Annotated in this window: 53 protein-coding genes (2 of these 53 only partly in view); 15 read left to right on the top strand and 38 right to left on the bottom strand. The window is 62.1% G+C overall.

The features are described from left to right. Together acnA and BJD99_RS19870 are read left to right on the top strand one after the other, a co-directional pair. Positions 1-1,286, top strand: partial view of an aconitate hydratase AcnA gene (gene acnA, locus BJD99_RS19875; RefSeq protein WP_084348851.1) — the 3' portion only. Its footprint begins 1,525 nt before the window's first position; 1,286 of the gene's 2,811 nt are visible here — the last part of the coding sequence; its start codon lies off the left edge, out of view; it ends in the stop codon at positions 1,284-1,286. Between the two features lie 157 nt (positions 1,287-1,443). Continuing rightward, complete coding sequence (locus BJD99_RS19870) at positions 1,444-2,016, top strand: TetR/AcrR family transcriptional regulator (protein ID WP_084349004.1); 573 nt, start codon at positions 1,444-1,446, stop codon at positions 2,014-2,016. A 12-nt stretch (positions 2,017-2,028) separates the two neighbouring features. On the opposite strand, the gene BJD99_RS21365 is transcribed toward BJD99_RS19870, so the two are convergent. Together BJD99_RS21365 and BJD99_RS19860 are read right to left on the bottom strand one after the other, a co-directional pair. Then, positions 2,029-2,289, bottom strand: coding sequence for a helix-turn-helix domain-containing protein (locus BJD99_RS21365; RefSeq protein WP_084348850.1), 261 nt, complete (start codon positions 2,287-2,289; stop codon positions 2,029-2,031). A gap of 93 nt (positions 2,290-2,382) precedes the next feature. Next, entirely contained in the window at positions 2,383-4,014 is a 1,632-nt protein-coding gene (locus tag BJD99_RS19860; RefSeq protein ID WP_084348849.1) for an ABC-F family ATP-binding cassette domain-containing protein, read from the bottom strand. Positions 4,015-4,221: 207 nt separating this feature from the next. Between BJD99_RS19860 and BJD99_RS19855 the strand changes: the two genes are divergently transcribed. The 3 genes from BJD99_RS19855 to BJD99_RS19845 are packed head-to-tail and all read left to right on the top strand — an operon-like array spanning position 4,222 to position 7,196. Continuing rightward, positions 4,222-5,013 (top strand): SDR family oxidoreductase, encoded by a 792-nt coding sequence (locus BJD99_RS19855; RefSeq protein WP_084348848.1) that lies wholly within the window; start codon positions 4,222-4,224, stop codon positions 5,011-5,013. Next, entirely contained in the window at positions 5,010-6,176 is a 1,167-nt protein-coding gene (locus tag BJD99_RS19850; protein WP_256895932.1) for a lycopene cyclase family protein, read from the top strand. Before BJD99_RS19855 ends, BJD99_RS19850 begins: the two co-directional genes overlap by 4 nt. A gap of 45 nt (positions 6,177-6,221) precedes the next feature. After that, on the top strand, positions 6,222-7,196 hold the full coding sequence (locus tag BJD99_RS19845) for a Ku protein (protein WP_084349002.1): 975 nt from the start codon (positions 6,222-6,224) through the stop codon (positions 7,194-7,196). Between the two features lie 125 nt (positions 7,197-7,321). On the opposite strand, the gene BJD99_RS19840 is transcribed toward BJD99_RS19845, so the two are convergent. The 7 genes from BJD99_RS19840 to BJD99_RS19810 all read right to left on the bottom strand — a co-directional run bounded on the left by BJD99_RS19840 (position 7,322) and on the right by BJD99_RS19810 (position 13,793). Beyond that, positions 7,322-7,636 carry a metal-sulfur cluster assembly factor gene (locus BJD99_RS19840; protein WP_256895966.1) on the bottom strand — a complete coding sequence of 105 codons (315 nt, stop codon included), beginning with the start codon at positions 7,634-7,636 and terminating at the stop codon, positions 7,322-7,324. Between the two features lie 122 nt (positions 7,637-7,758). Then, the gene (sufU, locus tag BJD99_RS19835; RefSeq protein ID WP_084349001.1) at positions 7,759-8,235 is read right to left on the bottom strand and encodes a Fe-S cluster assembly sulfur transfer protein SufU; all 477 of its coding nucleotides are present in this window, start codon (positions 8,233-8,235) and stop codon (positions 7,759-7,761) included. 1 nt (position 8,236) lies between these two features. After that, on the bottom strand, positions 8,237-9,511 hold the full coding sequence (locus BJD99_RS19830) for a cysteine desulfurase (RefSeq protein WP_084348846.1): 1,275 nt from the start codon (positions 9,509-9,511) through the stop codon (positions 8,237-8,239). A gap of 2 nt (positions 9,512-9,513) precedes the next feature. Beyond that, positions 9,514-10,290 carry a Fe-S cluster assembly ATPase SufC gene (gene sufC, locus BJD99_RS19825; RefSeq protein ID WP_084348845.1) on the bottom strand — a complete coding sequence of 259 codons (777 nt, stop codon included), beginning with the start codon at positions 10,288-10,290 and terminating at the stop codon, positions 9,514-9,516. A gap of 42 nt (positions 10,291-10,332) precedes the next feature. Then, on the bottom strand, positions 10,333-11,556 hold the full coding sequence (gene sufD / locus BJD99_RS19820) for a Fe-S cluster assembly protein SufD (RefSeq protein WP_084348844.1): 1,224 nt from the start codon (positions 11,554-11,556) through the stop codon (positions 10,333-10,335). Beyond that, complete coding sequence (gene sufB / locus BJD99_RS19815; RefSeq protein ID WP_084348843.1) at positions 11,557-13,020, bottom strand: Fe-S cluster assembly protein SufB; 1,464 nt, start codon at positions 13,018-13,020, stop codon at positions 11,557-11,559. It abuts the gene before it with no gap. Continuing rightward, complete coding sequence (locus BJD99_RS19810; protein WP_256895963.1) at positions 13,017-13,793, bottom strand: metalloregulator ArsR/SmtB family transcription factor; 777 nt, start codon at positions 13,791-13,793, stop codon at positions 13,017-13,019. The genes sufB and BJD99_RS19810 overlap by 4 nt, the downstream gene beginning before the upstream one ends. 282 nt (positions 13,794-14,075) lie before the next feature. Between BJD99_RS19810 and mptB the strand changes: the two genes are divergently transcribed. From mptB to BJD99_RS19790, 4 genes are all read left to right on the top strand, one after another. Beyond that, a complete protein-coding gene (gene mptB, locus BJD99_RS19805; RefSeq protein ID WP_256895962.1) occupies positions 14,076-15,731 on the top strand; it encodes a polyprenol phosphomannose-dependent alpha 1,6 mannosyltransferase MptB in 1,656 nt (551 codons plus the stop codon). Then, a complete protein-coding gene (locus tag BJD99_RS19800; RefSeq protein ID WP_373270569.1) occupies positions 15,722-16,672 on the top strand; it encodes an ABC transporter ATP-binding protein in 951 nt (316 codons plus the stop codon). Before mptB ends, BJD99_RS19800 begins: the two co-directional genes overlap by 10 nt. Further along, positions 16,669-17,469 carry an ABC transporter permease gene (locus BJD99_RS19795; protein WP_084348840.1) on the top strand — a complete coding sequence of 267 codons (801 nt, stop codon included), beginning with the start codon at positions 16,669-16,671 and terminating at the stop codon, positions 17,467-17,469. The genes BJD99_RS19800 and BJD99_RS19795 overlap by 4 nt, the downstream gene beginning before the upstream one ends. Before the next feature lie 79 nt (positions 17,470-17,548). Continuing rightward, positions 17,549-18,547, top strand: a complete 999-nt coding sequence (locus BJD99_RS19790; RefSeq protein ID WP_143542249.1) for a heme A synthase — start codon at positions 17,549-17,551, stop codon at positions 18,545-18,547. A 96-nt stretch (positions 18,548-18,643) separates the two neighbouring features. Here the strand turns inward: BJD99_RS19790 and BJD99_RS19785 are convergent, their stop codons facing one another. Together BJD99_RS19785 and BJD99_RS19780 are read right to left on the bottom strand one after the other, a co-directional pair. After that, a complete protein-coding gene (locus BJD99_RS19785) occupies positions 18,644-19,039 on the bottom strand; it encodes a hypothetical protein (protein WP_084348838.1) in 396 nt (131 codons plus the stop codon). 114 nt (positions 19,040-19,153) lie between these two features. Continuing rightward, positions 19,154-20,176: a heme o synthase gene (locus BJD99_RS19780; RefSeq protein WP_084348837.1), complete on the bottom strand. Its 1,023-nt coding sequence runs from the start codon at positions 20,174-20,176 to the stop codon at positions 19,154-19,156. 319 nt (positions 20,177-20,495) lie between these two features. Between BJD99_RS19780 and tkt the strand changes: the two genes are divergently transcribed. Genes tkt through pgl form a run of 5 tightly spaced genes read left to right on the top strand, consistent with a single transcriptional unit; the run spans position 20,496 to position 26,926 of the window. Further along, positions 20,496-22,592: a transketolase gene (gene tkt / locus BJD99_RS19775; protein ID WP_084348836.1), complete on the top strand. Its 2,097-nt coding sequence runs from the start codon at positions 20,496-20,498 to the stop codon at positions 22,590-22,592. A 5-nt stretch (positions 22,593-22,597) separates the two neighbouring features. Further along, complete coding sequence (gene tal / locus BJD99_RS19770) at positions 22,598-23,722, top strand: transaldolase (protein WP_084348999.1); 1,125 nt, start codon at positions 22,598-22,600, stop codon at positions 23,720-23,722. Between the two features lie 3 nt (positions 23,723-23,725). Then, a complete protein-coding gene (zwf, locus tag BJD99_RS19765) occupies positions 23,726-25,282 on the top strand; it encodes a glucose-6-phosphate dehydrogenase (protein WP_084348835.1) in 1,557 nt (518 codons plus the stop codon). Then, on the top strand, positions 25,279-26,187 hold the full coding sequence (gene opcA, locus BJD99_RS19760; protein WP_373270566.1) for a glucose-6-phosphate dehydrogenase assembly protein OpcA: 909 nt from the start codon (positions 25,279-25,281) through the stop codon (positions 26,185-26,187). Before zwf ends, opcA begins: the two co-directional genes overlap by 4 nt. Continuing rightward, on the top strand, positions 26,180-26,926 hold the full coding sequence (pgl, locus tag BJD99_RS19755; protein ID WP_084348833.1) for a 6-phosphogluconolactonase: 747 nt from the start codon (positions 26,180-26,182) through the stop codon (positions 26,924-26,926). Before opcA ends, pgl begins: the two co-directional genes overlap by 8 nt. Positions 26,927-27,282: 356 nt before the next feature. On the opposite strand, the gene ppc is transcribed toward pgl, so the two are convergent. The 18 genes from ppc to fmt form a co-directional block, all read right to left on the bottom strand. Then, complete coding sequence (gene ppc, locus BJD99_RS19750) at positions 27,283-30,105, bottom strand: phosphoenolpyruvate carboxylase (RefSeq protein WP_084348832.1); 2,823 nt, start codon at positions 30,103-30,105, stop codon at positions 27,283-27,285. A 70-nt stretch (positions 30,106-30,175) separates the two neighbouring features. Further along, the gene (gene secG / locus BJD99_RS19745; protein WP_084348831.1) at positions 30,176-30,409 is read right to left on the bottom strand and encodes a preprotein translocase subunit SecG; all 234 of its coding nucleotides are present in this window, start codon (positions 30,407-30,409) and stop codon (positions 30,176-30,178) included. 180 nt (positions 30,410-30,589) lie between these two features. Beyond that, positions 30,590-31,375: a triose-phosphate isomerase gene (gene tpiA / locus BJD99_RS19740; RefSeq protein ID WP_084348830.1), complete on the bottom strand. Its 786-nt coding sequence runs from the start codon at positions 31,373-31,375 to the stop codon at positions 30,590-30,592. Positions 31,376-31,378: 3 nt separating this feature from the next. Then, the gene (gene pgk, locus BJD99_RS19735) at positions 31,379-32,590 is read right to left on the bottom strand and encodes a phosphoglycerate kinase (RefSeq protein WP_084348829.1); all 1,212 of its coding nucleotides are present in this window, start codon (positions 32,588-32,590) and stop codon (positions 31,379-31,381) included. A gap of 5 nt (positions 32,591-32,595) precedes the next feature. Then, positions 32,596-33,615, bottom strand: coding sequence for a type I glyceraldehyde-3-phosphate dehydrogenase (gene gap / locus BJD99_RS19730; RefSeq protein ID WP_084348828.1), 1,020 nt, complete (start codon positions 33,613-33,615; stop codon positions 32,596-32,598). Positions 33,616-33,804: 189 nt separating this feature from the next. Next, positions 33,805-34,788 (bottom strand): DNA-binding protein WhiA, encoded by a 984-nt coding sequence (gene whiA / locus BJD99_RS19725; protein ID WP_084348827.1) that lies wholly within the window; start codon positions 34,786-34,788, stop codon positions 33,805-33,807. Continuing rightward, positions 34,779-35,804, bottom strand: a complete 1,026-nt coding sequence (yvcK, locus tag BJD99_RS19720; protein ID WP_084348826.1) for a uridine diphosphate-N-acetylglucosamine-binding protein YvcK — start codon at positions 35,802-35,804, stop codon at positions 34,779-34,781. Before yvcK ends, whiA begins: the two co-directional genes overlap by 10 nt. Beyond that, positions 35,801-36,784: an RNase adapter RapZ gene (gene rapZ, locus BJD99_RS19715; RefSeq protein WP_084348825.1), complete on the bottom strand. Its 984-nt coding sequence runs from the start codon at positions 36,782-36,784 to the stop codon at positions 35,801-35,803. The genes yvcK and rapZ overlap by 4 nt, the downstream gene beginning before the upstream one ends. Next, positions 36,735-38,843: an excinuclease ABC subunit UvrC gene (uvrC, locus tag BJD99_RS19710; protein ID WP_084348824.1), complete on the bottom strand. Its 2,109-nt coding sequence runs from the start codon at positions 38,841-38,843 to the stop codon at positions 36,735-36,737. The genes rapZ and uvrC overlap by 50 nt, the downstream gene beginning before the upstream one ends. 51 nt (positions 38,844-38,894) lie before the next feature. Next, a complete protein-coding gene (locus BJD99_RS19705; RefSeq protein ID WP_084348998.1) occupies positions 38,895-39,362 on the bottom strand; it encodes a PH domain-containing protein in 468 nt (155 codons plus the stop codon). After that, a complete protein-coding gene (ribH, locus tag BJD99_RS19700; protein ID WP_084348823.1) occupies positions 39,359-39,856 on the bottom strand; it encodes a 6,7-dimethyl-8-ribityllumazine synthase in 498 nt (165 codons plus the stop codon). The genes BJD99_RS19705 and ribH overlap by 4 nt, the downstream gene beginning before the upstream one ends. Beyond that, complete coding sequence (locus tag BJD99_RS19695; RefSeq protein ID WP_084348997.1) at positions 39,853-41,106, bottom strand: bifunctional 3,4-dihydroxy-2-butanone-4-phosphate synthase/GTP cyclohydrolase II; 1,254 nt, start codon at positions 41,104-41,106, stop codon at positions 39,853-39,855. Before BJD99_RS19695 ends, ribH begins: the two co-directional genes overlap by 4 nt. Positions 41,107-41,176: 70 nt before the next feature. Continuing rightward, a complete protein-coding gene (locus tag BJD99_RS19690; protein ID WP_084348822.1) occupies positions 41,177-41,788 on the bottom strand; it encodes a riboflavin synthase in 612 nt (203 codons plus the stop codon). A 73-nt stretch (positions 41,789-41,861) separates the two neighbouring features. Continuing rightward, positions 41,862-42,905: a bifunctional diaminohydroxyphosphoribosylaminopyrimidine deaminase/5-amino-6-(5-phosphoribosylamino)uracil reductase RibD gene (gene ribD / locus BJD99_RS19685; RefSeq protein ID WP_373270565.1), complete on the bottom strand. Its 1,044-nt coding sequence runs from the start codon at positions 42,903-42,905 to the stop codon at positions 41,862-41,864. Continuing rightward, positions 42,902-43,582, bottom strand: coding sequence for a ribulose-phosphate 3-epimerase (rpe, locus tag BJD99_RS19680; protein ID WP_084348821.1), 681 nt, complete (start codon positions 43,580-43,582; stop codon positions 42,902-42,904). The genes ribD and rpe overlap by 4 nt, the downstream gene beginning before the upstream one ends. A 10-nt stretch (positions 43,583-43,592) precedes the next feature. Further along, positions 43,593-43,976, bottom strand: coding sequence for an MmcQ/YjbR family DNA-binding protein (locus BJD99_RS19675; RefSeq protein ID WP_084348820.1), 384 nt, complete (start codon positions 43,974-43,976; stop codon positions 43,593-43,595). 65 nt (positions 43,977-44,041) lie between these two features. Continuing rightward, positions 44,042-45,577, bottom strand: coding sequence for an RsmB/NOP family class I SAM-dependent RNA methyltransferase (locus tag BJD99_RS19670; protein ID WP_084348819.1), 1,536 nt, complete (start codon positions 45,575-45,577; stop codon positions 44,042-44,044). Continuing rightward, a complete protein-coding gene (gene fmt / locus BJD99_RS19665; RefSeq protein WP_179142425.1) occupies positions 45,574-46,497 on the bottom strand; it encodes a methionyl-tRNA formyltransferase in 924 nt (307 codons plus the stop codon). The genes BJD99_RS19670 and fmt overlap by 4 nt, the downstream gene beginning before the upstream one ends. Before the next feature lie 410 nt (positions 46,498-46,907). Here fmt and BJD99_RS19660 point away from each other — a divergent pair, with 410 nt between their 5' ends. Next, complete coding sequence (locus BJD99_RS19660; protein WP_256895929.1) at positions 46,908-48,743, top strand: GGDEF domain-containing protein; 1,836 nt, start codon at positions 46,908-46,910, stop codon at positions 48,741-48,743. On the opposite strand, the gene BJD99_RS19655 is transcribed toward BJD99_RS19660, so the two are convergent. The 9 genes from BJD99_RS19655 to carB all read right to left on the bottom strand — a co-directional run. Beyond that, entirely contained in the window at positions 48,659-49,510 is an 852-nt protein-coding gene (locus BJD99_RS19655; RefSeq protein ID WP_084348994.1) for a cyclase family protein, read from the bottom strand. The genes BJD99_RS19660 and BJD99_RS19655 overlap by 85 nt on opposite strands. A 101-nt stretch (positions 49,511-49,611) precedes the next feature. Continuing rightward, positions 49,612-51,636: a primosomal protein N' gene (locus BJD99_RS19650; RefSeq protein WP_179142424.1), complete on the bottom strand. Its 2,025-nt coding sequence runs from the start codon at positions 51,634-51,636 to the stop codon at positions 49,612-49,614. A gap of 48 nt (positions 51,637-51,684) precedes the next feature. Further along, positions 51,685-52,899, bottom strand: a complete 1,215-nt coding sequence (gene metK / locus BJD99_RS19645; protein ID WP_084348818.1) for a methionine adenosyltransferase — start codon at positions 52,897-52,899, stop codon at positions 51,685-51,687. Positions 52,900-53,126: 227 nt separating this feature from the next. After that, positions 53,127-54,368 (bottom strand): bifunctional phosphopantothenoylcysteine decarboxylase/phosphopantothenate--cysteine ligase CoaBC, encoded by a 1,242-nt coding sequence (gene coaBC, locus BJD99_RS19640; protein WP_084348817.1) that lies wholly within the window; start codon positions 54,366-54,368, stop codon positions 53,127-53,129. Between the two features lie 24 nt (positions 54,369-54,392). Beyond that, entirely contained in the window at positions 54,393-54,698 is a 306-nt protein-coding gene (rpoZ, locus tag BJD99_RS19635) for a DNA-directed RNA polymerase subunit omega (protein ID WP_084348816.1), read from the bottom strand. Between the two features lie 137 nt (positions 54,699-54,835). Further along, positions 54,836-55,432: a guanylate kinase gene (gmk, locus tag BJD99_RS19630; protein ID WP_084348991.1), complete on the bottom strand. Its 597-nt coding sequence runs from the start codon at positions 55,430-55,432 to the stop codon at positions 54,836-54,838. Positions 55,433-55,462: 30 nt separating this feature from the next. Then, complete coding sequence (gene mihF, locus BJD99_RS19625) at positions 55,463-55,783, bottom strand: integration host factor, actinobacterial type (protein WP_084348990.1); 321 nt, start codon at positions 55,781-55,783, stop codon at positions 55,463-55,465. Positions 55,784-55,932: 149 nt separating this feature from the next. After that, positions 55,933-56,757, bottom strand: a complete 825-nt coding sequence (pyrF, locus tag BJD99_RS19620; protein WP_084348815.1) for an orotidine-5'-phosphate decarboxylase — start codon at positions 56,755-56,757, stop codon at positions 55,933-55,935. After that, on the bottom strand, positions 56,754-57,671 hold the end of the coding sequence (carB, locus tag BJD99_RS19615) for a carbamoyl-phosphate synthase large subunit (RefSeq protein WP_084348814.1). It continues 2,448 nt past the right edge of the window; 918 of the gene's 3,366 nt are visible here — the last part of the coding sequence; its start codon lies off the right edge, out of view — the gene reads right to left on this strand; its stop codon occupies positions 56,754-56,756. The genes pyrF and carB overlap by 4 nt, the downstream gene beginning before the upstream one ends.

Below are 57,671 nucleotides of genomic sequence, written 5' to 3'. Positions count from 1 at the left end.
CCGGCTCGCAGGTAGTCACCGACTACTACGAGAAGGCCGGTCTGTGGCCGTACCTCGAGAAGCTCGGCTACTACCTCGGTGGCTACGGATGCACTACCTGCATCGGCAACACCGGTCCTCTCGCAGAGCCGATCTCGAAAGCGATCAACGACAACGACCTTTCGGTCACTGCAGTGCTCTCCGGTAACCGAAACTTCGAAGGCCGGATCTCCCCCGACGTAAAGATGAACTACTTGGCGTCTCCGCCGCTCGTCATCGCATACGGCCTCGCCGGCACGATGGACTTCGACTTCGAGACCGATTCGCTCGGAGACGATCACGACGGCAAGCCTGTCTACTTGAAGGACATCTGGCCGTCCGCACAGGAGATCGACGACACGATCAAGTCGTCCATCAGCCAGGACATGTTCCGCAAGTCGTACAAGACGATCTTCGACGGAGACAGTCGCTGGCAGAACCTCTCGACCCCCGAGGGCGACACGTTCGCGTGGGACGAGAAGTCCACTTACGTGCGCAAGCCCCCGTACTTCGACGGTATGACGATGGATCCGGAGCCGGTAAAGGACATCAAGGGCGCTCGCGTCCTTGCACTGCTGGGAGATTCGGTCACCACCGACCACATCAGCCCGGCCGGCCCGATCAAGGCAGGAACGCCTGCTGCCCAGTACTTGGACTCGCATGGCGTCGAGCGCAAGGACTACAACTCGCTGGGTTCGCGCCGCGGCAACCATGAGGTCATGATTCGTGGAACGTTCGCGAACATCCGCCTGAAGAACCAGCTCCTCGACGACGTCTCGGGCGGTTACACCCGTGACTTCACCCTGGAAGATGGACCGCAGGCATTCATCTACGATGCTTCGCAGAATTACCAGGCTGCGGGCATTCCGCTCGTGGTCCTCGGTGGCAAGGAGTACGGAAGCGGCTCCTCACGTGACTGGGCGGCCAAGGGAACCAGCCTGCTCGGCGTGAAGGCTGTCATCACGGAGTCCTTCGAGCGTATTCACCGCTCCAACCTCATCGGGATGGGCGTTGTTCCGCTTCAGTTCCCGGTTGGCGAGAGCGCAGCATCGCTGAAGCTCGACGGTACCGAGACATTCGATATCGTCGGCGTCGAGAAGTTGAACGAGGGTGTCACACCCAAGACGATGGCTGTCACTGCGACGAAGACCGACGGCACGAAGGTCGAATTCGACGCAGTGGTGCGCATCGACACCCCAGGTGAGGCGGACTACTACCGCAACGGCGGCATCCTGCAGTACGTCCTGCGCAACATGATCCGAGGCTAAGCACTTCTTTACAGCTCAGCGCTGGTGAGTGAACTCGACCAGTGAGCACGCAGAACGCGCACGACCACTTCGAGAACGGTTCAGACTCGAACAGACAGTGGGCGTGCGCGTTCTGCGCTCGAGGCGGGACGACGTATCAGCCGATGAAGGAGGCAGTGTGCCGAAGGTCAGCGAGGACCATTTGGCGGCACGACGTAGCGAGATTCTCGACGGCGCACGACGTTGCTTCGGTGAATTCGGCTACGAGGGTGCGACGGTCCGCCGCCTCGAGGAGACGACTGGCCTGTCCAGAGGCGCGATCTTTCACCACTTCAAGGACAAGGACGGGTTGTTTCTCGCGCTCGCGCAGGAAGATGCTCGGCGAATGGCAGAAGTGGCCGCTCGTCAAGGCTTGGTCCAGGTCATGCGGGATATTCTCGAGCAACCCGATCGCTTCGAGTGGCTCGGTACTCGGCTGGAAATAGCAAGGCGCTTACGCACCGACCCAGAATTCAGGAAGAGCTGGGCGGAGAAGTCCTCGGAACTCACCGATGCAACCCTTGCCCGTCTGGAACGTCAGAAAACGGCGGGCAAACTGCGTGAGGACGTTCCGAAGGATGTCATGCACGACTATCTCGATCTCGTGCTCGACGGTCTTGTCGCTCGCATCGCCTCCGGTCAGGGAGGGCCCAACCTCTCGGCGGTACTGGACCTTGTCGAGGCATCGGTTCGCAGGCCCGACAGCGCTTAGCTTGATGTACAGCTAATCGGTGCTGTGTGACTTCTGCCGATTAGGGCCACCCCTCGAACGTAACGCGACACCCGATTCGGCCAGAATCTTGTGCACGAATCCATAGGATCTGCCGAGATCGTGAGCGAGACTACGAATGCTGGCCCCTGCGGAGTACTGCTTCTGCAGTGAGGCACGCAGCCTCTCTCGCGATTCGCCGGTGATTCGTGCACCTTTACCGATGGGCGGACCCTCGGATTCGGCGAATGACCCACGGGCCGGTAGTGGTGGCATGGCGTTCCTCCAGTCAGCGACACTTCACTCACCGAACACCCCCGCACAACCAGGGTAGAGGACGCCACACTCCGGCCACGAGAAAACCGCGTATCAGGCCAGCTGAATTAGTTCCAGGTAGTCCTGTGACCAGTGGTCCTCGTTGCCGTCGGGCAGCAGGATGACCCGCTCGGGTGACAGGGCTTCGGCCGCACCCGGATCGTGAGTGACCAGCACCACGGCTCCCTTGTAACTGCGGAGAGCATCGAGCACCTGTTCACGTGAAATCGGGTCGAGGTTGTTCGTCGGCTCGTCGAGAAGCAGGACGTTGGCAGCAGAGGACACAAGCCCGGCAAGTGCAAGTCTGGTCTTCTCACCGCCCGACAGCGTGCCTGCCGGCTGTTCCAGCTGCGGTCCGGTGAACATGAACGCCCCCAGCAACGAGCGCAACTCCTGCTCCCCCGTGTCCGGAGCCGCATGACGAATGTTTTCCCACACCGAAGCGCGATCGTCGAGTGTGTCGTGCTCCTGTGCGAAGTATCCGACGCGTAGCCCGTGGCCGGCGAGGATCTCACCTGCGTCGGACTTTTCGGTACCCGCCAGAATCCGGAGCAAGGTTGTCTTGCCCGCACCGTTGAGTCCGAGCACTACGACGCGGCTGCCGCGGTCGATGGCCAGATCGACTCCGGCGAAGATTTCCAGTGACCCGTACATCTTGGTGAGGTTCTTCGCCATGAGGGGGGTCTTGCCGCAGGGTGCAGGCTCAGGGAAGCGGATGTGCGCAACCTTGTCCGAAACTCGCTCGGCGTCGAGGTTAGCCATGAGCTTGTCAGCACGCTTTGCCATGTTCTGCGCGGCAACAGCTTTCGTTGCTTTCGCGCCCATCTTCGCGGCCTGCACGCGCAACGCGCCTGCCTTCTTCTCCGCGTTGGCACGCTCACGCCGCCTGCGCTGCTCGTCGGTTGCCCGAGCATCGATGTACTTCTTCCAGTTCATGTTGTAGACATCGGCTTCGCCGCGTACCGCATCGAGGAACCACACGCGGTTGACCACGTCGCTCAGAAGGTCGACATCGTGGCTGATCACGATCAGTCCGCCATCGTGGTTCTGCAGGAACCCCCGGAGCCAGGTGATGGAGTCGGCGTCGAGGTGGTTGGTGGGTTCGTCGAGTAGCAGAGTCGTGTCGGAACGTCCGCCGCTCCCGTCGGAGGCCGCGAACAGAATGCGCGCCAACTCCACGCGCCGCCGTTGGCCACCGGACAGCGTGCGCAGTGCTTGCGCGAGGATGCGATCGGCAAGTCCCAGGCTGTTGCAGATTCGCGCTGCTTCGCTCTCTGCTTCGTAGCCGCCCAGCGATGCGAATCGCTCCTCGAGCTCGCCGTACTTGCGGACCGCCTTGTCGAGAAGCGCCTCGTCGGCGACCTCGGCCATCAACGCCTGCTGCTTCTCCATCTGATGCAACAAAGTGTCGAGTCCACGCGCGGAGAGAACTCGATCCCTGGCAAGCACATCGAGGTCACCCTCTTTCGGATCCTGTGGCAAGTATCCGAGATCGCCCGTACGAACGACGGTGCCCGCGTAGGGCTCGCCCTCACCCGCAAGAATCCTCAGCGTCGTGGTCTTGCCGGCTCCGTTACGCCCGACCAACCCGATACGGTCTCCGCCCTGTACGCGAAGTGCTGGTCCTTGAGTCGACAGCAACGTGCGGACACCGGCACGAACTTCCAAGTCGGTGGCGGTAATCACGCGGGTGCTCCTAGCTATAGCGGGCGAAGTTCGGCGTCTGGCCGTTTTCACGAGCGGTCGAGTCGCAGGCGGTAGCGAACGATGACTCGTCGAAGGTGCGCTGGGCCTGGCCCTGAAACCACTCATGGCCCATGAACCTCTCATTTTAACCCCTTGGGGGCCGTGCTACCGACCGTCCGAGCAGTGACACCGGTAACGTCTTGACTCATGACCGCCGCAAACACAGCCCGAGAACAGGATCTGACAGGCAAGGTGGCCCTCGTCACCGGTGCCAGCCGAGGAATCGGCAAGGCAATCGCCGCCGAACTGCTTGCTCGAGGCGCACGAGTAACGATCACCGCTCGCAAACCTGAACCGCTGGCCGAAGCCGCCCACCAACTCGGCGAAGCCACAGGTAGTGGAATCGACAGGGTCCTTGCCATTGCAGGCAACGCCAGTGATGCCGACTCTCGTCGCGACTCGGTGGACAAGACGATCGAGGTATTCGGTTCGCTCGACATCCTGATCAACAACACCGGTATCAATCCTGTCTACGGTTCGCTGATGGACGCCGATCTCGACGGCGTCAGAAAAATCTTCGACACCAATGTCGTCGCCACCTTGGGGTACATCCAGGAGGCCTACCGAGCCTGGATGGGAGCGCACGGTGGCGCCGTAGTGAACGTCGCGAGCGTCGCTGGCCTGCGCTCGACGGGCGTGATCGCTGCGTACGGCGCGTCCAAAGCGGCCCTGATCCGCTTGACCGAAGAACTCGCGTGGCAGCTGGGACCATCGATCCGAGTCAACGCGGTTGCACCGGGGGTGGTGAAGACGAAGTTCGCCGAGGCGCTGGTGGCTGGTGGCGAGGAGCAAGCTGCCGCGGCATATCCGATGAAGCGGCTCGGATCTCCGGAAGACGTCGCAAGCCTCGTGGGATTTCTCGTGTCCGACGCGTCGTGCTGGATCACCGGCGAAACTGTCCGAGTGGATGGCGGATTGCTGGCCACCGGCGGACTGTGAACGATTCAACGCTGTCCGAGGACGTCGCGGCGGACCTCGTCGTGGTCGGGCTCGGCCCGGCGGGTCGAGCCCTCTCACATCGAGCGTCCGCCGCTGGGGTCGACGTCGTAGCCATCGATCCTCATCCGAAGAGGCGCTGGACCCCGACATATTCGGCCTGGTCGGACGAGCTTCCCCACTGGCTCCCCGCCGCAGCCGTCGCGTCGACCATTGCTCGGCCGGCGGCGTGGACGGTCCGACGTCACACGATCGATCGGACGTATTGCGTTCTCGACACCGCTGCGCTGCAACAGGTGCTCAGCGAAGGATCAGCTCGCGTGCTCCGGGGGACAGCACTATCGGTGACCAAGGACGCCGTTCGTCTCGCCGATGGAAGAACGGTCACCGGACGTACGATTGTCGACGCGCGCGGATCCGCCGGCGTGGTTGGTCTTGCCGAACAGACGGCATACGGCATCATCGTCGATCGCTCTGCGGGCGTAGCGCTTCTCGAGGACACCAATGCTTGGTTCATGGACTGGCGATACGACAACGGCACCTCGCCTGCGGAGGTACCGAGTTTTCTGTATGCGGTCCCGCTCGACGATGATCGAATCCTGCTCGAGGAGACCTGTCTCGTGGGGAGTCCGCCACTAGGTCTCGATGTTCTACGAGATCGCCTCGCGAAACGATTACACAACCGGGGCGCCCGACCCACGGGAACCGAGCCTATCGAACGCGTCCGGTTCCCGGTACAACCGCCGGTGCACCTGCGAGGTGAACGCGGCGCTGTGCGGTTCGGCGCGCGATCCAGTCTCATGCACCCGGCCACCGGATACAGCGTCGCAGCGTCACTCGCCGCGGCCGACACCGTTGTATCGACACTCCGCACCGGCAATTCCGTTCGCCCCCTTTCGGTTTGGGCGGTCCAACGTCTACGCAACCTCGGGCTACGGACTGCACTGAACCTCGAACCCGAGCTGATCCCCCACTTCTTCGCCAGTTTCTTCGAGCTTCCGGTCGCCCAGCAGACCGCTTACCTGTCCAACCGAGCGGATCCACTCGCAACGATGAACGCAATGATGCGAATGTTCCCGACGCTGCCACCACGAGCTCGCATGGCGATAGCGCGAACGGTAGTGAATCCGCGACGGGGAAACGGTCACTACATGTCGACTCGATAACGCAACTCTCGACACGACACCCTTGCCTCGTGAATCATGAACCGCATGCGTTCCATATGGAAGGGATCTATCGCCTTCGGGCTCGTCAATGTGCCGGTGAAGGTGTACTCGGCGACGGAGACACACGACATTCGGTTCCACCAAGTGCACGCGAAAGACGGAGGTCGGATCAAATATGATCGCGTCTGCTCCGAATGCGGCAAATCGGTGCAGTTTGCCGACATCGACAAGGCGTACGACTCACCCGACGGTGAACGCGTCATCCTGACGGACGAGGACTTCGACAAGCTTCCTTCCGCCGAAAAACACGAGATCCCGGTCCTGGAATTCGTCCCCACCGAACAAATCGATCCCATCCTGTACGACAAGAGCTATTTTCTCGAGCCCGACTCTTCGTCGCCGAAGGCATATGTGCTGTTGCGACAGACACTCCTGGATACAGAACGCACCGCGCTGGTGCATTTCACATTGCGGCAAAAGACCCGACTGGCCGCATTGCGGGTTCGCGACAACACTCTCGTCATCCAGACATTGCTGTGGCCGGACGAGGTGCGGGCCGCGGAGTTCCCCTCGCTGGACGACGCACCCGATGCACGACCGCAGGAAGTCAAGATGGCTACCTCGCTGGTGGAGAGTATGTCGGCAGATTTCGATCCCACGGAATACACTGACGATTATCAAATCGAACTACGCAAGCTGATCGACGATACGATCGAAAACGGCGGCGAGAAAGTCGTCCGTGTCGACGACGAGACCTCCAGCGATGGCGAAGACGCCGAGGTTGTCGATTTGGTCGCTGCACTCCAACGCAGCGTGGAAGCCGCGGGCAAGAACGCCAAGACCGCACACTCGTCGTCCAATACCAAGTCGGCCACAAGCAAGGATGCCTCGGAGAAGGATGCGTCGGAGACGAAAACTTCGCAGAAGAAGACGACTGCAAAGAAAGCACCCGCTAAAAAGGCTGCGCCGGCAAAGCGCGCTGCTGCCGACAAATCGACGCCGGCTCGAAAAGGCGCATAAGCGACCCGCATCAACCAGAACCCTGCAGCTTCGTCGAGCTAAGACGCATTCGAGCACTGCACGGTTCACCAGAACGTCAAGGAAATACCGAACGAACTGGTGAACCTACGCGTCGCTAGGCGAGGTCACACGGTAAACCCGAGGGCCCTGAGCTGCTCACGTCCGTCGTCGGTGATTTTGTCCGGCCCCCAAGGCGGCATCCACACCCAATTGATCTTCAGGTCGGCGCACAGACCACTTCGCACAAGCGCGCCACGCGCCTGATCTTCGATGACGTCTGTCAGGGGGCACGCAGCCGAAGTCAACGTCATGTCGACCGTGACGATGTCGTCGGCGTCGATGTTGATGTCGTACACCAGACCGAGGTCGACGACGTTGATCCCCAGCTCGGGGTCGACCACATCACGCATTGCCTCTTCGAGGTCTTCGAGAACCTTCATCTCATCCGGGGTAAGCGATGCAGGCACTGCCGTTGGCGACGACTCGGCCACGGCCGATCCTGCCAAGTCGGTCTCCGGGGTGGCAGTGCCACCGTTCTGCGAATCGGTTGTCTGTGTCTGGGTCATACTTGTCCTCCGGATCGTGCGGGTACTGCGGGAGTCTCTTCTACTATTCGAACAACCGCATCCTTGAAAGCCATCCATCCGAGCAGCGCACACTTGACGCGGGCCGGATATTTGGACACTCCGACGAACGCGATTCCATCACCGATGACATCCTCGTCGCCATCCACGGTACCCCTGCTGCCGACCATTTCACTGAAGGCATCCACGACTCTCAACGCATGCTCGACAGGTAGTCCGATGACCTGATCCGTCAGGACCGAAGTCGCAGCCTGACTGATCGAACAGCCCTGACCGTCGTAGGACACATCAGTAACGATGCCGCCATCATCGATGTTCACCCGCAACGTCACCTCGTCGCCGCAAGTTGGGTTCACGTGATGGACCTCGGCCCCGAACGGCTCGCGGAGACCGCGCCCGTGCGGATGTTTGTAGTGGTCGAGAATGACCTCTTGATACATCTGTTCCATACGCATATCAGGCAGCACCCTTGGTCCCGAAAAACTTCTGGGCGTGCTCGATCGCGGAACCGAGCGCTTGGACTTCGTCGAGCGTGTTGTACAGAGCAAACGAAGCCCTCGCAGTGGCTGCGACACCGAAACGACGGTGCAACGGCCACGCACAATGGTGCCCCACCCGAATAGCAACACCGTCGTCGTCGAGAATTTGACCGAGATCGTGTGCATGGACGCCGTCGACGACGAACGACACCGCTGACCCTCGATCGATGTTCTCGGTTGGTCCGATCACTCGAACACCCTCGATTCTCGCGAGCATGTCGAGTGTCGCGCCGACGAGTACGTGCTCGTGCGCCGCAATTGCGTCCATGCCGATGGACTCGAGATATGCGACCGCTGCGCCGAGGCCGACCACTTGAGAAGCCATCGGTACGCCCGCTTCGAAACGCTGAGGTGGCGGCGCGTATGTAGTCTTCTCCATCGTCACTGTCTCGATCATCGAACCGCCCGTCACGAAGGGCGGCATCGAATCGAGGAGTTCGGCTTTGCCGAACAACACGCCGACGCCCGACGGCGCCAGCATCTTGTGACCAGAGAACGCCGCGTAGTCGACATCGAGGGCATGGAAGTCCACGCTCATGTGAGGCACGGACTGGCATGCGTCGAGCACGACGAGCGCCCCGACCTCACGAGCACGTCGAACGAGCTCGGCGACAGGTGACACCGCGCCAGTCACATTCGACTGATGAGTGAACGCGACAACCTTGACTGCGTCGGTGAGCTGCAGAGAATCGAGATCGATCCGTCCCTCGTCGGTCACGCCGAACCAGCGCAGTGTGGCACCGGTTCGTCTGGCCAATTCCTGCCAGGGCACGAGGTTGGCATGGTGCTCGAGTTCCGTGATCACGATTTCGTCGCCAGGTCCGACGTGGCGATCGAATCGATCGTCACCGAGAACGTAGGTGACGAGATTGAGCGCCTCGGTGGCGTTCTTGGTGAACACGAGTTCATCGGCGTCCGCACCGACGAACGACGCGATGGCGGCGCGGGCGCCCTCGTACGCATCGGTCGCTTCTTCGGCGAGCTGATGTGCGCCGCGATGGACCGCGGCGTTGCACGTGAGCAGAAATTCACGTTCTGCGTCGAGAACCTGGACCGGGCGCTGAGAGGTCGCACCCGAGTCCAGGTACACCAACGGCTTACCGTCGCGAACCGTACGCGAGAGGATCGGAAAATCGGCACGGATCGAGCTGACATCCAATGCGCTGTTCGACAGAGCTGCTGGTGCAGCCATACTTACGCTCCTGTGGTCGCAGGCTGAGTGAAATCGGTGTAGCCGTCGGCCTCCAGCTCGTCTGCCAACTCTGCTCCACCGGACTTCACGATCTCGCCATCGACGAACACGTGAACGAAGTCGGGCTTGATGTAGCGAAGAATCCGCGTGTAGTGCGTGATCAGCAGAACGCCACCGTTCTCGCGTTCCTTGTACTTGTTGACACCCTCCGAAACGACTCGAAGCGCATCGACATCCAGGCCGGAGTCTGTCTCGTCGAGGATGGCGATCTTGGGCTTGAGCATTCCGAGCTGCAAGATCTCGTGGCGCTTCTTCTCACCACCGGAAAAGCCTTCGTTGACGTTCCGCTCGAGAAAAGCCGGATCGATTTCGAGTTCGGAGAGTGCAGTCTTGGCTTCCTTGACCCAGTGCCGGAGCTTCGGAGCCTCACCTCGGACCGCCGTCGCAGCAGTGCGGAGGAAGTTCGACATCGACACTCCGGGAACCTCGACCGGGTACTGCATCGCGAGGAACAGACCTGCGCGAGCCCGCTCGTCGACGGTCATGGCGAGCACGTCTTCGCCGTCGAGCGTGATGGTGCCCGAGGTCACTGCGTACTTCGGATGACCGGCGATGGCGTAGGACAACGTCGATTTGCCGGATCCGTTGGGGCCCATGATCGCGTGTGTCTCACCGGACTTCACGGTCAGGTTCACACCCTTGAGGATGTTGATGGGCTCTGCGGTGGTATCGGAGTTAGCGACGCTGACGTGCAGGTCGCGGATTTCGAGCGTGGACATGAAATTTTCCTTACGAATGTCGAGAAGTACGGGAGCCGTAATTTACGAGCCGACGAGGGCCAGTTCGGCCTCGATCGCGGCATCGAGTCGTTCACGAACCGCGGGGACCGGAATCTTGTCGATGACTTCGTGGAAGAAGCCGCGGACGACGAGTCGACGAGCCACTTCCTCGGAGATTCCTCTGGACCGGAGGTAGAAAAGCTGTTCGTCGTCGAACCTGCCGGTCGCACTTGCGTGGCCTGCGCCGACGATCTCGCCGGTCTCGATTTCGAGATTCGGCACCGAATCGGCGCGTGCGCCGTCTGTCAGAACCAAGTTCCGGTTCAATTCGAAAGTTTCGGTTCCCTCTGCTTCGGCGCGAATCAGAACGTCGCCGATCCATACCGTGTGTGCGTCGTGCGTGCCGACACCGACCTCACCCTGAAGAGCGCCCTTGTACATGACGTTCGACTTGCAACGCGGCGCTGAATGATCGACGAGCAGACGCTGCTCCAGATGCTGACCCGCATCGGCGAAGTAGACGCCGAGCAGGTTTGCATCGCCGCCGGGAGCGTCGTAATGCACGGTCGGGCTGATGCGAACCAGGTCGCCACCGAGACTGACGTTGAAGTGCCTCAGTGTCGCGTCGCGGCCGAGCCGAGCGTGGTGGGCTCCGACGTGCACTGCATCGGACTCCCATTCCTGGATCAGTACGACCGAGAGGTTGGCGCCGTCACCGATGACGAACTCGATATTCTCCGCATATGTGCCCGACCCGACCTGGTCGATCACCACCGTCGCCTTGGCGAACTTGTCGAGTCGAATCTGTAGGTGTCCGTATGAGACAGCGTCGATGCCAGGCCCGGTCACTGTGATCTGCACAGGCTCGGAGACCTCGTTCTCGGAGGCCACCGAGACGATCGTAGCCTCGGTGAATGCCGAGAATGCTTGCGCAGCAACGCGATCGGCGGGTACGCCGGCGACACCGATACGTGCATCGTCGCGGCCTACCGTCTCCACTGTCACACCCTCGGGTGCCTGTACGAGAACATCGGCCCCGGCGGTAGCCACGGCGGAACCGTCGTGCAGTCCCTTGAGTCGACGAATCGGCGTGAATCTCCACAGCTCGTCACGGCTGGAGGGGACCTCGAAAGCGTTCACATCGTACGAGGTGAACTGGGCACCCTTGTTCGCGACGATGACCGACTTGTCCTCGGCCGCTGAATTCTCCGACGCTACGGCGCCCTGAACTCCGGTGAGCGACTCTTCTGTATTCGGATTAGTCACTTATCCGACCGACCCTTCCATCTGAAGCTCGATGAGCCGGTTCAGCTCGAGGGCATATTCCATGGGAAGCTCACGCGCGATCGGTTCTACGAACCCGCGTACCACCATCGCCATGGCTTCGTCCTCGGTGAGGCCTCGGCTCATCAGGTAGAACAGTTGGTCGTCACTGACCTTCGAGACTGTTGCCTCATGGCCCATGGACACGTCGTCTTCGCGGATGTCGACGTACGGATATGTATCCGAGCGCGAAATATTGTCGACGAGAAGTGCATCGCACTTGACGGTCGAGCGGGAACCGTAGGCTCCCTTGTTGATCTTGACCAATCCTCGGTACGAAGTCCGTCCACCACCGCGAGCGACGGACTTGCTCACGATATTCGACGACGTGTGCGGCGCGAGGTGCAGCATCTTCGAGCCGGTGTCCTGGTGCTGGTCGGGACCGGCGAACGCCACGGACAGGACCTCACCCTTGGCGTACTCCCCCGTCATCCAGACAGCGGGATACTTCATGGTGACCTTGGAGCCGATGTTGCCGTCGACCCACTCCATCGTGGCGCCTGCTTCTGCCTTGGCGCGCTTGGTCACCAGGTTGTAGACATTGTTGGACCAGTTCTGGATAGTCGTGTAACGGCAGCGACCACCCTTCTTCACGATGATCTCCACGACGGCCGAGTGCAACGAATCCGACTTGTAGATGGGCGCAGTGCAGCCCTCGACGTAGTGCACGTAGGCGCCTTCGTCGACGATGATCAGAGTGCGCTCGAACTGCCCCATGTTCTCGGTATTGATCCGGAAGTAGGCCTGCAGTGGGATGTCCACATGGACGCCCGGCGGGATGTAGATGAAGGATCCACCCGACCAGACCGCGGCGTTCAGCGCAGAGAACTTGTTGTCCCCTGCCGGGATGACCGTGCCGAAGTACTCGCGGAAGAGCTCAGGCTGTTCCTTGAGCGCGGTGTCGGTGTCGAGGAAGAGCACGCCTTGCGCTTCCAGGTCCTCGCGGATCGAGTGATAGACGACCTCGGACTCGTACTGCGCGGCAACGCCGGAGACGAGGCGCTGCTTCTCGGCCTCCGGGATACCCAGCTTGTCGTAGGTATTCTTGATGTCCTCGGGAAGATCTTCCCAGGTCGCAGCCTGCTTCTCGCTGGAACGAACGAAGTACTTGATGTTGTCGAAGTGGATACCTTCGAGGTCCGCACCCCAGTTGGGCATGGGCTTACGGTCGAATGTCTTCAGTGCCTTCAGCCGCGACTCCAGCATCCACTCGGGCTCGCTCTTCTTCGCCGAGATGTCACGCACCACCAACTCGGACAGTCCACGCTTGGCGCTGGCTCCGGCGACGTCGGAGTCCGACCAACCGAAACCGTAGGTGCCCAGCGACGCAATCGTCTCGTCCTGAGTAAGAGGAGCAACGGGGGTCAGCGGCGCAACGGGTGTCACCTGGTCTGGTGTGACGGTCATGCGAGCTCCTTCCGGGGGCTTGTGCGATCTCCGGTACTGGGCTGAGCACCGGAAGTTATGGATGAGGTGGGGTGGGGCATCGAATTCGACTTCTTCGAAATCTCGGGGCGGTTGCGACCGGTCAACGGAACATGCGTAGTGCAGGCGCAGTCGCCGTTCGCGATGGTCGCCAGACGTTGCACGTGAGTTCCGAGAAGATCGGAGAAGGCTTGACGCTCGGCGTCGCACAGCTCAGGAAACTCGGAGGCCACATGCGAGACGGGGCAGTGGTGTTGACAGATCTGCACGCCGTTGCCTACTTGACGGGTCGTCGCGGCAAATCCAGCAGCTGTGAACGCGTCGGCGATTCGGCCCGCTGCTTCTTCCACGTCTACAGGGCGACTCCCCACCGCCGGCTCGACGTCGGCCACGATGGCTTCGACTCGCTGGCGTGCGAAGGTCTCGATCGCGCGGTCCCCGCCGATCTTGCGCAACTGACGCATTGCTGCGCCTGCAAGATCGTCGTAGGTGTGTCCGAGTCTGCCGCGACCGACTGCCGTCAACTGAAAATACTTGGCCGGTCTTCCACGGCCTCGTTGGGCGACCACGGCAGAGGACGTTATTCGCGCCTCACCGTTGTCGATGAGTGCTTCGAGATGCCGTCTTACCCCAGCAGCGCTGAGGCCCAGACGGGTACCGATATCGGAGGCGGTGATCGGGCCCTCTTCGAGAAGTAGGGTGACAACAGCTCCCCGCGTCTGGCCTTCGTGACCGACAACAGCTGAACCCGTCACCGTGGAGGTGGTGCCGCGACGTGCGCGTTCTCCCCCATGCGTCGTACTCGCTGATGATTTCACAACACCAGTGTGACGGAATTAGCCAGGATGGTCCACCAAGGGTGCCCTACTTCACCAAAGGCCTTACCAGGGAATACTCGCGCGGTCTTCATCTGCTGCCGAATCTCCGCCGGATGCACTGCGATCAACGGGCTGTGCAGAGTCACAGTTACGCTGCCATTCGTGTCGACGACCCCAGCCGAGAAGCAAACCGCCGAAAAATCCGGCGTGCAACTTCGCATCGTCGACCCTCTTCGCAAACTGGTCGGCCTCGATACCGATCGGCCGGCATCGACCGTCGCTGCGTTACACGGCGACGAAGCCGAGGCGCCCGGTCTGAACAAGACCGAGACGGCACAGCTCCGCGGAGTCCGGCGATTCGGCGCAGTGGGTTCGATATTGATGGCGATCGGTGCACTCGGGGCAGGCGCCCAACCTGTTCTGCAGAACCCGGTCGTCGGTGTTCGCATTCTGAGTCTTCCCTCTCGCATGGCCACCTCCGCGCTGACCATCACCATGACGGGCACCGTCATGGTGGTCCTCGCCTGGCTCCTGCTCGGGCGATTCGCAGTCGGGCGTCTACGCGATGGAACTGTTCCGAGAAGACTGAGCAGATCACAGTTGGACCGCACGCTGCTGCTGTGGATCTTGCCACTGTGTGTGGCACCACCGATGTTCAGCAAAGACGTCTACTCCTACTTGGCACAAAGCGAGATCACCGCGCGGGGACTCGACCCCTACGAGATCGGGCCGGCAGGGGCCCTCGGCGTAGACAACGTCCTGACCCGGACCGTGCCGAACATCTGGCGTGAAACCCCGGCGCCATACGGTCCGCTGTTCTTGTGGATGGGTCGCGGCATCACGTGGTTGACCGGCGAGAACATCGTTGCCGGGATCTTCCTGCATCGACTTCTCGCGCTCGCTGGTGTTGCGATGATCGTGTGGGCACTCCCCCGGTTGGCGCGTCGATGCGGCGTCGCGGCGGTCAGTGCATTGTGGCTCGGAGCTGCCAACCCACTCCTGCTCTTCCACCTGGTCGCGGGCATTCACAACGAAGCGCTGATGATCGGTCTCATGCTCGCCGGGGTGGAGATCGCACTACGTGCAATCGAGCCCAGTTGTCCGATTCGCGGATCGTCCTTACTTCTACTGCTCTCCGGTTCTGCCTTGATTGCACTGTCGTCGACCGTGAAGATTCCGTCCTTGCTCGCGCTCGGTTTCGTCGGGATGGCATTGGCCCGAAGGTGGGGCGGGACAATCCGAGCGGTACTGAGTGCGGCCGCAGTCCTCGGGCTTGTCACCGTCGCGGTGCATGTCGGAGTCAGCCTGGGTAGCGGCCTGGGCTTCGGCTGGATCAACACACTCGACACCGCCAGCGTTGTGAGGAGTTGGATGTCGATTCCCACGATCCTGGGAATTGGGACCGGATTCGTCGGTGTATTGCTCGGACTCGGCGACCACACCACTGCGGTGCTCGGCCTCACTAGACCGATTGCAGCGGCCGTTGCCGCATTCGTTGCCCTTCGTATGCTCGTAGCCGTACTGAAGGGCCGGTTGCATCCGGTGGGCGCACTCGGTGTCGCACTCGGCGCTCTCGTTCTGCTGTTCCCCGTCGTCCAGCCGTGGTACCTGTTGTGGGCCGTGATACCCCTGGCCGCATGGGCGACCCGGCCGGCGTTCCGCGTTCCGGCAATTGTGTTTTCTTCCATTGTCAGCGTCATCTTGATGCCCAACGGCAGCGAGTATTTGCCGTTTCAAATCGTTCAGGCCGCCGTCATGACGATTCTGACCGTCGGTCTCATGTTCTTCGTCACCCGTAATCGACTTCCCTGGCGGTCGAACCTCGGACCGTCGGCAAACACCACTGCCGCCGGGGCATACGCTGGATCCTCGTGATCGTTAGCGCGTCGAATTCGACGCATCCTGCCGTGCAGCTCACGGGTGTACGAAAGTCGTACGACGGTGTCGCCGCCGTCGACGGACTCGACATCACCGTCGAGAGGGGCCAAGTTCTGGCGCTTCTCGGCCCGAACGGAGCGGGAAAGACCACCACGGTCGAGATGTGTGAAGGATTCGTCTCACCGGAATCCGGGTCCGTTCGGGTCCTCGGCCTCGATCCCATCGCACAATCAGCGCAGCTCAGACCACGTATCGGGGTCATGCTGCAGGGTGGCGGTGCGTATCCGGGCTCGAAAGCGGGCGAGATGCTCCGCCTGGTTGCGTCGTATTCCGCAAACCCGTTGGACCCTGACTGGCTTCTGGACTGTCTGGGACTCGACCACGCCGTGAAGACACCGTATCGACGCCTGTCCGGGGGGCAACAGCAACGGCTGGCCCTCGCTTGCGCCATCGTGGGCCGCCCCGAACTCGTATTTCTCGACGAACCGACGGCCGGACTCGACGCCCAGGCTCGACTACTCGTGTGGGAATTGATCGACGCACTACGTCGGGATGGAGTGAGCGTGCTGCTCACAACCCACCTGATGGACGAAGCAGAACAGCTCGCCGACGAACTGGTGATCATCGACCACGGCAAGATCGTCGCCTCGGGTACCGCTTCCGAGCTGACCAAACAGGGTGCAGAGGGGAGACTGCGATTCAGTGCGCCGGCCGGACTCGATCTGACCTCGCTCGCCGAGGTGCTACCGACCGAGTACAGCGCTCATGAGGAAGGACCAGGCTCTTATGTCGTGGTGGGCGTCATCGAACCCGGAATCCTCGTCATCGTCACCTCCTGGTGTGCTCGACAGGATGTGTTGGCCACCGAACTACAGGTGGACCAGCGCCGTTTGGAAGACGTCTTTCTGGAGCTGACCGGAAAAGAGTTGAGAAGATGACGATCCACGGTAACGACCGTCGTCCGGACAACCGATTCGACGTCGGACTGTTCAATCCGAATCCGACCCCCAATACTGCCGTTGCGATGCTCACTGCGCAGTCGGTTCTCGAGCTCAAACTGTTGCTACGCAATGGCGAGCAGTTGCTCCTGACGATGTTCATCCCGATCACCCTTTTGGTCGGGCTCACATTGCTGCCGCTGGGGGCGATGGGCGACCATCCGGTAGATCAGGTCGTCCCGGCCGTGATGATGGTGGCGATCATGTCCACCGCCTTCACCGGTCAGGCAATTGCCGTCGGCTTCGACCGCCGCTACGGCGCACTCAAACGTCTCGGTGCAACGGCACTCCCCCGGTGGGGAATCATCGGCGGTAAGAGCATCGCAGTGGTGATGGTGGTGATCCTGCAGACCGTCGTACTCGGCTCGATCGCGGTGGCGCTGGGTTGGCGTCCCGACATAGTCGGACTGGCGCTCGGAGCGGTGGTAATCGCACTAGGCACGGTTACATTCGCCACCATGGGGCTGCTGCTCGGAGGCACGCTACGAGCCGAAATCGTACTGGCTTTGGCAAATATCTTGTGGTTCATCATGCTGGGAATCGGCAGCCTCGTTGTTCTCTCCGACGACATGCCGACGGTATTGCACACCATCGCGCGATTGGTCCCGTCCGGCGCGCTGGCAGAGGCTTTGGGACAGGCAGTCGACGGATCATGGGATTGGTTCGGCGTTGCGGTACTCGCCGCGTGGGCCACAGTCTGCGCTTGGCTCTCGGTTCGCACCTTCAAGTTCACGTGAGGTGTAAACCCGGCGTGTGCCAGGCCTACAGCATGGGGTCAACGACGCTCTGTAGTTGACAGCCGTTTACGATCACATAGTGCTGTATCGAGCGTTTCTCCGCGTCGTGGACCTGCTACCTGTGCCTACCCTGCGGGTGCAGAAAATCGTGGCATTCATCGTCATTCTGACTCAGGGCGGAATTGCCGTCACCGGAGCCATCGTGCGGGTGACGGCCTCGGGACTCGGTTGCCCGACGTGGCCGCAGTGCTTCCCAGGCAGTTTCACGCCGGTCGGCGTCTCGGAAGTTCCAGTTCTGCACCAGGCAGTCGAGTTCGGCAACCGGTTGTTGACCTTCGCCGTGGTGTTTGTTGCAGCGTTGATAGTTCTCGCGGTCACACGTGCCCGTCGGCGTCGGGAAGTAATTCTTTTCGCCTGGCTCATGCCACTCGGAACCGTCGTACAAGCAGTGGTCGGCGGGTTCACGGTGCTGACAGGACTGCTGTGGTGGACGGTCGCCGTACACCTCGTCTTGTCCATGATCATGGTCTGGCTCGCAACGCTGCTGTACTTCAAAGTCGCCGACCCCGATCCTGCCGGACCTTCTGTCCCCACTGTCCCCGAACCGCTGCGATTGCTGACAGGCTTGTCTGCAATCGTGTTGGGAGGCGTTCTGGTGGCCGGGACGATGGTGACCGGTGCGGGCCCGCACGCGGGCGACAAAAGCATCGATGAACCTGTGCCGCGTCTCGGTGTCGAGATCGTGACCCTTGTGCATCTGCACGCTCAGCTGCTCGTGGGGTACTTGGCCCTTCTGGTTGGGCTGGGTTTCGCACTCTATGCGGTGAAAGCCCCGCTGAAGATCAAATTCCGGTTGAAGATACTGGTCGGCATAGTTGTGGCGCAGGCTTTGGTGGGAGTCGTCCAGTACTTCACAGACGTGCCTGCCGTCCTGGTTGCAATCCACGTGGCAGGTGCAGGCGCGTGCACTGCGGCTACTGCCGCGGTCTGGGCGGCCTGTCGTAGCCGCAGTTCCCTCGATGACGTGTCGGCCGACAAGCTACCCGCCGCCCAGGCAGCAGCCACTACCAACGGATAGAAGAGGAGAGGTAGTCGGACTCCCCCTCAGACGACCGACTACCTCTCCTGCTTTCTTTGACGCACCCGATCGGTGAACGGTTCCGTCTGCTTCGAACTATTTTTCCATCGACGCGTTTCTGGCCTTCGGAAAGCGTGTCTGACGTGCGACCCACCCGGCCATTTTCCGGTAATGACCAGGTGCAGGGTTGACCGAACTGACGAGTTCGCGGTCCCACTCCGACTCGGTCAGATTGCCGGCGGCCTCGACCAATGCACGCGCGACCGCCGGGCTCTCTACAACCTGGTCGCCCAATATCCCGTCCGCGCCGACCATCGTCACACGTGTGCCTGCCCGTCCGACCGGCTGAATGACGACTTTGCCCGAACCACCGTGTTCGCCGACGAAGGATCGGACGGCCGACAACGCACCAGCAGGGACATCGATTGTCGGACCGGACTTGTTCTCGGAGGTCGAATCCTCGACGGGCGAGTTCTTTTCATCGGTTGCCATGGTTCGACAATACCGCTGGGTAACAGACATAGAGCAGACAGGTCGGCACCGGGCGCCACCCACGCATGTCGACAATCGAACCCGGGCGTCAGTACGAACACACGGGATTCGAACTCAGGACAACAGTTGAGCGAGCGTGTCCCAGCCGACGACGGAGTCCACTGCCAGGCCACAGAAAACCAGTGCCAGATATTCGTTCGAGAGGATGAAGAGCTTCATCGGCTTGACCGGAGTTCCCGCGCGGACTCCTGCGTAGAGACGATGAGCCACGGTGAGGAACCAAGCGCCGGCCGCCACGGCGATCACGGCATAGATGACGCCGGATCCGGGAGTGAGTGCCAACGTCGCAGCAACAGTGGCCCACGCGTACAAGACGATGTGCTTGGTCACCTTCTGCTCGGATGCCACCGCCGGTAACATCGGAACGTTCGCAGCCTGGTAGTCCTCCTTGTAACGAAGCATCAGAGCCCAGGTGTGTGGAGGGGTCCACAGGAAGATGACGAGGAACATCACCACGGCCTGCCAGCCGATCGTGCCGGTGACAGCCGACCAGCCGATCATGACGGGCATGCAACCAGCGGCACCGCCCCACACCACGTTCTGTGATGTCCGGCGTTTGAGGACCAGGGTGTAGACGAAGATGTAGAAACAGATCGTGACGACGGCAAGGATGCCGCTGAGCAAATTTGTGGTCGCCCACAACCAGAAGAACGAAATGACGCCGAGACTCACGCCGAACACGAAGGCGTGCGATACGGGCATCGCCCCGCGAGCAAGAGGCCTCTTGGCAGTGCGGGCCATGATCTTGTCGATGTCGGCATCAGCGACCATGTTCAAACTGTTCGCACTGGCTGCCGCGAGCATTCCGCCGAACAGAGTGCTCAGGATCAGCATGGGCTGAACGTGACCACGGTCGGCAAGCAACATCGCCGGAATCGTCGTAACCAACAACAATTCGATCACTCGAGGCTTGGTCAGGGCGACATACGCCATGAACAATGCCAAAGCCCGACGGGGGGCCGAAGTGGGACGACTCGGATCGGCTTCGCTTCCAGCGTCGGTACCGAGGTCATTGCCCTCTGGATTGCTGGGACCGCTTGCGAATCCGTGGCCGCCGGACTGCTGCCCAATTCGCACTACGTCTCCTTGCACAGGCTCGAACACACATGAACATGCGTACGCGCGGTGATCACGGTCGGCGATTACCTACGTACTACTACAGGCGATGGTAGACGCCGAGCATCGCGGCTCCAATTCGCAGGCCCCCAAAGTGAGAAACATATCCCCTGCCGGGCAACTACGTCAGGCCCGGGCAGCGAGTGCAGCGGAGCCCGACGGGGGGAAGACACGACAATGAGGTGCCGCGGAACTAGGCTGGTGGTCGGCGGCAATTCGATCGAACCAAGATCGAACGCACGTCGGCCTCAATTATACGAATGTCAGGAGATCTCTGCTCGTGTCGACCACAGACGATATTGACGTCCTCACCACGGCGCACCACCCCAGCGACTGGACGGACCTGGACACCAGGGCGGTCGATACCGTCAGAGTCCTCGCTGCGGACGCGGTTCAAAAGGTCGGAAACGGTCACCCCGGGACGGCGATGAGTCTCGCGCCACTCGCGTACACGCTGTTTCAGCGGACCATGCGCCACGATCCGACCGACACACACTGGATCGGTCGCGACCGCTTCGTGTTGTCCTGCGGACATTCGAGCCTGACGCTGTACTTGCAGCTCTACCTCGGCGGATTCGGACTCGAACTGATCGACATCGAATCCCTACGCACATTCGGGTCGAAGACACCCGGCCACCCCGAGTTCCGGCACACCGACGGCGTCGAGATCACCACCGGTCCGCTCGGTCAGGGACTGGCGTCGGCTGTCGGCATGTCCATGGCGTCGCGACGTGAGCGCGGATTGTTCGATCCAGAGCCTGCGCTCGGCGCAAGTCCGTTCGACCACTTCATCTACGTCATCGCTTCCGATGGCGACATCGAAGAAGGAATCACCTCCGAGGCGTCCTCTCTTGCCGGTACCCAGCAACTCGGCAACCTCATTCTCTTCTACGACGACAACAAGATTTCAATCGAGCACTCGACCGATATCGCATTGTCGGAAGACACCGCAGCACGCTACGAGGCTTACGGCTGGCACGTCCAGGTCGTCGAGGGCGGCGAGAACGTCACGGCCATCGAGGCAGCCATCGAGGCAGCCAAGGCGGTGACCGACAAGCCGTCGATCATCGTTTTGCGCACCATCATCGGCTTCCCCGCGCCGACGATGATGAACACCGGCGCCGTTCACGGTGCGGCGCTCGGCGAAGAAGAGATCGTGAAGGTCAAGAAGGCTCTCGGTTTCGACTCGGAGAAGACGTTCGAGGTGACCGACGAGGTCATCGCGCACACGCGCAACCTGCAGGAACGCGGCCGCAAGGCGCACGAAGAGTGGAACCTCGAATTCGACGCCTGGGCAGCGCGTGAGCCCGAGCGCAAGAAATTGCTCGACCGACTCACCCAAGGGACTCTGCCCGAAGGATGGACCGATGTCCTCCCGACCTGGGAGCCCGGCAGCAAGGCCATCGCCACCCGAGCGGCCTCCGGCGAGGTTCTCAATGCGGTAGGACCCGTTCTCCCGGAACTGTGGGGCGGCTCGGCGGACCTCGCGGGCAGTAACAACACCACAATCAAGGGCGCCAAGTCGTTCGGCCCCACCTCGATCTCCACCGACGACTGGGATGCAGAGCCGTACGGTAGAACCCTGCACTTCGGCATCCGCGAGCATGCGATGGGCGCCATTCTGAGCGGGATCGTCATGCACGGACCGACACGCGCCTACGGCGGCACGTTCATGCAGTTCAGTGACTACATGCGTCCCGCTGTTCGGTTGGCATCGCTGATGGACATCGACCCCATCTATGTGTGGACACACGACTCCATCGGTCTCGGCGAGGACGGCCCGACCCACCAACCGGTCGAGCACCTCGCTGCTCTGCGTGCAATTCCGAATCTCTCGGTGGTCCGCCCAGGCGATGCCAACGAGACAGCCTTCGCATGGCAGGCCGTGCTCGCCAAGTCGAGTAGCAGTGGCCCGGTCGGGCTGGCGCTGACGCGTCAGGGCATCCCGGTCCTGGCGGGAACCAGCTACGAGGGTGTGTCCAAGGGCGGTTACATTCTGTCGGACTCCCCGACCGCACCCGACGTCATCCTCATCGGTACCGGCTCGGAACTCCAGTACGCAGTAGAGGCGCAGAAGCTGCTTGCAGAGCAGTCGATAGCCGCTCGCGTCGTGTCGATGCCGTGTGTGGAGTGGTTCGAAAGCCAAGACCAGAACTACCGCGACCAGGTGATTCCACCCACGGTCAAAGCTCGCGTCTCGGTCGAGGCCGGAATCGCAATGCCGTGGTACAAGATCGTCGGAGGCTTCGGCGAGATCGTTTCGCTCGAACACTACGGCGAGTCGGCGGACGCCAAAACACTGTTCCGCGAGTACGGATTCACAGCCGAGGCCGTCACCGCCGCCGCACAGCGCTCGATCACCAACGTGAAGGGATGACAGACATGACCCAGAACAAGAATCTCGCCGCTCTATCGGCCGCTGGAGTATCGGTGTGGCTCGACGACCTGTCGCGTGACCGTATCTCCTCGGGCAACCTGCAGGAACTGATCGACAGCAAGAGTGTCGTCGGCGTGACGACCAATCCGTCGATCTTCCAAGCAGCTCTCAGCAAGGGCAACGCCTACGACGCTCAGGTGACCGAACTGGCCGAACGCGGTGCCGATGTCGACGCCACCATCCGCACCGTCACCACAGACGACGTACGAAACGCGTGCGACATCTTCACTCCGGTCTTCGAAGCGACTGCCGGAGTCGACGGACGCGTTTCCATCGAGGTCGATCCACGACTGGCACACGACACCGAGAAGACGATCGCTCAGGCGGTCGAACTGTGGAAGATCGTCGACCGGCCGAACGTCCTGATCAAGATCCCGGCAACTGAGGCAGGCATCCCCGCCATCGCCAAGGTCATCGGTGAGGGCATCAGCGTCAACGTGACGCTGATCTTCTCCGTCGAACGCTACGAACTGGTCATCGGCGCATACCTCGAGGGCCTCGAAGCTGCTCGCGCCGCAGGGCACGACCTGTCGAAGATCCACTCGGTCGCGTCGTTCTTCGTCTCTCGCGTCGACACCGAGATCGATGCGCGCCTGGACAAGATCGGCACCCCTGCCGCGACGGACCTCCAGGGTAAGGCAGCACTGGCCAACGCGCGGCTCGCGTACGTGGCCTACCAGCAGGCGTTCGAGGTGGGCTCACGGTTCCACGATCTCGCTGGGTCCGGTGCTCGCCCGCAGCGTCCGCTGTGGGCATCGACCGGGGTCAAGAATCCGGCATACCCGGACACCTTGTACGTCACCGATCTGGTCTCCCCCAACACTGTGAACACGATGCCGGAAAAGACCATGGACGCGGTCGCCGATCATGGTGAGGTCACAGGCGACACTATTTCCGGCAAGGGCCCCGAATCCCAGGAAGTGTTCGACAAGCTTTCCGCAATCGGGATCGATATCTCGGACGTGTTCCTCACTCTCGAGAACGAGGGCGTCGAAAAGTTCGAGGCATCGTGGAACGAACTGCTCGAAGCCACCGGTGAGCAGCTTCGCCAAGCGGGCCAGAAGAGCTGATACGTGGCCACCGCAGACACCGACCCGAAGAGCAATGCGGAGTGGCAGAACCCACTTCGCGATCCTCGCGATAAACGCCTTCCTCGTATCGCCGGCCCGTGCAGCCTGGTGATATTCGGCGTCACGGGCGATCTCGCTCGAAAGAAGCTCATGCCTGCGGTGTACGACCTGGCGAACCGGGGGCTACTCCCCCCCGGTTTCGCTTTGGTCGGCTTCGCTCGTCGCGAGTGGGGCAACGAAGATTTCGCGAAAATCGTGCACGATGCAGTTCGCGATCACGCACGAACTCCCTTCATCGAAGAAGTATGGAACACGCTCGCCGAAGGATTCCGATTCGTACAGGGTTCCTTCGACGACGACGCCGCCTTCGACGAATTGGCCCGCACGCTGGGCGAATTGGATGCAACACGTGGAACCGCCGGCAACCATGCCTTCTACCTTTCTGTTCCTCCCAGCGCGTTTCCGGTTGTGCTCGAACAACTCTCGCGATCCGGGTTGGCGCAGAGCACGGACGACAATTGGCGTCGCGTCGTCATCGAGAAGCCTTTCGGACACGATCTGGCGAGCGCCAAGGAACTGAACGCCGTCGTGAACCGGGTGTTTCCCGAGGACACCGTTTTCCGCATCGACCACTATCTCGGCAAGGAAACAGTTCAGAACATTCTGGCGCTCCGGTTCGCGAATCAGCTCTTCGACCCGATCTGGAACGCGCACTACGTCGATCACGTCCAGATCACGATGGCCGAGGACATCGGCCTCGGTGGGCGGGCCGGTTACTACGACGGCATCGGCGCAGCACGTGACGTGATCCAGAATCACCTGCTGCAACTGTTGGCCATCACTGCCATGGAGGAGCCGGTCAGTTTCAGTCCCACCGAATTGCAGTCGGAGAAGATCAAAGTTCTCTCGGCAACGAAACTGGCGGAACCGCTGGCCCAGACTTCGGCGCGTGGGCAATACAGCGCGGGCTGGCAGGGCAGTCAGAAGGTGAAGGGCCTGAAGGAAGAAGAAGGTTTCGACACCGAGTCCAATACCGAGACCTACGCTGCCATCACGCTCGAGGTCGACACGCGTCGATGGGGTGGAGTTCCTTTCTATCTCAGGACAGGTAAGGCTCTCGGTCGCCGGGTTACCGAAATCGCGATGGTGTTCAAACGTGCGCCGCATCTTCCTTTCGACGAGACGATGACAGAAGAACTCGGTCAGAATGCACTCGTCATCAGGGTTCAACCCGATGAGGGTGTGACGATGCGTTTCGGGTCCAAGGTGCCTGGCTCGAGCATGCAGGTTCGAGATGTCAGCATGGACTTCAGCTACGGCCAGGCATTCACGGAGTCTTCACCGGAGGCCTACGAGCGGCTCATCCTCGATGTGCTGCTCGGTGAGCCTTCACTGTTCCCAGTCAACGCCGAGGTCGAGCTTTCGTGGCAGATTCTGGATCCGATTCTCGACTTCTGGGCTGCGGGTGGAACAGCCGAGCCGTACGAAGCGGGTACGTGGGGTCCGACATCGGGCGATGAAATGATGCACCGCACCGGACGCGAATGGAGAAGGCCGTGATCGTCGATATCCCCGCCACGACGACGAGGGCGGTGGGCAAGAAGCTGATCGAGCTTCGTGAATCCGGTGGCGCTGTCACCATCGGACGGGTGCTCACGCTCATCGTCGCCAGCCGTGACGGCGAGCAAGCCGAGACTGCCATCGAGGCAGCCAACGAAGCGAGCCGAGAGCATCCGTGTCGCGTCATCGTCCTCATTCGAGGAGACCGCTCTGCCGAATCCGGGCTGGATGCCCAGATTCGGGTGGGTGGCGACGCGGGAGCATCCGAGGTAGTGGTGCTCAGGCTGCACGGTGAACTTGCCGAGCACGAGCACAGTGTCGTCATTCCTTTTCTGCTGCCGGACACCCCGATCGTAGTCTGGTGGCCGAACGAAGCGCCCAAGATCCCCGCGCAGGATCCGTTGGGCAAGTTGGCAATTCGGAGGATTACCGATGCCACGAAGTCGCCGGATCCGACGTCGACGATCAAGTCACGGCTCGACAGTTACTCCCAGGGCGACTCGGATCTGTCGTGGAGCCGAGTCACCTACTGGCGTGGGTTGCTCGCCACCGCACTGGATCAGGCTCCACACGAGAAGGTCGTGGACGTCACTGTTTCCGGCCTCGCAGAGGAGCCTGCGCTCGACATCCTCGCCGGGTGGCTCGCAGCGAAACTCGAGGTTCCGGTGCACCGTAGGACCGGTGAACTGAAAGTCGAACTGAAGCGCGAGAACAGCGCGATCAGCATCGTTCGACCCCAGACCGGAAAGACGGCAACACTGTCGAGAACAGGTCAACCCGACGCCGAGGTCGCACTCGCGCGCCGTGAGACTCGTGAGTGCCTTGCCGAAGAATTGCGCCGACTCGATACCGATGAAATCTATGAACTCGCATTGAAAGGGCTGTCCAAGGTGAGCTATGAGTGAGACGTCGGTTCTGCAATTCCTGGACGCACAAGCACTGGTCGACGCTGCGCGGTCCCGGTTCGTCGAAGTGGTTGTCGCCGCCCAGGCCGATCGTGGTTCTGCCTCGGTGGTACTGACGGGGGGCGGCACCGGAATCGCCTTGCTCGAAGCCCTGCGAGAAGACTCCGGCGCAATCGACTGGTCGCAAGTGGATGTCTACTTCGGTGACGAACGCTTCCTTCCATCGGGCGATCCGGAGCGCAACGAAGTGCAAGCCAGGAACGCTCTGCTCGCCCACGTCCCGGTTCACCCGGACCGTGTGTTCCCGATGGCCGCGTCCGACGGGCCGCACGGGAGCGATGCACGACTCGCCGCCGTGAGCTATGCCCAGATTCTGGCGTCGCATTCGGAGGGGAACCACACTCCTGCGTTCGACATCCATCTGCTCGGTATGGGCGGTGAGGGCCACATCAATTCGCTCTTCCCGCACACCGATGCAGTGCGCGAGAAGACTCACTACGTCGTTGCTGTCGAGGACTCCCCCAAGCCACCGCCGGTTCGAATCACGTTGACACTACCGGCAATTCAACGTGCCAAGCATGTGTGGTTGCTGGTGTCCGGTGCCGCGAAGGCCCAAGCGGTATCCGATGCCGTAGGTGGCGCCGACCCAGTCGACATACCGTCTGCCGGCGCGCTCGGTTCCACCTCGACCGTATGGTTCCTCGACGCGGATGCAGCATCGGGACTTGCCACCGACTGAAGGCACTGTAGACGGCGCCGATCCTTGTCTTGTCATTTCAGACAGGCTCGGCGCCGTGCGTGCCGGATTCGAGTGCCTGTTCGGTGTCGACCGGGGTCTGGCTGATCGGGGTTTGCCTTGCCGGCAGCTGGACTCGACGTCCCCCGTGCCCGACCGAACGGTAAGCCCTTCCGTCGCGCCATGATTCGATGCTTTCTCTGCATTGTGACATTTCTGCCTCCTTGGTCCGCGGTCCCGTCCCCCTACCTCTTATGACGCGCCGACAACGGGACCGGTTCCACCGACGCCCCTATTCGTTCGATCGTGCCGAACCGCTCGCCGCCCGGGACCGATCGGGACCCCGGGCGAACGAAACCTCAGCCGCTGTTGCGAAGTGCGGTGGCGAGACCGTTCATCGTCAACAGGATTCCGCGTTTGACGCGTTCATCCGTGTCGCCTGCGCGGAACCTGCGCAGCATTTCCACCTGCATCTGGTTCAGCGGTTCGAGGTACGGGAACCTGTTGTGAACCGAGCGCTCCAATGCCGGGTTGTCCTCGAGCAGTCGGGTGTGGCCGGTGATCCGCAGATACATGCGCACCGTCTTCGCATGCTCGGTCTCGATCATGCCGAAGATCCGTCCGCGTAACTCACGGTCGGGGACGAGCTCTGCGTAGCGCGCGGCAATACCCAAGTCGGACTTGGCCATCACCTGGGCAAGGTTGGACAACACGGTCTGGAAGAACGGCCATGTCCGATACAGATCGGTGAGAGAGGCAAATTTGTCCTCGTCCCCGCCGACCCACTCTTCTATCGCAGTTCCTGTTCCGTACCAGCCCGGAAGCATGACTCGACACTGACTCCACGACATGACCCACGGGATCGCGCGAAGGTCGCTCACCGAATTGGTCGGCTTGCGCGAGGCGGGACGGCTTCCGATGTTCAATTCACCGACCTCTGCTACCGGCGTCGCCATCGAAAAGTACTCGACGAACCCAGGCTCGTCATGGACCAGTCGGCCGTATGCCGCACGAGCTCGCTGGGCTAGATCGTCGAGTACTGCGTATGCAGGCTCCGCATCCTCGCCCAGGCCTTCGACATCCAATAACGTCGACTCGAGCGTTCCTGCTACCAGCGACTCCAGATTCCGTCGAGCCCTGGAAGGCTCGGCATACTTGGCGGCGATGATCTCGCCCTGCTCGGTCAGTCGAAGTGAGCCCTGGACGACCCCTGGCGGCTGCGCCAGTATCGCGTCGTAGCTCGGGCCACCACCGCGACCGATAGTGCCTCCCCGGCCGTGGAAGAGCCGCAACCTGATCCCGGTCTTGCGCGAGGCCTCGAGTAGATCGAGTTCAGCTCGATACAGCGCCCAGTTGGCGGCCAGATATCCGCCGTCCTTGTTGGAGTCCGAGTAACCCAGCATCACTTCCTGGTTCATGCCGCGACCAGCGATCAACGCTCGGTACACGGGAACTTCGAGAGTGGCGATCAGCGTTGCCGCGCCCTGTTGCAGGTCCTCGATTGTCTCGAACAACGGCACTACGCCCACGGACGACGTCGGTGCCGACCCGTCGACTCCGGGGTCGAAGATGCCCGCCTCTTTGAGCAACAAGGCCGCCTCGAGCATGTCACTGACGGACTCGCACATGCTGATGATGTAGTTCTGGATCGTGTCGGGACCCAGATGATCGATCGCTTCCTTGGCAGCTCGAACGATGCCCAGTTCCTTCGTCGCGAGCTCGCTGAGCTCGGCGGTCGGACCGATCAATGGGCGCCGGGTCATCAGTTCACGAGAGAGGACTGCCACCCGGTCCGCCTCGGCGAGTGACAGGTAGTCCTGGTGGACGCCGGCCCACGCGAGCAGCTCGGCGACCACAACTTCGTGCGTCTCGGAATTCTGTCGCATGTCCAACGCTTGCAGATGAAAGCCGAAAGTCTCGACGGACTGGCGCAACTTCTGAAGACGATCATCGGCGATCAGTGCGTCTCCGTCTGCACGCAAAGCACGATCGACCGTGTCCAAATCGTCGAGAACATCCTGTGGCCGAGAGTACGGCGCGGCCCCACGGTCGAGCGCCGAGACCGGTACCGAGTCGAGGACCGCAGCCGCCGTGGCCGACAGTCGTGCACGAATACCGGCAATGGCCACTCGATACGGCTCATCGGACCGACGATCATCCGATTCACCGGAGGTGGAAGCGAGGGTAAGCAGGTCCTCGGTGACGGCCACCAGCCTGGCAGACATCGACAGTTCCTTCTCGAGGGAGACCAATTCGTCCAAGTAGTACGCAAACGCGACGTACCCGGCTTGGTGCGTGGCGGTATGTACCACCTCTGCGGTGACGTTCGGATTTCCGTCGCGATCTCCACCGATCCACGAACCGGGACGCAGGATGGGTCGTGCCAGCAGATTGCTGTCCGGCCACCGAAGCCGCAGTGCGCTTCGCACATCGGCGTTCAGTGCGGGGATGACATCGAACAACGAGGATTCGAAATAGCGAAGACCGACCTCGATCTCGTCTTGAATACGCAAGCGCGACAAACGAATCAGAGCTGTTTCCCACAGTGTCAGCACTTGACGTCGGATCTGGGTGTCGATGGAAGTCAATTCCTGCGCGGAACTCGAGACCTTGGCAGTCGAGACGACCTGGCGTCGACGCATGAGGTCGGTGATTTTCGCCTGGACGTCGAATACGGTACGTCGACGGGTCTCGGTGGGATGCGCGGTGATCACCGGCGAGACCAATGCGTCCGCCAACGCCGCAGTCACCCGCGACTGCGTGAGGCCCGCTGCGTCGAGTGCGAGCCACGTTGCATCGAGACTGCTGGCCTGCGGCGGATCGTTTCTGTCGACGTGGATGGCGCGACGTCGCTCGCGGTGTAGGTCTTCCGCAAGATTGGCAAGGAGCGAGAAGTGACTGAACGCTCGAATCAATGGAATCGCTTGGGCCACATCGGCATCGGCATAGAAGCCGGCAGAATCTTCGCGCTCCACCTCGGATCGGCGAACAGCGAAAGATTCGAGTCGCGCTCGTTCGACGAGATCGAACACGTCAGAACCTTCGTGTTCGCGAATGATGTCGCCGAGGATTCCACCGAGATAGCGGATGTCCTCGCGGAGGGGCTCGGTCAACTCACGGCCCTGAGTGGTCGGTGTGACGAAGGCGGGTGAACCGACCGACTCGAAGGAGGATTCGCTCATTCCCCCAGTATCGCCGAGTCGAGCCGCGTGTGCAGCCCAAGACCGGATCGATACCGCGGTCAGCCGAATGTCAGGAGTACTTGATCTCCAGACCGATTCCGAGAATCGCGATGAGCCACACCACTCCGGTGAAAATCGTCAAACGATCGAGGTTCTTCTCGACCACAGTCGAGCTGGACAAGCTCGACTGGACGCCGCCACCGAACAGACTGGACAGACCGCCGCCCTTACCGCGATGCAGCAGGATCAACAAAATCAGCGCCAGACTGGTGATAACCAGCAGGATATCCAGAAACAGATCCATGTCCACCTCAAAATCGATTGGATGCCTTTGGCAGCTTACCTGCCTTACGAACAGGTTCGGACACCGTGCCCGAAGAGCACGGTGTCCGAACTGTTCGAATCTGTCACGATCGCGTCAACTGCCCGACGACCCTTCGTACTCTCGTGCGTGTAAACCGAGGCGCGATGCAAAAACTCCGGATCAGGGAAGCGGCCCACCGGCGGCGATGGCCGACAGTGTGGCAAATTCGTCCGCCTTGAGTGAGGCCCCACCGACGAGTGCCCCATCGACGTCGGCCTGTCCGACGATCTCGCCGACGTTCTTGGCGTTGACCGACCCTCCGTAGAGAACTCGAACCACAGCGGCAACTTCGTCGGAAGCCAGGGTCTTCAGTTCCTCACGGATCGCTCCGCACACTTCCTGAGCATCGGACGCGCTGGCCACTCGACCTGTACCAATGGCCCAGACCGGCTCGTAGGCGATGACCACCTTCGAGATTTCCTCGGCCGACAGTCCATTCAGCGAGCCGCGCAGTTGCTTGACGTTGTACGACACGTGCTCACCGGCCTCCCTGATGTTCAAGCCCTCTCCGATGCAGACGATCGGGGTGAGCCCGTTCTTCAGAGCAGCCTTGGTCTTGGCCAACACTGTCGCGTCGTCCTCGCTGTGTAGCGTGCGACGCTCGGAGTGGCCGACGACCACGAAGGTGACACCCAGCTTCGCCAGCATCGAGCCGCTGATTTCGCCTGTGTATGCGCCCGAGTCGTGAGCCGACACGTCCTGCGCACCGAAGGTGAGAAGGAGTTTGTCACCCTCGATGAGGGTCTGCACGCTCCGGATGTCGGTGAACGGCGGGATGACCGTCACATCGACCTTGTCGAAGTACTTTGCCGGCAGCGAGAACGCGATCTTCTGCACCAGCGAAATCGCTTCGAGGTGGTTCAGATTCATTTTCCAGTTGCCTGCGATAAGCGGCTTGCGTGACACGAGTCAGACCTCCAACGCTGCGAGTCCGGGAAGGTGCTTACCCTCGAGGTACTCCAGGGACGCTCCACCCCCGGTCGAGATGTGCGAAAAACCATCGTCCGGCAACCCGAGGGCACGAACGGCTGCAGCGGAATCACCACCGCCGACGACGCTGAACGCACCGTTGGCAGTAGCCGATCCGATTGCCTCGGCCAAGCCCTTGGTCCCGGCTGCGAACTTCTCGAATTCGAACACGCCCATCGGACCGTTCCAGAACACTGTCTTGGCCGCGCGTAGGACCGCTCCGAAGCGTTCCACCGACTCAGGTCCGATATCGAGCCCCATCCAGCCGTCCGGAATCTCGTAGGACTGAACGATCTTCGATTCGGCAGAAGCAGAGAACGAATCGGCGACGACGACATCCTTGGGAAGATGGATGACATCTCCGAATCGCTCGAGCAGATCCTTGCAGGTCTCGATCATGTCCTCCTGCAGAAGCGAGGTGCCTACCGAAACACCCTGAGCAGCGAGGAATGTGAAACACATGCCGCCGCCGATCACCAGAGTGTCGACCTTCGGTGCAAGTGCCTCGATCACCGCGAGCTTGTCCGTCACCTTCGAACCACCCAGGACCACTGCGTACGGGCGTTTCGGGGTCTCGGTCAGTGTCTTCAAGACCTCGACCTCGGTGGCCACCAGATTGCCCGCATAAGACGGCAAGAGTGCGGCAACATCGAAAACCGAAGCCTGCTTGCGATGAACCACCCCGAACCCGTCGGATACGAAAGCGCCCTCGCCATCGGTCAAGGCAACCAGTTCGGCAGCCAAGCTCGCGCGCTCGGCGTCGTCCTTGCTGGTTTCACGCGGGTCGAAGCGAATGTTCTCCAGCAGGAGTACATCGCCGTCCGTCAAACCCTCGGCACGTGCCTGTGCATCCTGGCCGACGACGTCGCCCGCGAGTTGAACATGGCGCCCGAGCAGCTCACCCAGTTTCGCCGCGACCGGAGCCAGCGAGTACTTCGCGTCCGGTTTGCCTTCGGGTCGGCCGAGGTGCGCTGTGATGATCAGCTTCGCGTCGGCGTCGAGCAGCGCTTTCAGCGTGGGCAGCGACGCAACGATCCGACCGGGATCGGTGATGACACCGTTCTCGATCGGAACGTTGAAGTCGGCGCGCACGAGCACTGCGCGGCCGGACACGCCGGCCGCTAGCAGATCCTGCAGTGTCTTGACGGCCATGTTGATCAGAGAGACTTTCCGACGAGACCGATGAGGTCGACGAGACGGTTGGAGTAACCCCACTCGTTGTCGTACCAGGAAACGATCTTGACCTGGTCGTCGATGACCTTCGTCAGCGGGGCGTCGAAGACGCTCGAGTGCGGGTCGGTGACGATGTCCGAGGAGACGATCGGGTCGGTGTTGTACTTGAGGATGCCCTTGAGCGGTCCCTCTGCTGCAACACGCATAGCCTCGTTGATCTCCTCGACGCTCGCCTTCTTGGCGAGGTGAGCGGTGAGGTCGGTGACCGAGCCGGTTGGGATCGGAACGCGAAGTGCGTAGCCGTCGAGCTTGCCGAGCAGCTGCGGGAGAACCAGGCCGATGGCCTTCGCTGCGCCGGTACCGGTCGGAACGACGTTCAGCGCGGCTGCGCGTGCACGACGGAGGTCCGAATGCGGACCGTCCTGCAGGTTCTGATCCTGTGTGTACGCGTGGATGGTCGTCATGAGGCCCTTGACGATGCCGAAGTTGTCGTCGAGGACCTTCGCGATGGGGCCGAGGCAGTTGGTGGTGCACGACGCGTTGGAGATGATGTTCTGGCTGCCGTCGTACTTGTCGTCGTTGACGCCCATGACGATCGTGATGTCCTCACCCTTGGCGGGAGCGGAGATGATGACCTTCTTCGCGCCGGCGTCGAGGTGTCCCTTTGCCTTGGCAGCGTCGGTGAAGATACCGGTGGACTCCACGACCACGTCGACACCCAGATCGCCCCATGGGAGCGCCGAAGGTCCCTCGCGCAGCGACAGAACCTTGATCTTCTGGTTCCCGACAACGATCGTGTCGTCACCCTCGAGGCTCACCTCGTGGGGCAGGCGCCCAAGGATGGAGTCGTACTTCAGGAGGTGAGCGAGGCTCGCATTGTCCGTGAGGTCATTGACGGCGACGATCTCGATATCAGTTGTGCCCAAAGCTTTCTGCGCATCTACCGCCCTGAAGAAGTTACGTCCGATACGGCCGAAACCGTTAACGCCTACCCGGATCGTCACTGTTCGCTCCTAAGTTGTTGAATCGATGTCGTTGCACCGATGTTGTCGAACGATGTTGTCGAACGATGTCTTCGAACCGGTGCTGTTGCACCGGTTCTTCGTGGTCTGCGCATGCGAACTTCCGCACGCGCAGATTCCACCCTAGTGTGCGGGCACCGCTTGCGCGCGCGACACCCAGCACCGAACCGTTCAGGCCTCGTCGAGTAATTCCGCTGTGACGGCCGACTCGGTGTCCGGAATACCGGTGTCCTTGGCTTTACGGTCCGCCATCGACAACAGTCGACGGATTCGTCCGGCGACGGCGTCCTTCGTCATCGGCGGATCGGCGAGCTGACCGAGTTCTTCCAGCGACGCCTGGCGATGCTGTACGCGGAGAGCACCTGCGTCTGCCAGATGGTCCGGCACCTCGTCCCCGAGAATGTTCAAGGCTCGCTCCACCCGCGCCGCAGCTGCGACGGCAGCTCGAGCCGACCTCCGGAGGTTGGCGTCGTCGAAGTTCGCGAGGCGGTTTGCGGTGGCCCGCACTTCCCTGCGCATCCGACGCTCTTCCCACACCAACCGGGTGTCCTGAGCGCCCATTCGGGTCAAGAGTGCGCCGATCGCTTCACCGTCACGAACGACGACCCGGTCGGTACCGCGAACTTCGCGTGCTTTTGCTGCGACACCGAGTCGTCTGGCAGCGCCGACCAAGGCCAACGCCGCTTCGGGTCCTGGGCAACTGATCTCGAGCGCCGATGAGCGGCCCGGCTCGGTGAGTGATCCATGGGCGAGGAACGCACCCCGCCACGCAGCTTCGGCATCGCCGATCGTTCCGCCGACGACCTGTGCTGGGAGACCTCGGACGGGACGGCCCCGCATATCGAGCAGTCCAGTTTGTCTGGCCAACGCCTCTCCGTCCTTGGCAACCCGGACGACGTAGCGCGAGGTCTTACGCAACCCGCCGGCACTCAGGACGTGGACGTCGGACGAGTAGCCGTAGAGTTCGAAAATTTCGCGTCGCAGACGCCGAGCGATCGATCCGAGATCGACCTCCGCTTCCACGACGACTCTTCCTGCAACGATGTGAAGCCCACCGGCGAATCGCAGCAGGGCCGATACTTCGGCTCGCCTGCAGCTCACCTGGGTAATCGCGAGCCTGCTGAGCTCGTCCTTCACCTCCGCTGTCATGGCCACGAAGTGTTCCCCTCTCTGCGTGCGGAACCCACCGGTGCCTCGTCCCGCGACGAGACGATGTTACCGAGGGCAGCAGCCAACTTGCCGAAATGATGCGCGTGAGTTCCTGATTCGGCGACGTCTACGTACACGACGTCGGCCCCGAGCCTTGCGGCAGCTCGAGCTACGTGGTCGCGTTCCGCGCCGTCCGGGACGAAGGCCGAATCCACCACGACGTAGTCCACGGAGAAATCAGGTGCGTGTTGGGAGAGTACGTGCAGATGACGCTCGGCAGAGAATCCTGTGGTCTCCCCGAGCTCCGGTGCCAGGTTCAGAATCAGAACCTTTTGCGCTGCTGTCGTCTCGAGCGCCGTCAGCAGATCCGGAACCAAGACATGGGGAATGACACTCGAGAACCACGATCCCGGCCCGAGTACGACAAGGTCGGCCGCCTCGATTGCCGCTATCGCCTCGGGCGTCGCCGGCGGACCGGGTGGCGTCAGCCGCACCCTTCTCACTTTGCCTGGTGTGGTGGCGACAGCGACCTGACCACGAATGACTCTGCTCACACGCGGGTCGTCTTCGAGACCTGACACGTCGGCTTCGATGTCGAGCGGCACCAGTGCCATCGGCACTACTTGTCCCTCGATGCCGAGCAGCGATCCGATCTCTTCCAATGCCGACACCGGATCACCGATAACTTCGGTGAGCCCGGCGAGGATCAAGTTCCCGACCGAGTGTCCCGCCAGCGCGCCGGAACCACCGAACCTGTGCTGGAGAACCTCCGCCCATCGCTGAGTTCGCGGATCCTCGGCAGCCAGAGCAGTGAGCGCCATGCGTAGATCCCCTGGCGGCAGTACGCCGAGTTCGGCGCGAAGTCGACCGGAGGATCCGCCGTCATCGGCCACGGTGACCACCGCGGTCACATCCGACGCCAGTCTGCGTGCGGCACTGAGCGTCGCGTACAGGCCATGTCCCCCACCGAGAGCCACGATCTTCAGCGAAGACCCGACACCGCCGCCGTCTTTCGCACTCATTCGCGACCCGCATCGCGATGCTGAACCCGCACCGACAGATCATCGTGCCGACCCAGAAGTATCGCCAAAGCCTCCGACATCGCCACGCTTCGATGTTTGCCGCCCGTGCAACCGACCGCGACCGTCATGTACTGCTTACCCTCTCGCCGATAGCCGTTGACCGTCAGCAGCAACAGGTGATGGAACGTCTGCAGATAGTCCTGAGCGCCTTCCTGACTCAGGACGTACTCGCTCACTGCGGGGTTACGACCTGTGTGCTCGCGTAGCTCTGGAATCCAATGCGGATTGGGGAGGAACCGTACGTCGCAGACCACATCAGCGTCCATGGGTAGTCCGTATTTGAACCCGAACGACTGCACGGTCACACCGATCAGATCTGCGTCGACACCGCTGAAGGCCGTCTCGATCTTTCGCCGCAGTTGATGCACCGACAGTGAAGTGGTGTCGATGGTGACGTCGGCGGCAGCTTTCACCTGCGCCAACCGAATCCGCTCCGCCGCGATGCCCTCGGTGAGGGTGCCGTCCTGACCGTCGTTCTGCAGCGGATGACTCCGACGATTCGATTCGAATCGTTGGATCAGGGCGGCATCGGTAGCGTCGAGGAACAGCACACGATTGCGGACGCCCTTGGAATCGAGTTCTCGCACCACCCAGTCGAGGTCCCCCGTGAACAATCGACTTCGAACATCCATCACCAACGCAAGACGATCGATCCGCGGTTCCGACTCGAGACCGAGATCGACCATCTGCGATATCAGCTCGGGTGGAAGATTGTCGGCGACGTACCAACCGAGATCTTCGAGAACTTTTGCGGCAGTCCGAAGCCCTGCGCCGGACAACCCGGTGACCAGCGCCACTTCGATGCCGTCACCTCGACCGACCAGCCTGTCCGGCTGGTCGGTGGCATGCTGGATATTGGGTTCGCTCACGTCATGCCTGCCCTGTCGAAGTTGCTTCCTGACGACTGCGTTCGCCCCCATCGAACGTGTCGCCACCGGGGACATCATCCCCCACCTCGACGCCGGGCGCGCTGGAAGCCGTTTCGCCGCTGAGTGCCGTGAGCACAGCTTTGGCCGTCATCTCACCGATACCGGGCACCTCGATGATGTCGGCAACGGTCGCTTCTTTGAGTTTCGCGACCGAACCGAAGTGCCCCACGAGTGCGTTTCGCCGACTCTCCCCCAGTCCTTTGACCGAGTCGAGAGCCGATGCGGTCATGCGTCTGGATCGCTTACTGCGGTGGAACGTGATCGCAAAACGGTGCGCCTCGTCTCGCACACGTTGCAGCAGATACAGAGATTCGCTGGTACGCGGCAGGATCACCGGGTCCGCCTCACCCGGCACCCACACTTCTTCGAGTCGTTTCGCCAAGCCGACGACGGCCACATCGGTGATTCCGAGCTCATCGAGAACCTCGGCCGCTGCAGCGACCTGAGGTGCACCGCCGTCGACCACGAAAAGATTGGGAGGGTACGCGAATCGCCGGGGCCGTCCGGTCTGCGGGTCGAGCGCCGCCTCGGGCGCGAGATCTCCACCTGAACCAGCTCCGCTCGCATCGGAGCTGTGACGCAGGAACCTACGGCGCGTCACCTCCGCAATACTCGCCACGTCGTCGGAATGCCCATCTCCGGCCGCTTCCTTGATGGAATAGTGCCGATAGTCGCTCTTGCGGGGAAGCCCGTCCTCGAACACCACCAACGACGCGACGACATCGGTCCCTTGCACGTGGGAGATATCGATGCACTCGATACGAAGCGGCGCCGAATCCAGATCCAGGGCCTCCTGAATTCCTTGCAAGGCGGCGGATCGCGAGGTGAAATCGCCTGCACGCTTGAGTTTGTGTTGCTGCAGCGCTTCCTTTGCGTTGCGCTCCACCGTCTCGGCGAGGGCCTTCTTGTCCCCACGTTGCGGTACTCGGAGCGTCACATTGGATCCGCGAAGTGAACTGAGCCACAGCTGCACTTCGGCTGCGTTGGCGGGTAACACCGGCACGAGAACCTCACGCGGAACCGCGTTGGCACTGCCGTCGTCGTTCTGGCTGTCTCGGTTGCCCGGCACGTGTGACGACAGCGCTGCTTGCTCACCGTAGAACTGGGTGAGAAATTGCTCGACCAATGCTGGTAGGTCGGATTGATCGGCGGCCTGCTGCTCGATCACCTCGCCTGCCTTCTCGACGACCCAGCCGCGCTGGCCTCGCACACGTCCGCCGCGAACGTGAAATACCTGCACCGCGGCCTCGAGTGCATCGGTGGCGAAAGCGACGAGATCGGCATCGGTGCCGTCACCGAGCACCACCGCCTGCTTCTCGAGCGCGCGACGCAGTGCGCCGACGTCGTCGCGCAGTCGTGCAGCGGTTTCGAAGTCCAGATCATCGGACGCCGTCTGCATCTGCTTCTCGATCTGACGAACCAGTCTGTCGGTCTTACCGGAGAGAAAGTCGCAGAAGTCTTCGACGATCGTGCGATGCTCGTCCGCCGATACACGACCTACGCACGGCGCAGAACACTTGTCGATGTACCCGAGTAGGCAAGGTCGACCGATCTGCTTGTGCCTCTTGAACACTCCGGCCGAACAGGTACGTGCTGGAAATACCCGCAACAGCAGATCGAGGGTTTCCCGGATGGCCCAAGCATGGGCGTACGGACCGAAATACCGCACGCCCTTGCGCCGTGGACCCCGGTAGACGAACAGGCGTGGATACTCTTCGTTCATCGTGACCGCGAGCATCGGATAGCTCTTGTCGTCGCGATAGCGAACATTGAACCGAGGATCGAATTCTTTGATCCAGTTGTATTCGAGCTGGAGCGCCTCGACCTCGGTCGTCACGACGGTCCACTCGACCGAGGCCGCGGTGGTCACCATCTGTCGGGTGCGGGGATGAAGAGAGGCGACGTCGGCGAAATACGAGTTCAGGCGACTGCGGAGGCTTTTTGCTTTTCCGACATAGATGACGCGTCCATGCGGATCGCGAAATTTGTACACACCGGGCTCGACCGGAACAGTCCCGGTTGCAGGGCGGTACGTAGCTGGATCGGACACGTATCCCAGGCTAGTCGCAGCTACCGACGAACCAGGCCCAGCGCTGCTCGCTCACTCTTCCGTCACCCTGTCGGCGCCCGTGTACTTTGCTTCGAGCGAACGGAACGCCCGCACCGCGTCGACGGCGTGGCCTCGGTCGTTGGACTGAATTGCCATCACCGGGATGAACTCGTCGTCGGGGATGTCCACTCGAGCCCACATCGCACCGTCGGGAAACGACAGGCCGCGCACCAGATCCCATTCGATCAAGCGCTCGGACAAAATGTTGCGAACGGCGACGCCTTCTCTACCGACCCGCACGCGCGGTCGTGTCAGCAACAGTGCGATCCCGGCTAGCAGGACACCGATTCCGGCGAGTGCAAGCTGATCGGCAGTGCGAAAGTAGACCCCGGTTGGGGACACGCGCAGAAGAATCGCCACGGTGGTGTGCGACACCAGCAGCACGACCGCCGCTGCTATCGCGAACCGGGCGGACTTGATCGAACGCACCTCGAGTTCCCAACGAGCGTCGTCGGTCATCGGAACGCCTCGTCGGTCCACGGCTGACGTAGGTGCTTGAGTGTCAGCGCGGTGTCGACAGCAGCTGCTACCGCTTGCGCACCCTTGTCCTCTTTCGATTCCGGGAGACCGGCCCGATCGAGTGCCTGTGCTTCGTCGTTCGTGGTGAGCACTCCGTTGGTGACGGGTGTGCTCTCGTCGAGCGAAACCCTGGTCAGACCGGCGGTGACAGCGTCGCAGACGTACTCGAAATGCGGAGTACCGCCACGGATGACCACCCCGAGTGCGACCACTGCGTCATGCGACTTGGCCAGAGCCTGGGCAACTACCGGCAGTTCGATCGCACCGGCGACACGCACCACGGTGACGTCGGTGATACCGACCTCTTCGGCCTTCCGCTTGGCACCAGCCAGCAGCGCCTCGGAAATCGTCCTGTGCCACTGGCCCGCAACGATAGCCAGCTTCAGGTCCTCTGCACCGGACAGCTGCAGTTCGGGTTCGCCGCCGCCGCTCATCGGTTGGTCCCTGCTTCGTACTCGTCCAAACCGACCAGGTCGTGTCCCATGCGGTCTCGTTTGGTGCGAAGGTACGTCAGATTCTCGGCATTCGCGCGGAGCGGCATCGGAACCCGCTCTGTCACGTGGAGTCCGTACCCGTCCAACCCGACTCGCTTCGCCGGATTGTTGGTGAGCAACCGCATGGACGAGATTCCGAGGTCCACCAGAATTTGGGCACCGATCCCGTAGTCCCTGGAATCTGCTGGAAGCCCCAACTGCAGGTTTGCGTCGACGGTGTCCGAACCTGCGTCCTGGAGCTGGTAGGCCTGCAGCTTGTGCAGCAAACCGATGCCGCGACCCTCGTGACCGCGCATGTAGAGCACAACGCCCCGACCCTCTGCGGCAATCATGTCCATCGCAGCATCGAGCTGGGGTCCACAATCGCATCGGAGCGATCCGAATACATCGCCGGTGAGGCACTCCGAGTGGACGCGAACGAGAACGTCGCTTCCATCGCCGTCCGGGCCTGCGATATCGCCCATGACGAGCGCAACGTGCTCCACCTCGTCGTACACGCTTTGGTAGCCGACGGCACGGAATGTCCCGTGCCTGGTCGGAATGCGTGCATCGGCCACGCGGACCACATGCTTCTCGTGCTTACGACGCCACGCGATGAGGTCGGCAATAGAGATCAGAGCCAGGTTGTGTTCGTCTGCAAAAACCCGCAGTTCGTCGGTTTGGGCCATCGCGCCCTCGTCCTTCTGGCTGACTATTTCGCAGATGACGCCCGCCGGTCGCAGATCGGCCATGCGTGCGAGGTCGACGGCGGCTTCGGTGTGGCCGGGGCGACGCAGAACGCCGCCTTCTTTCGCACGGAGTGGTACCACGTGACCAGGGCGTGTGAAGTCGTTGGCACCTGTATCCGGGTCTGCCAACAACCGCATGGTCGCTGCACGATCGGATGCGGAAATGCCGGTGCCGATGCCCTCGCGCGCATCGACTGTCACCGTGTATGCAGTGCCGTGTTTGTCCTGGTTGGTGGCGAACATCGGCGGCAGCCCGAGTCGATCACAGTCCTCACCGGCGAGCGGCACACACAGATATCCGGAGGTGTACCGCACCATGAACGCGACGAGTTCGGGCGTCGCCTTCTCGGCGGCGAAGATGAGATCGCCTTCGTTCTCGCGATCCTCGTCATCGACTACCACAACTGCTTTGCCCGCGGCGATGTCAGCGACCGCACGCTCGATACTGTCGAACCTTGTCACGTCCTGCGCTCCATACTTGTCATACCCCACCATGCATCCGAGGGTGCGGGTGCACCTTCGAGCGTACTTTCTAGGCGCCTACGGTCTGCAGGCGCTCCACATACTTGGCGATGACGTCCACTTCGAGGTTGACGGGCGCACCGACCTCGGCACTTCCCAACGTCGTCATGTCGAGTGTGGTCGGGATCAACGAGATCTCGAACCAGTGCTCGCCACCTTCGTCCTTGCCGAGCGCCGACACGGTCAACGACACTCCGTCGACTGTGATCGAGCCCTTTTCCACGACGTATCGAGCGACCGATGTGGGCATCGATACGCGCACCACGGTCCAGTTCTCCGACGGTGAACGATGAACGACGGATCCGGTCCCGTCGACGTGGCCCTGCACCAGGTGCCCGCCGAGGCGCTTGCCCATCGCCATGGCACGTTCCAAGTTGACTCGGCTGCCTACCTCGAGCCGCTGCAACGAAGACCTGTCGAGCGTCTCCTGCATGACATCAGCGGTGAATGCGCCTTCTGCCAGCACGTCCACGACGGTCAGGCACACCCCGTTCACTGCGATGGAGTCGCCGTGACCTGCGTCCGAGGTCACGATCGGCCCCTTGACGGTGAAGCGGGCCGCGTCGACCAGGTCTTCCCTGCCGATGATCTCGCCGAGTTCCTCGACGATTCCGGTGAACACTTCGTACTCACTCCTGTCCGGTCGATCTTTTTGTCGTTCCGCTACTACGGCGGATGCTGCGTGTACGTGCGGTTCAGGCGTTTCGGTTCGGAACGGCGCTGAGAAAGATGTCGGCTCCGATCGGCTGCACACTCTCGATAGAAAACCTCAAGGCGTCGGTGATTGTTCCGACACCTGCATTCTCCACTGCCGCCGGGCCGGATCCCAGCACGAGAGGAGCGATATACGCCACGATTCTGTCGACCAGCCCCGCGGCCAGAAACGCGCCGGCCAGTGTCGGTCCACCTTCGATCAGTACATCGGTGTGCTCGGCCAGCGCGTGCATCACCTCGGCCGGCTCGCGGCTCCGCACGAACAACGTCGGAGCTTCGGAGCTTCGGACTTGCGCAGTCGGGGCTGTCTCCCGAAGTCCCACGACGACTCGTGTGGGCTGATGCGGCGAGTCGGTGCCGTCGGGCAACCGAGCGGTCAGTCTCGGATCATCGGCCGCTACCGTGCCGGTACCGACGACGATGGCGTCGAGTGTGGATCGTTGCGCGTGGACGTGGGCACGCGCCGCAGGACCCGTGATCCACTGACTGGAGCCGTCGGCCGCAGCACTTCGGCCGTCCAGACTTGCGGCGTACTTCAGGGTCACGTGTGGACGGCCGGTCCGCTGCTTGTGCAACCACGCACGCAGTGGCCCTTTGGCCACGGTCTCAGCGCCTGTTCCGGACTCTACGAGCACGCCTGCTTCGATCAAAGTCTGGGCGCCGCCCTGTGCCAACGGAGTGGGATCGGTAACGGCGAACACCACTTTGGCGACGCCGGCTTCGATGAGTGCCCGCGAGCACGGACCAGTTCTGCCAGTGTGATTGCACGGCTCCAGGGTGACCACCGCAGTGCCCCCGCGCGCCTTCTCGCCTGCTTCCCGCAACGCCACGACCTCGGCATGTGGACCACCCGAAGGTTGGGTCGACCCCACGCCGACGACTACGCCGTCGACGTCGAGAATGATCGCACCCACGGGTGGATTGGGGCTCGTTCGGCCTCTGGCTGCGTCGGCTTCGTCGACGGCCATCCGCATCGCCTCGTCGATGGAGGTGTAACCGCCACCAGCCATCCGGGCGACACTCATCCGTGCAACAGGTGCTTCGAGGCCCGGGCTGCTTGCGCGCGTAGACCTCGGACCGCGCCTGCTGGATCGGAAGTGCCGTAGACTGCCGAACCTGCCACGAAGCAGTCGATCCCGGCCGCCGCGGCCTGTTCGATCGTGTCGACGTTGATGCCTCCGTCAATTTCCACGATCAGCTTCAGCTCACCCGAATCGACGAGCGAGCGAACGATCGCAGCCTTGCTCAGCACCTCGGGCATGAACGACTGCCCGCCGAATCCAGGCTCCACGCTCATGACGAGAAGGGTGTCGAACGAACGAAGGATCTCGAGGTACGGCTCGATGGGGGTGCCGGGCTTGACGGCGAGGCCGGCTTTCCCACCCGCCGCACGAATGTCTTTGGCGACCGCGATCGGATCGTCGGTTGCCTCGGCGTGAAACGTGACGTTGAAGGCGCCCGCCTCCGCGTACGACGGCGCCCAGCGAGCCGGATCCTCGATCATCAGGTGGCAGTCCAACGGAATGTCGGTGGCCTTCGACAACGACTGAACCACCGGTAGCCCCAAGGTCAGATTGGGTACGAAATGGGCGTCCATGACATCGACGTGCAACCAGTCGGAGCCCTCGACTGCATCGGCTTCTTCACCCAAACGGGCGAAGTCGGCGGAAAGGATGGACGGTGCGATCATCGGAGCTGACACACCACTGATCCTAGTCGGTACCGTCGTACTGCTTTCTCGCAGTCGGGGTTGCCTTGTCGCGCCACGCGGCGACGATCATCTCCCGCAGTTCGTCACGGTCGAGAAGATCGAGATCGACGATGATGTAGCCGTACCCGTCATAGTGCGGGGTCGTGTAGAAGGCCGGACTCCCGCCAGAGAGAAGCGCTTGTTTCTCGTCCAGGCGGCACACCAGAAGCAGCCCACCTTCCGCCTCGGTGCGCAGCCTGGCGAACAGCTTTCCAGCAACCTTCAAAGCGGGAGTTCCGTACGACGTCGACAGCGCCACTTTCGGCAGCGTCTCCGCGAATTCGACGACGCTCGTCCACGTGGTAGCGCCGTCTTCGGCGCTACCACCACCAGTACCGATGCTCATGGTTCGTAAGTCTCCTCCGCTGATCGCAGCGGCGCTTGGACGAATGCGTACCGAAGTCCGTGGAGTCAGAGAGGTTTGCGCAACGCAGCCATGAACATCGCGTCGGTACCGTGCCGGTGTGGCCATAGCTGCACCGAGGGACCGTCGCCGATCAGAGGAACATCCGGAAGCAACTCCCGCGTGTCCAGTTGCTCGACGCCATGGCGTCGCACGGCATCGGCGACGACAGCGGTCGTTTCCGACAGATGCGGCGAACACGTGGAGTAGACGACGACGCCGCCCGGCCGCACGAGTGAGATCGCCGATGCGAGAAGCTCCCTCTGCAGAGTGACCAGGGCCGCAACGTCCTTGGGTGAGCGACGCCACCGTGCTTCCGGACGGCGACGCAGCGCGCCGAGTCCGGTGCAGGGGGCGTCGACGAGAACACGATCGAATCCGGGGTCGAGGCCGGAGTCTCGGCCGTCGACGACGTGGACGGTGACCGGGAGTGATGCGGTGGTCTTTCGGACCAGTTCGGCGCGATGAGGAGTCGGTTCCACTGCGTCGACCCGTGCACCGTCGATTTCGGCGAGCGCACCGAGCAGCGCGGCCTTGCCTCCCGGCCCAGCGCACAGGTCGAGCCATCGACCGCCGTCCGGACCTTCGAGCGGCGCTAGCGTCAGCGCCCTGGCAACAAGCTGACTACCTTCGTCCTGGACTCCTGCCAGACCCTCGCGAACTGCGTCGAGCTTGCCTGGATCCCCTCCGTCGAGGTGCACCGCGTACGGCGAATACGGACCTTCTTCGCCACCGGTGACGAGAGCGAGCTCCTCCGCCGAGATTTCACCCGGACGCGCGACGAGATGCACGGCAGGACGCGCGTCGTCGGCGGCCAGAACGTCCGCGAGTTCACCGGCGTCGGCTCCGAGCGCATCAGCGAACGCCTGGGCGATCCACTTGGGATGTGCATATTCGAATGCCAAGTGTCCGACAGGATCCTGTTCTGCGGATGGACCGAGCTCCTCCACCCATTGCGCCTCGGTCTTCTCCGAGACTCGTCGCAGCACAGCGTTGACGAAGCCGGCTTGGCCGCTGCCGAACTCCGCTCGGGCGAAATCGACGGACGTTGCTACTGCAGCGTGCGGCGCAACTCTGGTGCGAAGTAGTTGATACGCCCCGAGCCGCAGAATGTCGAGCAATCCACCGTCGATATCGGCGATGGACCGGCCCGAGCCACTCTCGATGACGGCGTCGAGCAGCCCGCGAGCACGGGATGCTCCGTAGGCGAGTTCGGTTGCCAGGGCTGCGTCTCGAGTATCGAGTTTGCGCTCGCGTAACAGTCCGGGCAGCACCAAGTTGGCATAAGCATCGCGCACCCGAACAGCTTTGAGAACGTCGCGAGCTGCCAGACGGGCAGCGTCGACCGCACCGGCAGCGGCCGGGCCATTACCTCGCGGCGGCCGGTTGGTGCCCGTTCCGCGCGATGTCCCCTGCGGGCGTCGGGACGCACCTTTGGTGCCGGACGACTCCGTAGATGTCGGCCGACGCTTTCCTGGGCGGCCACCGTGTTCGTTTCGGCCGCCTCCCGCGTTGCCGCGACTGGACTTGTCTTCCGAACTCATTGCGCCACTGCCGTTTCCGTAAGCCGGGCTCCACGAGCCCAGTCGAGTGCCTTCATCGGCTTCTTACCCTGCGGCACTATGTCACCGAGGACGACGGCTGTGCTTGCCGTACCTACGTACACACCGTCCTTTCGTACCACGATGTGCCCGGGTTCTATTCTCTCGGTCGATACGCTCACCGGGAGGACCTTCATACGAATATCGCCAACCGTCGTCCACGCACCGGGGTTGGGCGTGACTGCACGAATCTGGCGGTCGACTGCTGCTGCCGAACGCGTCCAGTCGATGCGCGCAGCATCGACGGTCACCTTCTTGGCGTACGAGACGCCCTCCACGCTTTGTGGCAGCGCGGAAGCCTCCCCCTCGTCGATGGCATCCAAGGTGGCTTCCAACAACTCGGCGCCGCTGATCGCCAGCCTGGAGAGCAGGTCGCCAGCAGTATCCGAGGGCCTAACGACTTCGGTTACGACACCGAGTATCGGCCCCGTGTCCATGCCTTCCTCGAGCAGGAAGGTCGATGCACCTGTCACGTCGTCACCGGCAGCGATAGCCGCCTGCACGGGTGCGGCGCCACGCCAGGCAGGTAACAGTGAGAAGTGAAGGTTGATCCAACCGAACCGGGGAATGTTCAACACCGGCCGAGGTAGTAAGGCGCCGTAGGCCACGACGGGGCAGACGTCGGGCTCCAATGCCGCCAATGCGTCGAGAAATTCAGGATCGGAGGGGCTCGCAGGCGTCAGCACTGGGATGCCGTGTGAGTCGGCCAGCACACCGATCGGCGAGCGAACCTGTTTGCGTCCGCGGCCCGCCGCTGCATCGGGTCGGGTGACTACCGCTATCACCTCGTGCTTGTCCGAAGCTATCAGACGTTCCAGCGAAGGAACCGCCGGTTCAGGCGTCCCTGCAAACACAACACGCACCAGTGGGCTCCCACGAATAGGCAATACGACTCTTACGACGAACTCCCTATTCTAGGGACCATCTGCTCGCTTCCCGACAAACCGCCGCTCCTACGCCGGTAGGTCGTGCATCGTAGCCGCGCGGTACTGCCCCTACTCGGCACTATTCGGTCCGAGCAGACCTCTCGACCGCGATCACCCGCTAGCCTGGTCGGGCAAGCGAGCGTCGACTCGACCATCTCGATGTCGCGCAGGTCTCGCGCGCAGTGGCAGCGCGCCGGACCGAGGAACCCGACGAACCGAAACGCGGGCAACAAGCCCAGTCGGCCCTGGCATATTCGAACCAGCCGACAAGATCAACACACGAAAAGCACCCAGCCGATGCGCATCACCGCCTCGGCCGATAAATTGTCGCGTACGAGAGAGGGAGCTTGGCCATCACCAGCCCCTCGGCCTCGGCCGAGTCCGAATACTCGGTACTCCGACGAACAGCGGCCTACCTCGGTGTCGTTGCCGTCGTAGTCGCCATCGTCTCGTCCGGAATTCTGCCGAAAGAGCTCTCCGTCGTCCTGGACGACCTCGCGCAGCTGATCTGCGGAGCCGCAGCAGCTTCGATCTGTTGGTACACGGCCAGACATCGCACCGGAGCCGAGCGAAGGTGGCGGGTTCTGATGGCTGCGGGTATGGCCTGCTGGTCGGCGGGGATGCTGACGTGGGCCCTGTACCGTTCCGTTTTTCACACCGCATTGCCGTCGCCGTCCTATGCAGACATCGGATTCTTTCTGCTTCCGATTTTCTCCGTCTCTGCACTGCTTGCGGTCGTCGGAAAGTCACCGCGCCGCATCGGGGTCGGCTCAACTCATGCTTGGATCACCTCGGTTCTCGACGGCATGGTGATCGTCGGCTCACTGTTCGTACTGTCATGGTCCACCGCGCTGGGGCACGTCGCACGATCCGAGGAAACGAATTCCCTGCGATTCCTCGTCGCATTGATGTACCCGATCACCGACCTCGTACTCGTCGTCATGGTCAGTCTGCTCGCCGTGCTATCCGACATTCCCCGCCGCTACCGCGCACAACTGTCTCTGCTCGGCGCCGGACTCGTGTGTGTGGCCATCTCGGACAGTCTGTACGCCTATCTCGTCGCCGTCGGCGCCGAAGAAATGCCATTGGTCGCCGACGCGGGCTTCATCGCGGGACCCGTTCTGGTTGCTCTCGCCGCATCCGTACCGAACGGCAGACCCCCCGACGGTGTCGTTCGGATCGAACATTCGAACGGTGAACAGAGCACTCGGTCCGCATCGCCCCGGCTGTCGCCGGTTTACCCCCCGTCGTCGCTCGTTTCGTTGGCCAGTGATCGAACGCAACTGTTGCTGCCCTACGCATTGGTAGTGCTGATCGGCACGTTCCTCGGGGTGCAATGGGCGGCCCACGGTTCCGTCGACACCGTGGTGCTCGCACTGTTCTTTGCCGTGGTGGTGCTCTCACTGGCCCGTCAGGTAATGACATTGCTGCAAAACGACGCACTCCTCCGACGCCTGTCCGAAGCGCAAGCCGAGCTCAGCTATCGAGCACATCACGACGGGTTGACCGGCCTGCTCAACCGATCCGCATTCGACGAGCACCTGAGCGCAGCGATCGACCTTCACAACGCGAGCGGACGGCTCGGTGTATTGCTCTTGATCGACCTGGACAACTTCAAGGCCGTCAACGATCGCCTTGGCCACGGCGCCGGCGACCGTTTGCTCGAGCTTCTCTCGAAACGGTTGGCGGACACTGTCGAAGGCGGTGAACACGGTGGCGTCGTCGCCCGATTCGGCGGCGACGAATTCACCGTACTCATCCCCGCGGGTATCGACGCCGGTTGCCGGGCCGCGAAAAAGATTGTCGACGCACTTCGTGAGCCGCAAGAAGTCGAGGGCTACAAGGTGTCGATCGGCGCAAGCGTGGGAGTGGTCGAATTGACAGTTTTCGACGGCGACGTGACGGCCGATGCCGTAGTTCGCAGTGCGGATCGGGCCATGTACGAGGCGAAAAAGAGTGGCAAGGCAGGGGTCTTCACCTACGATTGCGACGGCGCACTGCGGATGGTCTACAACCTGAACGACATTGCTGCGGCGTTCGACTGGTGGCCGAATCACCGCAGCCCTGACATCCAGCGGACTCCGATCGGTTCAGGTGATCAGGAAACCCTGGGGATCAGTCCGAATATCGTTGCGGGTGAACCCGACCCGGCTCGGTTGATCGGACCCCCGACCAAAACATAGGCCCCGGTGGTCGGCAACGAACCCAGGTTGGTGAGATTTTCCAAACTGATTCTGCGCCGGTCGTACAGTTTGACCGACACCGGATAGGTCTCGTCGTTGCCGAGATCGGGACCGAACGTGTCGGTTCCCAACGCTCCTCGATCAGCCAGTCGGCCCGTATCGATGAGCCATTGTGCCGCGTCCGCAGAGAAACCGGGTTGATGGCTCACACCCTGCGCATCGGCGTTGGCGTACGTAGCCGAGCCCCACCGATCATCCCATCCCGTCCACAACAGGACTGCTGCGCCCGACGGGATGCGGCCATTGACCGTCTCCCATTCCTGCAGGTCCGTGACCGTGACCGCGTAATCTGCGTTCGCAGCCGATTTCTCACGAATATCGATCTTCACTGCAGGCAGGAACAGATCTTCCGGGGCGAGTTGGTCGGCAGTGAGCCCGCCCTCTTGGAAGTGCGCCGGTGCGCCCCAATGTGAACCCGTGTGCTCGCCCTCTCTGACATTCTGGATGTAGAAACCGTCTTCGGCTACGGTCGCGGCAGTCTCCAGAACGAACTCTGGATCGCCCGGGAAGATCGGTGTCGTGGCCGGGTCGTTGACGTGGGAAAGCGACACGATCTTCAGCAGGCGGTCCAGCGGGATCCCGATCCCAGGAAAATCCGCCGACCCCGTTCCCGGCGCCGCTTGCGCAAGCGTGGGCCCCGCCAAACGTGCTCCCGCAACTACTGCCAAACCTGTTGCCACGCGTCGAATCAGCTGTCGTCTTTTCATCGAGTGAACCTTCGCTTCTCCCAGGGCCCGAACTGCACCCTTGCCCAGTGTCGTAAGAAACAAACTCTATGCGCTCGAAGTCTCACTCCCGCACCGACTACTCAACCGATTCTGATGGGATCGATCTGCACTCGAACCGAAGACGTACTCTTCCTTGCACTCCTGGCCGCCTGCGCTTCTGCGAGTGAACGGGCAAGGGCCCCACCGGCGTTACGAGGCACTCGAAGCAAAAGTCGTTGGACGTCGCCCGGCAGGACCTCTTCTCCCCCGCCGGCGGGAGCACGCTGACCATCAGGGAGATCTACCGGCCCGAGTACCTCCACCTCCTCCGACAACCCAGCCGCTTCGACGAGCGCAATGATCGATGCCGTCGTCCCGTCGATTGCCGCAACGTGGACCGCCGGCGGGAAACGCACCTCTATTCGCTCCTCCAGCTGACTTCGCGCGTGCCCGACCGGATCCCAACGCACGAGTGCCTGCACGGTCGGAATTTCCGATTCCGCCACCACGACCACACGGCCGTTCTCGGTACCGGGCCGCACCAAGGCTGCGGCCGTCATCCATCGGCGAAGTGTCTCCTCTGCTGCCCGCAAATCAGCGCGGCCGAGCAATGCCCACCCGTCGAGCAGCAGGGCGGCACCGAACCCACCGGGCGTGGTCGGTTCGGCTCCCACCGTGGATATGACCAGTCTTGGGCCGGAAGCAACGGAGTCGAGCACCGATGCTCCCCCGGAGGTCTGGACCGGCACTCCAGGAAATGCGCGTCCCAGCTCTTCTGCTGTTCGATGCGCACCGATGACAACTGCCCGCAAGGTTCGAGACCCGCAGACGGTGCAGCGATGGTTGGTATCGGCGACGCCGCACCAACTGCAGGTGGGACTGCCTGCGCCGTCCACTCCCGGAGCTGACGGCAAGGACAACGGTCCGTTGCAGCGACGGCATCTCGCAGGATTTCGACACTTGCCGCACGCCAGCGATGGAACGTATCCACCGCGTGGAACCTGAACCAGCACAACAAGATTCGCGGCCAATGCTGTTCTTGCCGCATCGAATGCGATGGCAGGCAATCGCGCTGCACGTGCTCCCGGGTCTCGGGCCAACGCATGATCACTGTCCGCCAGCGCGACGACGTGTGGTTGCCGAGCCCGGACCACCTCTCGGGGCGCGAGAAGGTCGTGTGCCCAACCGGAATCCACGAGTGCCTCGGCTTCTGCCGTTCTGGCATGCCCAGCCAAGACGACCGCACATCCGCACTCGTGCGCCCGCAACAACGCCACCTCACGGGCATGCGGATAGGGCGATCGAGGTTCGGCATAACCGTCGTCACCGTCATCCCACATGAGCAGCAGACCCAGATTTCGTACGGGAGCGAACACCGCGCTCCTGGTGCCGACGACGATCGACACATCGCGTCGCAGCGCCGCCAACCAGCGTCGGTAGCGTTTCGCAGGTCCGAGACCTGCGGACAATGCGATCACCGCGTCCGAGCCGGCCACGGACTCGCAGGCGGTCGCGACACGATCCAAGTCGCGTTGATCCGGCACCACCACTACGACACTTCGCCCACTCGCCGCCGTGACTGCGGCGAGTTCGGCGATGCGATGAGCCCAATCCTCGCCCGGAAGTGCTTGCCAGATCGCCCGCGGGCTCCTCGATGCCCGCAGTGCATCGAGAAAGGCCTCGCCGTGGGTGTACGACGACCACGCACTCGAATCGATCGCGGGACCGACAATGACCGGCATGTCGCCGGACGGCTCCCCTTCGACCTTGGCATGTCGCGGCGGAACAGCAAGACGCAGGACATCGGCTCTCGTACCGGCATATCTAGCGGCCACGGCAGTGACCAACGCACTGATCTCGGGTGTCAGGACCCTCTCGGGAGAGACGACACGGTCGAGCCAGCCGAGCTTTCCCGTGTGATCGCTGGACTCGACCCGCTCGACGACGTATCCGTCGACCAACCTGCCTGCGAACCGAATTCGAACCCGCACCCCGGGCTGAGCGCTGTCGGCGAACTCGGCCGGTACGAGATAATCGAATTCCCGGTCGAGGTGAGCGAGCGGCAGCAGCGGCAGCACCCGCGCTATGGGACGCTCCTCGGCTGCCGTTCTCGCTGCGCCGCTCACCTCACTCCGTTCGTGAACTGCTTCCCCTCGAGGTACCCGAAACCGATATCAAAGACCGGCGGCAGCGCGCAGCTTGTCAGCACGATCGGTCGACTCCCACGGCAGCGAAATGTCCGTTCGGCCGAAGTGACCGTATGCGGCGGTCGGTGCATAGATCGGACGAAGCAGATCGAGGTCACGAATGATTGCACCGGGGCGTAGATCGAACACCTCGGAGATCGCAGCCTGAATCCGCACTGGATCGGTCTTCTCGGTTCCGAAGGTCTCCACGAACAGACCGACCGGCGCCGATTTACCGATCGCGTACGCAACCTGAACCTCGATGCGATCGGCTAGACCCGCCGCCACCGCATTCTTCGCAACCCACCGCATCGCGTAGGCGGCGCTACGGTCGACCTTGGACGGGTCCTTACCGGAGAAGGCGCCGCCACCATGACGGGCCATGCCGCCGTAGGTATCGACGATGATCTTGCGGCCGGTCAGTCCGGCATCGCCCATCGGTCCGCCGAGAACGAACTTTCCGGTCGGATTGACGAGCAGTCTGATGTTGGAAGTGTCGAGCGTGGGGATGTTCAGATCTGCGAGCACGGCGCCGAGGACCTTGTCGCGGATGTCCGGCGTCAGCAGATTGTCCAGGTCGATATCGGCCGCGTGCTGGGTGGAGACGACAACCGTGTCCAGTCGCACTGCCTGATCACCGTCGTACTCGATGGTGACCTGGGTCTTGCCATCCGGACGCAGATACGGCAGGGTGCCGTTCTTGCGAACCTCGGTCAATCGACGAGCGAGGCGGTGGGCCAATGCGATAGGAAGCGGCATCAGCTCTGGGGTATCGGTATTCGCGTACCCGAACATCAGCCCTTGGTCGCCTGCACCCTGGCGGTCGATCTCGTCCTCGGAGAGTCCTTCGACGCGCGACTCGTGTGAATTATCCACTCCCTGAGCAATTTCCGGAGACTGAGCACCGATCGCAACGTTCACGCCACACGAGTTGCCGTCGAAGCCTTTGGCAGAGGAGTCGTAACCGATCTCGAGGACCTTCTCGCGGACGATCCTCGGAATGTCCGCATAGGCGGTGGTATTCACTTCACCGGCGACATGGACCTGGCCGGTAGTGACCAATGTCTCCACTGCCACGCGTGCACGAGGATCCTCGGTGAGAAGTGCATCGAGGATCGAGTCGCTGATCGCGTCACAAATTTTGTCTGGGTGACCCTCTGTCACGGACTCACTGGTGAAGAGCCGACTGCCGGACTTGCTCACGGATTTCCTCTCGACGCGTACTTTCGGCCGGCCAGGAGCATTGCTCCCTGTCGGCCATCACATTCATTCGATTCGAGCACATACCTGGTGAAGCACTCTGAACTACAGCTCACTGTGAACTACAACTCACTCTGAACTACAACTATGGGTTCGACACTCCGAGACGGATTCCGACACGAAGCGCACGTCACTTTAGTCGGGCGGACGCGTGCTGTGCACCCTTCGAATCACCGGTGATCCGAAGGCTGGATCGCGAGCATGCCGACAACTGCATCGACGACGCGGCTCGCAAGCAAAGCTTTCGAACCCTCTCCGAGCGCCGATTCCGAACCATCGGATCCCAACAGCCACCCGTCGTTGTCGTCGACCTCGAACGCTTTTCCCTCGCCTACCGCGTTGACGACGAGCAGATCGCATCCCTTACGTTCGAGCTTCGCTCGCGCATAGGTGAGTACATCTCCGTGCTCGTCACCGGTCTCGGCAGCAAAACCTACGATCACAGTGGCTTGTGCAATGTCCCCGTTACGACGCGATTCGACCAGTCCTGCCAAGATGTCGTCGTTTCGAACCAGCGGGATCGAATCCGGTTCGTCGGCGCCCTTCTTGATCTTGCTCGCGGCGATGGTTGCCGGACGGAAGTCGGCGACAGCTGCCGCCATCACGATCACGTCGGAATCCGGGGCGAACTTGCGCACCGCCTCCTGCATCTGCCGCGCCGTCTTCACATGCACGACGTCCACAGCTGCGGGATCGGGAAGTTCGGTGGTGAAACCAGCGATGAGGGTGACACCGGCGCCACGTTGAGCTGCCACCCGAGCCAACGCATATCCCTGCTTACCGGAACTACGGTTGCCCAGGAATCGGACGGGGTCCAACGGTTCGCGGGTTCCGCCGGCGGTCACGACGACTCGGCGACCGGAAAGATCTTGCGGGAGTGCATCCGATCGCTCGGCCAGCAGCATCGCAAGTGCAAATATCTCGGAGGGTTCCGGAAGGCGACCCGCACCGGTGTCGCGGCCCGTCAGACGACCGGACGCAGGTTCGACGACGGTGACACCGCGACCACGCACGGTGGCGACGTTGGCAACCGTCGCCGGGTGCTCCCACATCTCGGTGTGCATCGCCGGAGCGAGAACGACCGGGCATCGCGCGGTCAGAAGTGTGGCGGTCAGGAGATCGTCCGCACGCCCGCCTGCGATCCGGGCCAGCAGGTCGGCCGTGGCAGGTGCGACGACCACGAGGTCGGCTTCCTGCCCCAGCCGAACGTGTGGGACCTCGGGCACGTCGGAAAAGACTCCGGTGTGGACGGGGTTACCGGACAGCGCTTCGAACGTTGCCCGCCCCACGAACTCGAGCGCCGACTCCGTGGGGATCACCCGAACGTGGTGTCCCCCCTCGGTGAAGCTGCGAATGAGGGAACAGCTCTTGTAGGCGGCGATCCCGCCACCTACTCCGATGACTACGCGCAACGGCTGCTTCCTTACCGGCGGTTCTTATTCGCCTTCGGAATGCTCGAGGAGATCGGCATGGATCTCCCGGAGTGCGATCGAGAGCGGCTTCTCCTGCAGACCCGGCTCGACCAAGGGTCCGACGTACTCGAGGATGCCGTCGCCGAGCTGGTTGTAGTAATCGTTGATCTGACGGGCCCGCTTGGCCGCATAGATCACGAGAGCGTACTTCGACGACGTGCGCGCCAGAAGTTCGTCGATGGGGGGATTCGTGATGCCGAGCGGCGTGTCGTAGGCCGGCAGAACGCTGGATCCGTCGAAATCGGACACGGCCGCTGAAGTGCTGCTCACTATTGATCTCCTGAAAGTGCATCGGTACTGCTGCGAAAAATGCTGGTGCTGTCTGCTGGTCGAAGCCACACTGCTGGTACTGCAAGACTGCTGAAGCTGGCGAAAATCGGCTCTACATCGCCCGGAGTACGCCGGAATCAACCGACCGAAGACCTACCGACCAACAAGGATACCAACTCATCGCACGAATGGTCGACATCGGCATTGACAATGATCGTGTCGAACTCGCTCTGTGCCGCCAATTCGACCCGCGCCGTCTGAAGTCGCCGCTCGGTAGCATCCGATTCTTCAGTGGCCCTGGACGTCAGGCGCTGCACGAGATCTTCCCAGGTAGGTGGTGCCATGAACACCAACAGAGCTTCGGGCTTGGACACTCGCACGGCACGTGCACCGGCGAGATCGAGTTCGAGTAGCACCGGATGTCCTCGCTCCAAGGCTTCCTCTACCGGGGCGGCCGGCGTACCGGAGCGGTGCAGACCACCGTGCACACTCGCCCACTCGAGCAATTCGTCTGCCTCGACCATGCGATCGAACTCATCGGCAGTAACGAAGTGATAATCCTCGCCGTCGACCTCGCCGGGTCGCGGCGCCCGGGTGGTCACGGACACGCTGAACCACAGCTCGGGCAGGGTCCGTCGTACAACTCGAACGACGCTGGACTTACCGACGCCGGAGGGACCGGACAACACGATGAGCCGACCCCTCCCGCTCGGTGACGCGTCACTGTCGGACACGGTCGATACCTCCGCCACTAGTCGAACCTCTCAGGCTTCGAAATCGAATTTCGTCAACAGCGCCTTACGCTGTCGGTCACCGAGACCACGTAGACGACGAGTCGGTGCAATCTCCAACTCGGTCATCAATTCCTGGGCCTTGACCTTGCCGACCTTGGGAAGTGCTTCCAAAAGTGCCGACACCTTCATCTTGCCGAGAATCTCGTCGGTTTCGGCATCCTTCAGCACTTGCTGCAGATCGGTGCCGCCACGCTTGAGACGCTCTTTGAGCTCAGCTCTTGTTTTACGGGCGAAAGCCGCCTTCTCCAAAGCGGCTGCTCGCTGCTCTGCGGTCAACTGGGGAAGGGCCACGTTTCCTCCGTCACATCGAAAGGTGAACAGTGCACGGGTCTGCACTTGGCTGCGGTATACCAGCGGTAACCTGCAACGACAGCGACGGTACCCACGCTCGACGGAGTTCGCGAACCCACCCCCACCGCCGAGCGCTTTCGGCCGGTGAGCTAAGCCAAGGCAGTCTCGATCTCATCGCGCAGCGTTCGAGCGGCGTCCTGGAGGGCGCCGACCGTCGGCCCAGCAGCAAGCACTCCGCGGGACGAACTGGGCAGCAGCAGATCCTTGCAATCCCCGAAGATGTGCCTCAAGTCGCCGACCTCGGCGCCCTGGGCACCGAGACCCGGCGCGAGAATCGGTCCGCCGAAGCCCTCGAGGTCCAGACCGTGATCTCGGGTGGCACCGACCACGAGGCCTACCGTGCCGAGACCGTCACGACCGACGGTTCGTGCTCCGTCGACGACCGCCTGCGCAACCGATCGCTCGTTGCTTTCGGCCAACTGCACCGAAGAACCTTCCGGATTCGACGTCCGAGCGAGAACGAAGACGCCTCGCCCGTGAGCCGAGGCCACGTCGAACGTCTCGGTCAAGGAGTCGAATCCCAGATACGGCGACACCGTCACCGCATCCGAGGACAACGGGCTCTCCTCCCCCAGCCATGTCTGCGCATACGCGCGCATGGTGGTACCGATATCCCCACGCTTCGCGTCGGCGATCACCATCGTGCCGGCGTCCCGCAACACCGTGATCGTGCGTTCCAACACTGCGAAGCCTGCGCTGCCGTAGGCCTCGAAGAAAGCGACTTGAGGCTTCACGACGGCGATCTCACCAACGAAGGCCTCGACGCATATCTCCGCGAATGCCTCCAGCCCGTCGGCGTTCCTGGGCAGACCCCACGCGTCGAGCAGTGCCGGATGCGGATCGATGCCGACACAGAGTCGACCCCGTGAGGCGGTCGCGGTGCGGAGTCGATCCAACCACCCGCCCACGGTCATGCCTGACCGCGTCCGGCCATTGCGGCATGCAGATCCTGAAGCGAACGAACTCCGATGCCGCCTGCGATGGAGGCTTCGATACCTTGCACGGCTGCCGATGCACCCTGGACCGTCGTAATGCACGGGATGTTCTGTGCCACGGCCGCACTTCGAATTTCGTACCCGTCGACGCGCGGACCCGAGTTGCCGTAAGGCGTGTTGATCACCATCGCGATGTCGCCGGCGAGTATGCGAGCGACGATCGTCGTTTTGCCTTCTGGGACTTCCTCGCCGGACTGCTTGAACACCTGCTCGCAGGTGATCCCGTTGCGCCGCAAAACCTCTGCGGTTCCCTCGGTCGCGAGAATTGTGAACCCCAGGTCGGCAAGGCGTTTGACGGGAAAGATCAGGGACCGCTTGTCCTTGTTGGCGACGGATACGAACACTGCACCGGAGAGTGGAAGCGATCCGTATGCCGCGGTCTGACTTTTGGCGAACGCAGTGCCGAAATCAGCGTCGATTCCCATCACCTCGCCGGTGGACTTCATCTCCGGACTCAGCAGAGTGTCGACGCCCGTGCCGTCGGCGCGACGGAATCGGTTGAACGGCAACACCGCTTCCTTGACGGCGATCGGTGCATCGAGAGGTGTGGTCCCGCCGTCACCGACCGCAGGAAGCATGCCGCTCGCGCGTAGATCGGCAATCGACTCGCCCATCATGACCCGAGCACATGCTTTCGCGAGTTGCACTGCCGTCGCCTTCGAGACGAACGGCACGGTGCGACTGGCACGCGGATTCGCTTCCAGAACATACAGAATGTCGTCCTTGAGTGCGTACTGAACGTTGAGAAGTCCCTTGACACCGATCCCCTTCGCGAGAAGTTCGGTCGAGCGACGAACGTTCTCGATATCGGCTCTGCCGAGCGTGATCGGTGG

The sequence above is a fragment of the Rhodococcus sp. 1163 genome, assembly GCF_002091985.1.
Lineage (GTDB): Bacteria > Actinomycetota > Actinomycetes > Mycobacteriales > Mycobacteriaceae > Rhodococcoides.
The sequence above is the reverse complement of the archived record's forward strand: the minus strand, read 5'-3'. Positions and strand labels throughout refer to the sequence as shown.

Excerpts from the sequence above, each read along its gene's own strand:
- BJD99_RS21365 (WP_084348850.1), bottom strand. The coding sequence starts at position 2,289 with ATGCCACCACTACCGGCCCGTGGGTCATTCGCCGAATCCGAGGGTCCG.
- BJD99_RS19855 (WP_084348848.1), top strand. The coding sequence starts at position 4,222 with ATGACCGCCGCAAACACAGCCCGAGAACAGGATCTGACAGGCAAGGTG.
- BJD99_RS19845 (WP_084349002.1), top strand. The coding sequence starts at position 6,222 with ATGCGTTCCATATGGAAGGGATCTATCGCCTTCGGGCTCGTCAATGTG.
- BJD99_RS19840 (WP_256895966.1), bottom strand. The coding sequence starts at position 7,636 with ATGAAGGTTCTCGAAGACCTCGAAGAGGCAATGCGTGATGTGGTCGAC.
- sufU (WP_084349001.1), bottom strand. The coding sequence starts at position 8,235 with ATGCGTATGGAACAGATGTATCAAGAGGTCATTCTCGACCACTACAAA.
- BJD99_RS19830 (WP_084348846.1), bottom strand. The coding sequence starts at position 9,511 with ATGGCTGCACCAGCAGCTCTGTCGAACAGCGCATTGGATGTCAGCTCG.
- sufC (WP_084348845.1), bottom strand. The coding sequence starts at position 10,290 with ATGTCCACGCTCGAAATCCGCGACCTGCACGTCAGCGTCGCTAACTCC.
- sufB (WP_084348843.1), bottom strand. The coding sequence starts at position 13,020 with ATGACCGTCACACCAGACCAGGTGACACCCGTTGCGCCGCTGACCCCC.
- BJD99_RS19795 (WP_084348840.1), top strand. The coding sequence starts at position 16,669 with ATGACGATCCACGGTAACGACCGTCGTCCGGACAACCGATTCGACGTC.
- BJD99_RS19785 (WP_084348838.1), bottom strand. The coding sequence starts at position 19,039 with ATGGCAACCGATGAAAAGAACTCGCCCGTCGAGGATTCGACCTCCGAG.
- tal (WP_084348999.1), top strand. The coding sequence starts at position 22,598 with ATGACCCAGAACAAGAATCTCGCCGCTCTATCGGCCGCTGGAGTATCG.
- pgl (WP_084348833.1), top strand. The coding sequence starts at position 26,180 with ATGAGTGAGACGTCGGTTCTGCAATTCCTGGACGCACAAGCACTGGTC.
- ppc (WP_084348832.1), bottom strand. The coding sequence starts at position 30,105 with ATGAGCGAATCCTCCTTCGAGTCGGTCGGTTCACCCGCCTTCGTCACA.
- secG (WP_084348831.1), bottom strand. The coding sequence starts at position 30,409 with ATGGATCTGTTTCTGGATATCCTGCTGGTTATCACCAGTCTGGCGCTG.
- pgk (WP_084348829.1), bottom strand. The coding sequence starts at position 32,590 with ATGGCCGTCAAGACACTGCAGGATCTGCTAGCGGCCGGCGTGTCCGGC.
- yvcK (WP_084348826.1), bottom strand. The coding sequence starts at position 35,804 with ATGAGTGCGAAAGACGGCGGCGGTGTCGGGTCTTCGCTGAAGATCGTG.
- rapZ (WP_084348825.1), bottom strand. The coding sequence starts at position 36,784 with ATGGGGGCGAACGCAGTCGTCAGGAAGCAACTTCGACAGGGCAGGCAT.
- BJD99_RS19705 (WP_084348998.1), bottom strand. The coding sequence starts at position 39,362 with ATGACCGACGACGCTCGTTGGGAACTCGAGGTGCGTTCGATCAAGTCC.
- ribH (WP_084348823.1), bottom strand. The coding sequence starts at position 39,856 with ATGAGCGGCGGCGGCGAACCCGAACTGCAGCTGTCCGGTGCAGAGGAC.
- ribD (WP_373270565.1), bottom strand. The coding sequence starts at position 42,905 with ATGAGTGTCGCCCGGATGGCTGGTGGCGGTTACACCTCCATCGACGAG.
- BJD99_RS19675 (WP_084348820.1), bottom strand. The coding sequence starts at position 43,976 with ATGAGCATCGGTACTGGTGGTGGTAGCGCCGAAGACGGCGCTACCACG.
- BJD99_RS19670 (WP_084348819.1), bottom strand. The coding sequence starts at position 45,577 with ATGAGTTCGGAAGACAAGTCCAGTCGCGGCAACGCGGGAGGCGGCCGA.
- BJD99_RS19655 (WP_084348994.1), bottom strand. The coding sequence starts at position 49,510 with ATGAAAAGACGACAGCTGATTCGACGCGTGGCAACAGGTTTGGCAGTA.
- pyrF (WP_084348815.1), bottom strand. The coding sequence starts at position 56,757 with ATGACCGTGGGCGGGTGGTTGGATCGACTCCGCACCGCGACCGCCTCA.